Here is a 56140-nt window from a genome sequence, read left to right as displayed (position 1 = left end):
CCGTGACCTCGGGGTGGCGACGGCGTCGAGCCAGTTCTTCCGCAACGTCGGGTCCACGGTGGGCATCGCCGTCTTCGGCACCATCCTCACCAGCGGCCTCGGGGCCGCCATCGCCGCCCACCTGCCTGCCGGCGTCTCGGGCGCCCTGCCGGAGGGGTCGGCCAGCGCGGGCTCGGTGCTCGACCCGTCGGCGCTCGCGCAGCTTCCGCCCGCCGTGGCCGACGCGGTGCGCCAGGGGCTGGCCGAGCAGCTGCACGAGGTCTTCCTCGTCGGGCTGCCGGTCGTCGCGCTCGTCCTGCTCGCCACGCTCGCCATCCCGGCGCTCCCGCTGCGGGAGAGCGCCCACCACGAGACGGTCGAGGAGACCGCCGAGGAGCTCGGCCACGAGCTGCTCGACTCGATGGCGCAGTCCTCGGCGGACCCCGGGAGCGTCGACGGTCAGGAGGCGGCGGTGGCCCCGCGGGCCTGACCCGCGGCCGCAGTCAGCTCACGCGGGGGGCGCGACGTCGGTCTGCGCCGGGAGGTCGGCGACCCCCACCGGGCAGGTCAGCCCGTTCGGGCCGTGGTTGCAGTAGCCGCCGGGGTTCTTGTGGAGGTACTGCTGGTGGTAGTCCTCGGCGTACCAGAACGGCCCGGCCACCTCGGCGGGCGCGATGGTCGTCGTCACGCTGCCGCGTCCGGCCCGGGTGAGCACCTCCTGGAAGGCATGCCGGGTCGCCTCGGCCGCGGCTGCCTGCCCCGGGGTCGTCGTGAAGACCGCCGAGCGGTAGGCCGTGCCGAGGTCGTTGCCCTGCCGGTTGCCCTGGGTCGGGTCGTGGTTCTCCCAGAAGGCCTTGAGCAGCAGCTCCGGTGAGGTCCGGGCCGGGTCGTAGGCCACGAGGACGGTCTCCGCATGCCCGGTGCGGCCGGTGCACGTCTCCTCGTACGTGGGGTTCGGGGTGTAGCCGCCCATGTAGCCGGCGGCGGTGGTCACCACGCCGGGCAGCTGCCAGAAGATGCGCTCGACGCCCCAGAAGCAGCCCATGGCCACGTACATGACCTCGGTGCCGTCGGGCCACGGACCCTCGAGCGGGGTCCCCAGCACCTCGTGGGTCACCGGGACCGGGAAGACCCGGTGGTCGCGGCCCGGCAGGGCCTCCTCACGGGTCGGCAGGGTGGTCGTCGTGCGGGAGCCGAAAAGCATGTGGTGTGCAACGGCGACCGCTGGCACGGTGTTCCGCATGCCCGAGCTCGTCCCCGTCTCCGGACTCGACATCGACCCCACCGCCGCGAACCGATTCGACGCGTGGGCGGGAGTGCTCGCGGACGCCGCCCGCCACGACGAGGGCGAGGACCACGACGCGTGGACGGCACAGGAGCTGCGTGGCCTCGAGGGCGACACGACCGCTCGGCGGCTGCAGGTGCTCGCGACCGTCGACGGCGACCCCGTCGGCGCCGCGGGGCTGGTCCTGCCGCTGCTCGACAACCAGCACGCGGCGATGCTCGTCCTGGCCGTGCACCCCGCCCACCGGCGCCGGGGCGACGGCGGTGCGCTGCTGGCGTGGGCCGAGGAGCAGGCCCGGGCCGCAGGACGCACGACCGCCTACACCGAGACACGGTGGTCGGGCGGGCGCGACGACGACGGGCACGCACCGTTCGCGCTGGCCCACGGCTACCTGGCGGCGCAGACCGTCCTCCGGTCCGACCTGGACGTGGCCACCGCCACCGGGAGCGCGCCGTCGGCCCCGTCCGGGTACCGGGTGGAGACCCACGTCGACGCGATGCCCGACGCCGACCTCGCCGACCGGGCCGTCCTCGCCCGGCGGATGTCTACCGACACCCCGCTCGGGGACCTCGAGCTCGGCGAGGAGGCCTGGGACGAGGAGCGGGTGCGCGGCGAGGACGAGCGCGCCGGGGCCATGGGGCGCCGCGTCGTCGCCTCCTTCGCGCGCGACCTGCGCTCGGGCCGGCTCGTCGGCTACACCGCGCTCCAGGTGCCCCGCGGCGCACCCGCCCTCGCCTACCAGCAGGACACCCTCGTGCTGCGCGAGCACCGGGGGCGCGGGCTGGGGCTCGCCCTCAAGGCCGCCGCGCTCGCGGCCGTGGTCCAGGAGCTGCCCGAGGTGCGGCGCGTCCGCACGTGGAACGCGGTCGAGAACACCCACATGCTCGCCGTCAACGCCGCGCAGGGGTACCGCGCCAGCGGGTACCTGCGGGAGTGGCACAAGCCTCTGGGGTGACCCCCAGGCCGCAGCGCCTACCCTCGAGGGCATGACCCTCGACAACCTCGGCTTCTCCTCCCGCGCCATCCACGCGGGGCAGGAGCCCGATGCCACGACCGGTGCCGTCGTGCCGCCCATCCACCAGGTGAGCACGTACAAGCAGGACGGGGTGGGCGGCCTGCGCGGCGGCTACGAGTACTCGCGCTCGGCCAACCCGACCCGGACCGCGCTCGAGGAGTGCGTCGCGGCGCTCGAGGGAGGCGAGCGGGGGTTCGCGTTCGCCAGCGGCCTGGCCGGTGAGGACACCGTGCTGCGGGCGCTGCTGTCGCCGGGCGACCATGTCGTCGTGCCCTCGGACGCCTACGGCGGCACCTACCGGCTGTTCAAGCGGGTCCTCGAGCCGTGGGGTGTCTCGCACTCCGTCGCGCGGGTCGCCGACGTCGAGTCGGTGCGCGCCGCCCTACGCCCGCAGACCCGGATGGTGTGGGTCGAGACCCCGACCAACCCGCTGCTCGGCATCGCCGACGTCGAGGCGATCGCCGCGCTCACGCACGAGGCGGGCGCGCTGCTCGTCGTCGACAACACCTTCGCCTCGCCCTACCTGCAGAGCCCCATCGCGCTCGGCGCCGACGTCGTCGTCCACTCGACGACGAAGTACTGCGGCGGGCACAGCGACGTCGTCGGTGGGGCCGTCGTCGTCGCTCCGGGAGCCACGACTCGCGACGGGGAGAGCGTCTCGGAGCGCGTTGCCTTCCACCAGAACTCGATGGGTGCCGTGGCCGGTCCGTTCGACGCCTGGCTCGTGCTGCGCGGCCTGAAGACGCTCGCGGTCCGGATGGAGCGGCACTGCGACAACGCCGAGGCCGTCGTCGACTTCCTGCAGTCGCACCCGGGCGTCACGGCAGTGCACTACCCGGGTCTGCCGGAGCACCCGAACCACGACGTCGCCGCCCGCCAGATGAGGCGCTTCGGCGGGATGGTCGCTTTCCGGGTGCGTGGCGGCGAGGACGTCGCGGCCAAGGTGTGCGCGGAGACGCAGGTGTGGACGCTCGGGGAGTCCCTCGGCGGCGTCGAGTCCCTCATCGAGCACCCGGGCCGGATGACGCACGCCTCCGTCGCGGGCACCGAGCTCGAGGTGCCGGGCGACCTCGTGCGCCTGTCGGTCGGCATCGAGGACGTCGAGGACCTGGTCGCCGACCTGCGCCAGGCGCTCGACCGGCTCACCTGAGCGCTCGCGCCGTGGGTGCGGTCCTGTGCGTCGACGTCGGCTCGACCTTCACCAAGGCCCTCCTCGTCGGTGACGGCGGGGAGGTGCTCGGGAGGGCGTCGCACCCCACGACGGTGGGCTCGGACGTCATGGACGGGGTCGACGCCGTGCGCGCCGAGCTCGGCGAGGCCGGTACCCCGGGGCGCGTCGTCGCGTGCTCCAGCGCGGGGGGCGGGCTGCGGCTGGCCGTCGTCGGGTACGAGCGGGAGGTCACCGCGGAGGCCGGCTTCCGGGTCGGTCTCTCGGCCGGCGCCCGGGTCGTCCACGTCGCCTCCGGTCCGCTGGCGGGCCCCGACGTCGGCGCCCTGCGGGCGGCCTGCCCGGACGTCGTGCTGCTCGTGGGCGGAACCGACGGGGGCAACGCCGACGTGCTCGTCCACAACGCCCACCGGCTGGCGCGGGCCCGGCTCGCCGCTCCCGTCGTCGTCGCCGGGAACCGGGACGCCGCGGGCGCGGTCCGCGAGGAGCTGGCGGCCACGGGCCGCCGGCACGTGCTCGCCGCCAACGTGCTGCCGCAGATCGGTCGGGTCGAGCCGGGCGGGGCACGGGCCGCGATCCGGGAGGTGTTCCTCCGGCACGTCATCGGTGGCAAGGGCCTCTCCCGGGGCCGTGGCTTCGCCGAGCTCGTCGCCGCGGCGACCCCCGACGCGGTCCTGCGGGGGGTCGAGCTGCTCGCCGAGGTCCTGGGCCGGGACGTGCTCGGCGTCGACGTCGGCGGCGCGACGACCGACGTCTACTCCGTCCTGCACCCGCAGGGCGAGGACGCCGCGCTGCGCCGCGAGGTCGTCGGCACGATGTGGCACGCCCGCACCGTCGAGGCCGACCTCGGGATGCGCTGGAGCGCGCAGGGGGTGGTGGAGGCGGCCGGGCGCGAGGGTCTCGCGCTCGCGCCCGGTGTCGCCGAGCATGCGGCGCGGATGGCCGGCGACCCCGCGCACGTCTCCCGGGGAGCCACGCAGTGGGCGGCCGAGGAGGCCCTGGCCACCGCGGCGGTCACCGTGGCGGTGCGGCGGCACGGGCGCCCCGGGCCGGGTGAGCGGGCGAGGCCCCTCGCGGACGTCGGCCTGCTCGTGGGGTCCGGCGGGGTCCTGCGCCACGCACCGGACGGGGTCGCGGACCGCGTCCTCGGTGCCGCGCTCGCCGACCACGCCGGCGGCTGGCGGGTGCCGCACGAGGCCGACGTGGTCCTCGACCGTGACTACGTGCTCTTCGCGGCCGGTCTGCTCGCCGAGGCCGACCCTCCGCGGGCCCGCGCCCTGGTGACGACCCTCGCCGCCGGCTGAATGTTCTCTCCGGCTGCCGGAACCTTCAGTGAGCGGTCGGGTAGAAGGGGCCGGTGGCTGAATGTTCTCTCCGGCTGCCGGAACCTTCAGGGGGAGGGGGGAGAGGGGGACGGGCGGAGAGTCAGCCGGTGTAGGGCACCGCGGCGACGATCGTGACCTCGATCTGCTTGCCCGAGGGGGCCTCGTAGGAGACGGTGTCACCGACCGAGTGGCCGTTGACGGCACTGCCGATCGGCGACTTCTCGGAGAAGACCTGCATCGAGGAGTCGTTGATCTCGCGCGAGCCGAGGAGGAACTGCTCCTCGTCGCCGAACATCTCGACGGTGACGATCATCCCCGGCTCGACGACCCCGTCGTCCTCGGGCGTCTCGCCGATGATCGCGTTCTCGAGTAGCTGGGTCAGCTGGCGGATGCGGGCCTCCATCTTGCCCTGCTCCTCCTTGGCGGCGTGGTAGCCGCCGTTCTCGCGCAGGTCACCCTCCTCGCGGGCCGCCTCGATCCGCTTGGCGATCTCGGTGCGACCCGGGCCCGAGAGCTCGTCGAGCTCGTCCTTGAGACGGTCGTAGGCAGCCTGGGTGAGGTAGCTCTGGTGGGTGCTCGTCTCGGTCATGGATGATCAGCTCCTGGGTCGTTCGTCTCGCGCCGGACCCTCGCGGGCTGCGCCGCGGGTGCTACGGCAACGGGCCCGGGCCGACCGCCTCTTCTCGGCGCTCTCGTCGGACCGGACCCGAACGTGAAGCCGACAGTCTAGCAACGGCGGGCCCGCAGGTCACATCCCCGAGCCGCTCAGCCGCCCGTGACGCGGGTGCAGGACTCGACGACGCCGGTGACCGCGCGGGCGCTCGTGCGCACCTCGACGGTGCGGTGGACGACGGCCGGGCCCTGCGCCGGGACGCGGTCCTCGACGACGCCGACCCGCCCCTTGCGGGAGTCCAGACCGGCGACCCGGCAGGTGACCGCCGTGCCCTCCGGCCGGACGAGGTCGTAGCCGACCCGCACGAGGGTGTCGGACTCGACCCGGTAGCCCGTCACGGTGGGTCGCACCTGCCCGGCCGTGGTGCTCCAGCCGTACCAGACCACGGCGAGCACCGCGAGGAGCACGGCGGCCGCGGCGAGCAGGACGCGGCGCCCGGCGGGCGACCTCGGGTCGGGCAGTGGCACGGGGGCTCCTCGGGGCCTGGGGGCAGTGAGACAATGGGTGCCCGTCCATTCTCGGGCACCGCCCGACACCTCCACCCGAAGGGTCCCCCATGTCCGAACGCCTCCGGCTCATGTGCGTGCACGCGCACCCGGACGACGAGTCGAGCAAGGGCGCGGCGACGATGGCGAAGTACGTCGACGCCGGCCACGAGGTGCTCGTCGTCTCGTGCACCGGCGGGGAGCGCGGCAGCATCCTCAACCCGCGCCTCGAGGACGACATCCACATCCTGCGCGACCTGGCGCAGGTGCGGCGCGAGGAGATGGCCCGGGCCCAGCGGATCCTCGGCATCCAGCACACCTGGCTCGGCTTCGTCGACTCCGGCCTGCCCGAGGGCGACCCGCTGCCGCCGCTGCCGGAGGGCTGCTTCGCCCTCGAGCCGCTCGAGGTCACCACCGAGGCGCTCGTGCGCGAGGTGCGCCGGTTCCGTCCGCACGTCATGACCACCTACGACGAGAACGGCGGCTACCCGCACCCCGACCACGTCATGTGCCACGACGTGTCGGTCGCGGCGTTCGCGGCCGCCGGCGACCCCGAGCGCTTCCCGGGGGCCGGGCCCGCGTGGCAGCCGCTGAAGCTCTACTACAATCAGACGTTCAACCGGCGGCGGGTCGAGGCCTTCCACCACGCCCTCCTCGAGCTCGGGCAGGAGAGCCCGTACGCGGAGTGGCTCGAGCGCTGGGACCGCCAGGACCGCGTGGTCACGACGCGCGTCGAGTGCGCGGACTGGTTCGACCGCCGCGACGCCGCGCTCCTGGCGCACGCGACGCAGGTCGACCCCGACGGGACGTGGTTCAAGGTCCCGCGCGAGGTGCAGCAGCGGGTCTGGCCGGTCGAGGAGTACGAGATCGCGGCCTCCTACGTGCCGGTCGCCGAGGGCGAGGACGACCTCTTCGCGGGGCTGCCGGACGACGCGGCCGAGGCGGACGCGCTCGCCACGAGCGGCGGCCTGCGCCTCGCCCACGACACCCGGGTGGAGCGTGCGGCGTGAACGACTCACCCCCCGACGCGACGACCGGATTCCTCGCCTTCCTCGCCTTCGCCTTCCTCGCCCTGGCGCTGTGGTTCCTCATGCGCAACATGAACGACCGGATGCGCCGGATGTCCTACCGCCAGCAGCGCGCGGGCCGCGGCCGCAACGAGGCCCAGGCCGGGCCGGAGGACGTCGCGGAGCCTCCGGCGCAGGAGCCGGCGGCCGGGCCCGACCCCGAGGGCGGGCAGCCGACGGCCGAGCCACCCGCGGAGGATGGGACCGGCCGCGGGCCGGGCGCCGGGGGCTGACCGACCCGGCGGGCCCCGCCGGCGGCAGCGACCCTCAGGCGGTGTGGCCGGTCAGGGCGAGCGACGCGGCGACGAAGTGCGCCGTGAAGGCGAGGATCGTCAGGGCGTGGAAGACCTCGTGGAAGCCGAACCAGCGCGGCGAGATGTCCGGGCGCTTGGTGCCGTAGACGATCGCGCCGAGGCTGTAGAGCACGCCCCCGACGACCACCCAGGTCATGACGCCCGCGCCGACGTGCTCGACGAGCGGCGCGAAGTAGAACACGGCCACCCAGCCGAGCAGCAGGTAGACCGGGACGTAGAGCCAGCGGGGGGCACCGGTCCACAGGACCCGGAACAGGACCCCGACCAGGGCGCCGCCCCACACGACCGCGAGCAGCGTGCGCGCCTGGCCACTGGGCAGGAAGAGCGCGAACGGGGTGTAGCTGCCCGCGATGATGAGGAAGATGTTCGAGTGGTCCAGCCGGCGCAGCACGCCGCCGACGCGCGGCGACCAGGTGCCCCGGTGGTAGACCGCCGAGGTGCCGAAGAGCAGCACGGCGGTGCCGGCGAAGACGGCGGCCGAGACCTTCCCCTGGGTCGTCGTCGCGAGGACGACGAGGACGACGCCGGCGACGAGCGCGACGGGCGTCATCGCCGCGTGCAGCCAGCCGCGCAGCTTCGGCTTGACCTGCTGCAGGGCTGCCTCGACCCGGGTCTCGAGGGCCTCGAGGCGCCCCTGCTCGGGGGTGGGGCGAGCGGGGTTGGCGTCCATGCTCCGAGGCTAACCTACGCGAGCGTAGGTTAGGAACCTGCGGCGGAGATGCACAGGTTCGCCACAGGCTCTCCACGGGGCCCGGCGCCGAGGCGGAGTAGCGTGAGCGCAGGCCCGCGGACGCACCGCCGGCCCTCCGGAACAGCAGGAGGACGTGAGGCATGCGGCGGCTCGGCGACGTGGTCTATGCCGCCTACGCCCGACGGCTGACCCGCCAGCTCGGGTCGGCCCCGATGCCCCGGCACGTCGGCGTGCTCGTCGACGGCAACCGCCGCTGGGCCAAGCTGCGCGGTGCGGGCACCGAGGAGGGGCACCGGGCCGGCGCCGACAACATCGCCAACCTGCTCGCCTGGTGCGAGGAGGTCGGGGTCGAGGTGGTCACCCTGTGGCTGCTCTCGACCGACAACCTCAACCGTCCCGAGCGCGAGCTGCGCCCGCTGCTGCGGATCATCGAGGGGTCGGTGGAGTCCATCGCGGCGACGATGCGCTGGCGGGTCAACCCCGTCGGCGCCCTCGACCTGCTGCCGGCCGCGACCGCGGAGCGGCTCAAGGCGGCCGCCGAGCGCACCCGGGCCGTCGACGGGATGCTCGTCAACGTCGCCGTGGGCTACGGCGGCCGGCGCGAGATCGCCGACGCGGTGCGCAGCCTCCTGCACGAGCAGGCGAGCCGCGGCACCAGCCTCGAGGAGCTCGCCGAGGTCATCGACGTCGAGCACATCGCCGAGCACCTCTACACCAAGGGCCAGCCCGACCCCGACCTCGTGATCCGCACCTCCGGGGAGCAGCGGCTCTCGGGGTTCCTCCTGTGGCAGAGCGCGCACAGCGAGTTCTACTTCTGCGAGGCGTTCTGGCCGGACTTCCGCAAGGTCGACTTCCTGCGCGCGCTGCGGGCCTACGGCGAGCGCCACCGCCGATTCGGCGCCTGAGCGCCCGCCCGCCGGCCCCCGCCCGGGTCCGCTGGGCGGCCGGGCGCCGGTGGACACCCGGGGGCCGGAGGATGACGGGCACGTGACGTTTCGCCACATCAGCACCACACGTCACACCCGTTTCAGGTAGGCCGACACGCCGAGTCGCGCTCGGCACCGGCCGCGACACCGCGTCGTAGCGTGCGAGTCACGCACCTCCCTCGACCACAGGAGCGGCACATGGCCTCGAGCACGCGGACGGCAGCAGGCACCCGACGGGGGAAGGAGCCGAGGCGGACGTTCGTGCTCGACACCTCGGTCCTCCTGTCCGACCCCCGGGCCATCCTCCGGTTCGCCGAGCACGAGGTCGTCCTCCCGGTCGTCGTCGTCACCGAGCTCGAGGCCAAGCGCCACCACCCCGAGCTGGGCTACTTCGCCCGCACGGCGCTGCGGATGCTCGACGACCTGCGCATCCAGGCGGGGCGGCTGGACTCCCCGGTCCCCGTCGGCGACGAGGGGGGCACGCTGCGGGTCGAGCTCAACCACACCGACCCCACCTCGCTGCCGGCCGGCTTCCGCCTCGGCGACAACGACACCCGCATCCTGGCCGTCGCCCGCAACATCGCCAACGAGGGCTCTCTCGTGACGGTCGTCAGCAAGGACCTGCCGATGCGGGTCAAGGCCTCGGCCTGTGGGCTCGACGCCGAGGAGTACCGCGCGGAGCTCGCGGTCGAGTCCGGCTGGACCGGGATGGCCGAGCTGGACGTGACGACCGAGGAGATGGACCACCTCTACGAGTACGGCCGGCTGGAGAGCGTCGCGGCCGGTGAGCTGCCGTGCCACACGGGGCTGAAGCTGATGTCCCCGCGCGGCTCGGGCCTCGGGCGCGTGGGGCCGGACAAGCAGGTCCGGCTCGTGCGCGGCGACCGCGACGCGTTCGGCCTGCACGGCCGCAGCGCCGAGCAGCGGATCGCCCTGGACCTGCTCCTCGACCCCGACATCGGCATCGTCAGCCTCGGCGGGCGCGCAGGCACCGGCAAGTCCGCCCTCGCGCTGTGCGCGGGGCTCGAGGCGGTCATGGAGCGCCGCCAGCAGCGCCGGGTCGTCGTCTTCCGGCCGCTGTACGCCGTCGGCGGTCAGGACCTCGGCTACCTGCCCGGCTCGGAGGCCGAGAAGATGAACCCGTGGGGCCAGGCGGTCTTCGACACCCTCTCGGCGCTCGTCTCCCGCGAGGTCGTCGACGAGGTGCTCGACCGGGGGATGCTCGAGGTGCTGCCGCTGACCCACATCCGTGGGCGCAGCCTGCACGACGCGTTCGTCATCGTCGACGAGGCCCAGAGCCTCGAGCGCAACGTGCTGCTCACCGTCCTCTCCCGGGTGGGGCAGAACTCCAAGGTCGTCCTGACCCACGACGTCGCCCAGCGCGACAACCTGCGCGTCGGTCGGCACGACGGCGTCGTCGCGGTCGTCGAGGCGCTCAAGGGCCACCCGCTGTTCGCCCACGTGACCTTGACCCGCTCCGAGCGCAGCCCGATCGCCGCGCTGGTCACCGACCTGCTCGAGGGTCTCGAGCCGTAGCCCCGCCGCCGCGCTCGGGGCCCGCCGGGACCGCCGGGCGGGGAGCCCGGCTGAGCGGACGCTCAGGGTCGGGTTTCCCCCCGTGGTGGGGTATTCCCTACAGTGAGGTCTCGATTCCGTAACGCCCCGTGTGGTCCCACCACGCCCCGCCCCGCCCCGGAAGGTCCGCCGCTCCCGCATGGCCCGCTACACCCCGCGTCACGCCCCGCGCCACGCCGCCCCCCGGCGTCCGCTCGGGCGGACCGCCGTCTCGGTCGTGGGCCGGCCCCTGGTCTCGACGAGCCTCGTCGCCGCGGTGGCCACGAGCGGGCTCGCCCTGACCGGTGCGTTCGAGGACACCGCGACCGCCGACTCGCTGACCCTCGCCGTCGACGACACGACGACCTCGGCCTCGACGCAGGAGAGCGAGGTCGCGATGGAGGACGCGACCCGGGTCGCCGCGGACCGCTCGGCGACCAACACCCAGCGCTCGGTCGCCGCCGCGAAGGTCGCCGCCGCCGAGCGTGCCGAGGCCGCGGCCCTGGCCCGCAAGCGCCAGGCCGCCCAGGAGCGTGCCGCCCGGGCCGCCGAGCGCAAGCGCGTCCTGGAGAACGCCCAGGAGGACCCCAAGTCGGTCGCCCGGCTGCTCATGCCGGAGTACGGGTTCGACGAGTCGCAGTGGACCTGCCTGGACCAGCTGTGGATCGGCGAGAGCGGCTGGAGCTGGTGGGCCGAGAACTCCTCCTCCGGCGCCTACGGCATCCCGCAGTCCCTGCCCGGCTCGAAGATGGCCTCCGTGGCCAGCGACTGGCGCACCAACCCGGTCACCCAGATCAGCTGGGGGCTCGGCTACATCCGCAGCTCGTACGGCACCCCGTGCAACGCGCTGGCCCAGTGGCAGGCCCGCTACCCGCACTGGTACTGAGCCGGCCGGTGCCGCGGCGCCCGGGCGCGCTCAGATCTTCCGCAGCCTGATCCGGGTCACCGCGTGGTCGGCCTCCTTGGAGAGCACGAGGGTGGCCCGCTCGCGGGTGGGCAGGACGTTCTCGACGAGGTTGGGCTCGTTGGTCCGCGCCCAGATGTCCGCGGCCGTCGCGCGCGCCTCGTCGTCGGTGAGCCCCGCGTACCGGTGGAAGTAGGACTGCGGGTCGGCGAACGCGGTCTCGCGCAGCCGGAGGAAGCGGTCGACGTACCAGCGGCGCACGTCCTCGACGGGGGCGTCGACGTAGACCGAGAAGTCGAAGTAGTCCGAGACCGCGCTCGTGCTCTCCCCGTCCGGTCGCAGGGCCGGCGGCTGGAGGACGTTGAGGCCCTCGACGATGAGGACGTCCGGCTTGCGCACGAGCAGTGGCTCGGGCAGGACGTCGTAGGTGAGATGGGAGTACTGGGGTGCCTCGACCACCGGCATCCCGGACTTGACGTCCGCGACGAAGCGCAGCAGGGCCCGCCGGTCGTAGGACTCCGGGAAGCCCTTGCGCTGCAGCAGCCCCCGCCGCTGGAGCTCGGCGTTGGGGTAGAGGAAGCCGTCGGTCGTCACGAGCTCGACCCGCGGGGTGTGCGGCCACCGCGACATCAGCTCGCGCAGGATGCGGGCGGTCGTGGACTTCCCGACGGCCACCGACCCCGCGACCCCGACGACGAACGGGACCCGGCTCGGGCGCTCGCCGAGGAACTCCGAGGTGGCGAGGCGCAGCCCGTGGACCGCCTCGACGTAGAAGTGCAGGAGCCGGGAGAGGGGGAGGTAGACGTCCTCGACCTCCCGCAGGTCCAGCCGGTCCCCGACGCCGCGCAGCCGGGCCAGGTCGTCCTGCGTGAGGCTCATCGGGTGCTCCTCACGCAGCCGCGACCAGGCCCGCCGGTCGAGGTCGACGTACGGTGTCGGGACGCCGGCCTCCGCGGCGAGCCCGAGACGGGCGAGCGCCTGCTCCGCTGCGGTCACCCGGCCATCATGGCGCATCCCGGGGTGACGGGCCCCAGCGGCTACGCTGGCCGCCATGTGTGGGATCGTCGGCTACGTCGGCCCGGCCACGGACGGCACGGCGCTCGAGGTCGTCATGGAGGGCCTGGCCCGGCTGGAGTACCGCGGCTACGACTCCGCCGGGGTCGCCCTCGTCACCGCCGACGGCATCGCGACCCGCAAGCGCGCCGGCAAGCTCGAGAACCTCCGTGCGGCCCTGGAGGCCGAGCCCCTGGCCCCGGCCCGGACCGCCATCGGGCACACCCGGTGGGCCACCCACGGCGGCCCCACCGACGACAACGCCCACCCGCACACGGGCGGGGAGGGCGACCGGCTCGCGCTCATCCACAACGGCATCATCGAGAACTTCCACGCCCTGAAGAAGGAGCTGCTCGCCGACGGCGTGAGGTTCACCTCCGAGACCGACACCGAGGTCGTCGCCAAGCTCGTCGGCCGGGAGTACGACCGCCTCGGCGACCTCACCGAGGCGATGCGCCGGGTCGTCGGCCGGCTCGAGGGGGCCTTCACCCTCCTCGCGGTCCACGCCGAGAGCCCCGGGGTCGTCGTCGGGGCCCGCCGCAACAGCCCGCTCGTCGTCGGGCTCGGCGACGGGGAGAGCTTCCTCGGCAGCGACGTCGCCGCGTTCATCGGGCACACCCGGCACGCCGTCGAGCTGGGCCAGGACCAGATCGTGACGATCACCCCGCAGGGGCACACCGTCGTCGGCTTCGACGGCACGCCCGCCGAGGGCACCGCCTACGAGGTGACCTGGGACGCCGCCGCCGCCGAGAAGGGCGGTTACCCGACCTTCATGGAGAAGGAGATCCACGAGCAGCCGCACGCCGTCGCCGACACGCTGCTCGGGCGTACCGACGAGTCCGGCGCGCTCATCCTCGACGACCTGCGCATCCCCGAGGAGCGGCTGCGGCGGGTGGAGCGGGTGACCATCGTCGCCTGCGGCACCGCCGCCTATGCGGGCATGGTGGCCAAGTACGCCATCGAGCGCTGGACGCGCATCCCCGTCGAGGTCGCCCTCGCCCACGAGTTCCGCTACTGCGACCCCATCGTCGACGAGAGCACCCTCGTGGTGTCGATCAGCCAGTCCGGCGAGACGATGGACACCCTCATGGCGGTGCGGCACGCCGCCGAGCTCGGCGCGATGACGCTCTCGATCTGCAACACCCACGGCTCGACCATCCCCCGGGCCTCGGACGCGGTGCTCTACACGCACGCCGGCCCCGAGGTCGCCGTCGCCTCGACCAAGGCCTTCCTCGCCCAGATCACCGCCTGCTACCTGCTCGGCCTCTACCTCGCCCAGCTGCGGGGCGAGACCTACGCCGACGACGCCAAGGCCGTCCTGCGCGAGCTGCACGCGATGCCGGAGCGGATCGGCCGGCTGCTCGGGCGGATGGACCGGGTGCGCGAGATGGCCGAGTTCATGGCCGACACCCGCTCGGTGCTCTTCCTCGGGCGGCACATGGGCTTCCCCGTCGCGATGGAGGGGGCGCTGAAGCTCAAGGAGCTCGCCTACATCCACGCCGAGGGGTTCGCCGCCGGCGAGCTCAAGCACGGGCCGATCGCGCTCATCGAGCCGGGCCAGCCGGTCTTCGTCGTCGTCCCCGGGCCCGACACCCCGCACGACCTGCACCGCAAGGTGGTCTCGAACATCCAGGAGATCCGCGCCCGGGGCGCGCGCACGCTCGTCATCGCCCACGACGACGACGAGGACGTCGAGCCGTTCGCCAGCGAGGTCGTGCGCATCCCGCCGTGCCCGCCGATGCTCGCGCCGCTGCTCGCCGTCGTGCCGCTGCAGGTCTTCGCCCTGCACCTGGCGAGCGCCAAGGGGCTGGACGTCGACCAGCCGCGCAACCTCGCCAAGAGCGTCACCGTCGAGTGATGCCGGTGTCGCGGTGATCGTCGGCGTCGGCATCGACGTCGTCGACGTGGCGCGCTTCGGCGCCGCGCTCGAGCGCACCCCGGCGCTCGGGGAGCGCCTGTTCACCCCCGCCGAACGCGACCTGCCGCTGAACTCCCGCGCGGCGCGGTTCGCCGCGAAGGAGGCCCTGGCCAAGGCGCTCGGTGCCCCGGTCGGGCTCTCCTGGCACGACGCCGAGGTGGTGCGCGGCCCCGACCGGCGACCCGCGTTCTCCGTGCGCGGCGGCGTCGCGGACCGGATGGCGGCCCTGCACATCGACAGCGTCCACGTGTCGCTGTCGCACGACGCGGGGGTCGCCTCGGCCGTCGTCGTCGCCGAGACCGAGGAGGTCCGCCCGTGATCGAGGCGTTCTCGACCCGCTCCGTCTACGCCGCCGAGGAGGTGGCCATGGCCACGCTCGCGGACGGCGAGCTCATGGCGAGGGCGGTCGACGGGCTCGCCGCCGTCGCCGAGGCCAGGCTCACCGAGCGTGGCGGCTCGTCGGTGGCCGCGCTCGTCGGACCCGGCAACAACGGTGCCGACGCGCTCTACGCCGTGGCCCGGCTGGCCGAGGCCGGGTGGAACGCCGTCGCGGTGCACGGCGACCGGGTCCACGCCGGGGCCCGCGCCGCGGCGGAGCAGGCCGGCGTCGTGCTCACCGAGGACGAGACGGCGCTCGCCGAGGCCGACGTCGTCCTCGACGGGGTGCTCGGGATCGGTGCCCGGCCCGGGTTGGGCGACCCGGCGCGGCGCTGGGTCGCGGCGGTGCCCGAGGGGGCCTACGTCATCGCGGTCGACCTGCCCTCCGGGCAGGACCCGGCCGGTGCCGTGCTCGACCCGGCCGGGGTGCTCGCCGACGAGACGGTCACCTTCTCGGTCGCCAAGCCCGTGCACCTCCTGCCGGCCACCGAGCAGGCCTGCGGCGCCCTGACCGTCGTCGACATCGGGGTCGTCGTCGAGGACGAGCCCGTCGTGCGACGGCTCGACCACGACGACGTCGCCGGTCGCTGGCCGGTCCCGGTGCCGAGCGACGACAAGTACTCGCGTGGTGTCGTCGGCGTCGTCGCCGGTGGTGAGGGCTACACCGGCGCGGCCGTCCTGTGCGTCACCGCGGCCGCGGAGGCAGGGGCGGGGATGGTGCGCTACGTCGGCACGCCGAGCCCGGACCGGCTCGTGGCCGCCGCGGTGCCCGAGGCGACCCACGGCGTCGGCCGGGTGCAGGCCTGGGTCGTGGGCCCCGGCCTGGACACCGGTGCGCAGGGGGAGGGGGCCGCGGAGCAGATGTCGGCCGCGCGGGCGGCGCTCGCAGGGGAGGAGCCGGTCGTCGTCGACGCGGGGGGGCTGGACCTGCTCGACGCGTCGGTGCTCGAGAGCCGGCGTGGGCGCCCGACCCTGCTCACGCCGCATGCGGGGGAGTGCGCCCGGCTGCTGGGGCGCCTCGAGGGCGAGCAGGTCGCCCGGGACGCGGTCGAGGGGGCCCCGCTCGAGCACGCCCGACGGCTGGCGCGGGCCACCGGGGCGAGCGTGCTGCTCAAGGGGTCGACGACCCTCGTCGTGCCACCGGGGGAGGGGGCCGCGGTCTGGTCGCAGTCCGACGCCCCGTCCTGGCTGGCGACGGCGGGAGCCGGTGACGTCCTCGCCGGGCTGCTCGGCACCCTGCTCGCCGCCGGTCTGGCGCCGCACGAGGCGGGAGCGCTCGGCGCGCTCGTCCACGGCGTGGCCGCCGAGCACGCCAACCCCGGGGGGCCGGTGCGCGCGCTCGCCGTGGCCCGGGCGCTCCCGGGCACGGTCGCCACGCTGCTGCGGCGCTCCTGACCGGCCCCGTGCCACGGCCGCCGGCACCGGGCGGCGCGACCCGCGCCCTGGTCACGGCCCTACACTGGTGCGGCCCATGACCGACCCTCTCGCGCCCTCCGCACCCGCGACCGCGGGCGCCTCCGCGTGGGTGACCGTCGACGCCGCCGCGATCCGCGACAACGTCGCCGAGCTCGTGCGCCGGGCCGCTCCCGCACAGGTCATGGCGGTCGTCAAGGGCGACGCCTACGGCCACGGCATCGTCACCGCCGCCCGGGCGGCCCTGGCCGGCGGCGCCGCCTGGCTCGGGGTGGCCCAGCTGCAGGAGGCGCTCGCGCTGCGGGCCGCCGGGGTCGAGGCGCCGCTGCTGACGTGGATCTTCCCACCCCAGGCCGACCTCGGCGCGGCGCTCGACGCGGGCATCGAGGTCACCGTCGGCAGCGCCTGGAGCCTGCGCTCGGCCGTCGCCGCCGCCCGCGAGCGCGGGCAGGCCGCCCGCGTCCAGGCCAAGGTCGACACCGGCCTCGGACGCGGCGGGGTCCTCACCGACTGGGAGGAGTTCACCCTCGAGCTCGCCCGGGCGGTCGCCGAGGGCAGCGTCGAGCTCACCGGGACGTGGTCCCACCTGGCCTGGGCCGACGCCCCCGAGCACCCGACCGTGCGGGCGCAGCAGGAGCGCTTCGCCGCGGCGGTGGACGCGCTGCGCCGGGTGGGCCTCGACCCGGGCCTGCGCCACCTCGCCAACTCGGCGGCCACCCTGACCACCCCCGCGGCCCACCTCGACCTCGTGCGCCCCGGCCTGGCCGTCTACGGCCTCTCCCCGGTGCCCGACCTCGGCACGCCCGCCGACTTCGGGCTGCGCGAGGCGATGCGGGTCACCGCCCGGCTCACCCAGGTCAAGCGGGCCCGGGCCGGGCAGGGCGTCAGCTACGGCCACGAGTACACGACGCCCCGCGACACCGTGCTCGGCCTCGTGCCCATGGGCTACGCCGACGGCATCCCCCGGCACGCCGGCAACGCCGGGCCGGTCCAGGTGGGCGGGCGGCGGTACATGGTCGCCGGGCGGGTCTGCATGGACCAGGTGGTCCTCGACCTCGGCCCGGACTTCGACGGCGCGCCCGGCGACGAGGTGACCCTCCTCGGGCGGGGAGCCGACGGCGAGCCGACCGCGCAGGACTGGGCCGAGGCCGCCGGCACGATCAACTACGAGATCGTCACCCGGATGGCCCCCCGGGCGCCCCGGGTCGTCGTCGGGGACGAGCGCTGATGGTCCCCAACCCGGCGACGGCCGCGTGGGAGGCGGTCGGCTCCCGGCTGCGCCGCAGCGAGGGTGCCCCGGCCGACCCGGCGGGCGGCTGGACGCACGTCCCGTCCGAGGCGCTGCGCCTGACCGCCGACGACGGCGTCGAGCTGCACGTGGAGATCGACGCCCCGCAGTCGGCCAGCCGCGGCCGCCGGCACCTCGCCGGGCGCGCCCCGACGGTCGTGCTCGTCCACGGGTTCGCCCTCTCGATGCAGTGCTGGGTCCTCCAGCGGCGCGCCCTCATCGACCAGGGGCTGCGGGTGGTCACCTACGACCAGCGCGGCCACGGCCGCTCGGGCACCCCGGACCTCGGCTCGTGCACGGTCGAGCAGCTCGGTCGTGACCTCGCCACGGTCATCGAGGCCACCGCCCCCAGCGGCCCCGTCGTGCTCATCGGGCACTCGATGGGGGGGATGAGCGTGATGTCCTTCGCCGGTCAGCACCGCGAGATCGTCCAGGACCGGGTGCTCGCCGTGGGGCTGGTCTCCACCTCGCCGGGTGGCCACGAGGTCATCGAGCTCGGCCTCGGTCCGCTCGTCGGGCGGGTCGTCGGGGCGGTGGGGCCCGGGCTGCTCACGAGGCTCTCGCGGCACGCGGGGCCGATCGGGGCGCTGCGTCGGATGGGCAAGGGGGTCCAGGACCTCGCCGTGGCGCGGTGGGCCTTCGACTCCCCGGTGAGCCCGGCCCTGGTCGACCTCGTCGCGGAGATGATCTTCGAGACCTCCTTCGAGGTCATGGCCGCCTTCCTCCCGGACATCGACGGGCTCGACCTCATCCCCGCCCTCGAGTCCCTGACCGGCGTCGAGACCCTCGTCATCAACGGGGCCGGTGACCTGGTGACCCCGGCGTCGCACTCGGAGGAGATCGTCCGCCACGTCCCGGGGGCCGAGCACGTCGTCATCGAGGACGCCGGTCACCTGCTGATGCTCGAGCACCCCGACCTGGTCACCGAGCAGCTGCTCGCGCTCATCCAGCGGGCCCGGCGGGCCGTGGCCGACGGCGTCGCGGTGAGCAGCAAGCCGCGGGTGCGCCGCACCGTCCAGGACATCTCCAAGCGCCGACGGGCCGCCCGGGCCCGGCGCGAGGCCGCGTCGTGACCGCCCGCCGGCTGCTCCTGCCGCGCCCCGAGGACACCCGCGCCCTCGGCGCGGCCCTCGGCCGGCTGCTGCGCCCCGGCGACCTCGTCGTGCTCACCGGCACCCTCGGTGCCGGGAAGACGACCCTGACCCAGGGCCTCGGCGAGGCGCTCGGGGTGCGGGGGGCGGTGACCTCCCCGACCTTCGTCATCGCCCGGGTGCACCCCTCCACCGTCGGCGGCCCGCCGCTCGTGCACGTCGACGCCTACCGACTCGGTGGCGCCCTCGAGCTCGACGACCTCGACCTCGACGCCGAGGTCGAGGACAGCGTCACCGTCGTCGAGTGGGGGCACGGGCTCGCCGAGGGGCTCGCCCCGGACCGTCTCGAGGTGGTCCTCGACGTCGACCCGCGCACGGAGGTGCGCACGGCGACGGTCACCGGGGTGGGCCCGCGCTGGAGCGGCGGGGGCGACCTCGCGGACCGGGCGGACCCGCTCGCCGCGCTCGGAGGCGAGCCGTGCTGACCCTGGCCATCGACACCGCGACGTCGGCGGTCGCCGTCGCGGTCCACCGCCCCGGCAGCGAGCCCGTGCGCGCCGTCGAGGTCGACCCGCGGGGCCACACCGAGCTGCTCGCCCCGCTCGTGCAGCGAGCCCTGCGCGCGGCGGGCGCGGTACCCGCGGACCTCACCGACGTCGCCGTGGGCACCGGCCCCGGGCCGTTCACCGGCCTGCGGGTCGGCCTGGTCACGGCCGTGACGACTGGCTACGCGCTCGGGGTCCCGGTGCACGGGGTGTGCTCGCTCGACGTGCTCGCCGAGCAGGGGTTCGCCGCCACCGACGCACAGGAGCTGCTCGTCGCGACCGACGCCCGCCGCCGCGAGGTCTACTGGGCCCGGTACGGCCGCGGCCCCGACGGCGCCCGCCCCCTGAGCGCGCCCGCGGTCGAGGCCGCCGAGCACATCCCCGCGGCCCTGCGCCGCCTCCCCGTCGCCGGGCGGGGTGCCCTGCTCTACCCGGACGCCCTCCCGGGCGGGCTGGATGTCCTCGACGTCGACCCCGCGGTCCTCGCCCGGGTCGCGCAGCGACGGGTCGCGGCCGGGGTCCCGACGCCGGTCGAGCCCCGCTACCTGCGCCGGCCGGACGCCCTGACCACCGCAGAGCGGGCCAGCCGATGACGAGCGCCCCCGCGGTGACGGTGCGTGCGGCCCACTGGAGCGACCTGCGTGCGCTCGCCGCGCTCGAGACGCGGATCTTCCCCGACGACGCGTGGACCGAGGCGTCCTGGTGGGCCGAGCTCGCCGGCCGGCCCCGGCGGGAGTACCTCGTCCTCGAGGCCGGCGGTGCGCTGGCCGGCTACGCCGGCCTCGACCACGGCGGTGAGGTGGCCGACGTCATGACCCTCGCCGTCGTACCGCAGCGGCGTGGCGACGGGCTGGGCCGGCTGCTGCTCGAGTCGCTCGAGGCGGCGGCGGCGGCCCGCGGAGCCGGGCACCTCATGCTCGAGGTCCGCGCCGACAACGCGGCCGCGCTCGCCCTCTACGCACGCGGTGGCTTCGAGGTGCTCACCCGCCGACGCGGCTACTACCACCCGGGGGCGGTCGACGCCGTCGTCATGCGCAAGCACCTCGCGCCGAAGGGAGCCGACGATGCCTGAGGACGAGCCGCTGGTGCTCGGGATCGAGACCTCGTGCGACGAGACCGGGGTGGGGCTGGTGCGCGGGCACACGCTGCTCGTCGACGCGGTGGCGAGCAGCGTCGAGGAGCACGCGCGCTTCGGCGGGGTCGTGCCGGAGGTCGCGAGCCGGGCCCACCTCGAGGCCATGGTCCCGACGCTCGAGCGGGCCTGCCGCGAGGCCGGCGTCCGGCTGGGTGACGTCGACGCCGTCGCGGTCACCTCCGGGCCGGGGCTCGCGGGCGCGCTCATGGTCGGGGTGGCCTCGGCCAAGGCGCTCGCGCTCGCCCTCGGCGTGCCGCTCTACGGCGTCAACCACCTCGCGAGCCACGTGGCCGTCGACGTCGTCGAGCACGGACCGCTGCCGGAGCCGACGCTCGCGCTGCTCGTCTCCGGGGGTCACTCCTCGCTGCTGCTCGTCCCCGACGTCACCGCCGACGTGCGCAGCCTCGGGTCCACGATCGACGACGCCGCGGGGGAGGCCTTCGACAAGGTGGCCCGGGTCCTCGGGCTGCCCTTCCCCGGCGGACCGCACATCGACCGGGCGGCCCGCGAGGGTCAGGTCGTCATCGACTTCCCGCGCGGCCTGACCGGTGGACGCGACCTCGAGCGGCACCGCTTCGACTTCTCCTTCAGCGGGCTGAAGACCGCCGTCTCGCGCTGGGTGGCCGCCCGGGAGGCCAGCGGCGAGCCGGTGCCCGTGGCGGACGTCGCCGCGAGCTTCCAGGAGGCGGTGACCGACGTGCTGACCCGCAAGGCACTCGACGCCTGCCGGCGCCACGGCGTGGGCCACCTCCAGGTCGGTGGTGGCGTCGCCGCGAACTCCCGGCTGCGGGCCATGGCCCAGGAGCGGTGCGACGCCGCCGGTGTCGAGCTGCGGGTGCCGCGGCCCGGGCTGTGCACCGACAACGGCGCGATGGTGGCCGCGCTCGGAGCCCAGATGGTGCTGCGCGGCCGGGAGGCCTCGGCGCTCGACCTGCGGGCCGACTCCTCGATGCCGGTCACCGAGGTCTCCGCCTGACGCGCGCGCCCGGACCGCTCAGGCGCGTCCGCCGGGCGCGAGCCAGGCGTGGACGAGGGGAACGACCGAGGCCCCCTCGCCGGTGGCCGCCGCGACCCGCTTCATCGAGCCGGCGCGCACGTCGCCGGCGGCGAAGACCCCCGGGGCGCTCGTCGCGAGGTTCGCCGGCGGCAACCCGTCGAGCCACCGGTCCTTGGGCACCTCGCGACCGGTGAGGACGAAGCCCCGGTCGTCGCGCGCGACCTGCGCCGGCAGCCACCCGCAGTGGGGCTCGGCGCCGAGCAGGAGGAAGAGCTCGGAGACCGCGCGGGTGTGCCGCTGCCCGGTCTCGGTGCTCTCGAGGGTGAGCCGCTCGAGGCGGTCGTCGCCCTCGGCGGCGACGACGCGGGTGCACGGCTCGACCTCGATCCGGGGGTTGAACGCGATCTCGTCGACGAGGTAGGCCGACATCGTCTCGGCGAGCGAGGGCCGGCGCACGACGACGGTCACCGAGCGGGCGAACCGGGCGAGGTGCACCGCGGCCTGCCCGGCGGAGTTGCCACCGCCGACGACGACGACGTCCTGGTCCTCCGTCTCGCGGCTGCGCGACATCGCCGCGCCGTAGGAGACACCCCGGTCGAGGAAGGCCTCCACCGAGGGGACGCCCAGGCTGCGGTAGCGCACCCCCGACGCGACGACGACCGAGCGGGCCGCGAGCTCGAAGTCGCTCCCGCGCAGGAGGTGGGGCCCGCCGCCCGGGCCGGCGAGGAGCTCCTCGACCTCCCAGCCGGTGCGGAAGCGGGTCCCGAACCGCAGCGCCTGGTTGCGGGCCCGCTGGGCCAGCCGCATCCCGGAGACCCCGCGGGGGAATCCGAGGTAGTTGCGGATCATCGAGCTCGTGCCCGCCTGCCCGCCGATGGCTCCGGCGTCGAGGACGACGGTCGAGAGCCCCTCGGAGGAGGCGTAGACGGCGGTGGCCAGCCCGGCCGGACCCCCGCCGACGACGGCGACGTCGACCACCCCGGTGCCGTCGTCGGTGGCCGCCTCGAGGTCGCGCTCGGCCGGGGTGTCGGTGAAGGAGCGGGCGACGTCGCGGACCGAGGTGACGACGACCGGCTGGCGGCCGAGCGCCCACACCCGCGGGTACCCGTCGGCGTCGTCGAAGTGCTCCGCGACGTGCCGCCCGACCTCGCTGTCCGGGGGGTCGACGCGGCAGGGCATCCCCATCCGGTCGAAGAAGTCGCGCACCTGGCGGGCGAGGGGGTCGCCGTCGTGCGCGACGATCTTCGCGACGACGACGTCGGGGTCGGTCGAGGTCCAGCCCCAGTCGCTGAGCAGCTCGGTCACGGCGTGGTGGAACTCCTCGTCGCGCGCCCCGCGGGGCATGAGCAGGTAGGCGTCGTACTTGCCCTTGGCCATGCCGGCCCGCAGGCGCGGCGCGTCGAGGAGGAAGCGCTCGTACGGGGCGACGACGAGCCGGCGGGCGGTGGGCACGAGCGCGCGCCACTGCCCGAAGGCCGCCAGGACGTTCTCCTCGTCCGGCAGCCGTGAGTCCGAGACGAACATCGCGACCCGGCGGCCGTCGGCGAGGGCGGCGGCGGTGACGTCGCACGCCTGGGCGCACGAGGTGGCGGTGCGCAGCTCGTACTCGCGCGAGTAGCGCCAGAACTCCGTGCGCAGCCGCTCGGCGTGGTCGCCGGAGACGAGGACGATGACCGGGGTTCCCGGTGTGGTCGGGGTGTCCGTCACCCCACCGAGCCTACGTCCCGGGGCGCCGGGCCGCTCAGCCGTCGCCGCTCGTGGAGCAGGGCAGCAGGCCCATCCGGTCCTTGAGGGTGAGGACGCGCTCGACGGCGTCGTCGACCCGGGCGGCGAAGTCCGCGTCGGTGCGCGACCTCGCCTCGAGTGCCGCGAGCAGCTCCGGCACGGCCGAGGGGTCGCCGGTGAGCACGATGTCGCCCCCGGCGGCCACGACCTTCACCGCACGCTGCTGGACCGGGGTGGCCGCCACGGCGGCCGCCGCGACGTCGTCGGTGATGACCACTCCGTCGAAGCCGAGGTCGCCGCGCAGGATGTCGGTGACGACCCGGGAGGAGAACATCGCCGGGACGCCTGGGTCGATCCGCGAGTAGAGCGCCGAGCCCACCATGACGATCCGGGCGCCGGCGCGGATCCCGTCCGCGAACGGCTGCAGGTAGGGGTCGTGCGCCGTCGTCGTGTCGTCGGTGATGCCCGTCGCGCTCACGTCGGTGTTGCTGCGGATGCGGCCCAGGCCGGGGAAGTGCTTCACGGTGGGCTCGACACCGCCGTCGAGCATCCCGGTGACGACGGCCTGCACCGCCGCGGAGACGGTCTCGGGGTCCGAGCCGTACTCGCGGTGGTACTGGCCGATCGGGCCGTTGGCGGTGCCGAGGCTCGCCGGGACGGTGTCGGCGACCGGGGCGAGGTTGACGTTGACGCCGGCGGCCCGCAGCTCGCGGGCCCAGCCGGCAGCCGCCCGGGTCAGGGCGGAGTGGGACATCTGCGCCTGCTCGGTCGCCGACGGCGGGGCGGTGAAGCCCGCGCCCCGCAGCTGGCGGACCTCGCCGCCCTCCTGGTCGGCGGCGACGAGGAGGCCGACCCCACCGGTCGCGTCGTCGGACACCAGGCCCTGGAGGTGCTCGGAGGTGCTGGTGACCCGCTGCGCGCCCTCCCAGCCCCCGAGGTAGATGACGTTCCCGACGTGCTCGCGGGTGACGGCGCTGTCGAGGGAGCCCGGTGCCGCGCCGGTGTCCAGGCCGACCATGACCAGCTGGCCGAGCCGCTGGTCGGCGGACATCGCCTCGCCCGTGCGTTCCACGCAGCTCGCCCCGGTGGTGGGCGAGGACGAGGGGGAGGAGGACTCCGTCGGCGGGGAGGTCGAGGGCGAGGAGCCGGTGGTCGTCGCCGCGGTGCTGCTCGGGGCGGCGTCGCTGCTCGTGGGGCCCTGGGCCGGGCCGGCCTGCGAGCAGGCGGCCAGGGCGCCCGCGAGCGCACCGGCGAGGACGAGCGCGGCCGGACGGCGGCGGGGTCGACGGGGCACCCGTCGACCGTACGCGACGCGGCCGGGTGCCCCGACCGCGCGGGGTCGCCCGGGCTGGCAGCATCGGGGTGTGCCCGCGCCCCTGGAGGACCTCCCACCCGCCCTGCGCCCGGCGGTGCGCCGGCTCGCGTCCGCCTGCCGGGACGAGGAGCGGGTGCTCGCCGCGTGGCTCGGCGGGTCGCTCGCCCGCGGCCACGGGGACGCCTGGAGCGACGTCGACCTCCATCTCGCGGTCACCGACGCCTCGCGGTTCGACCCGCTGGCCTGGGCTGGCGGCGTGCTGCCCCTCGTCCTCGCCGACCCCATCCCGGGCGTCCGCGGCGGCTACGTCCTGCTCACGCAGGACGGTCTCCACGTCGACGTCGTGCTCCACCCGGGCGAGGAGCGACCGGCGCCCGGTGAGCCGGTCCGCACGCTCCTGGACCGCCGCGGCCTCCTGGCCGACACCCCGGGGAGGCTCGAGGCGCCGGGACCGCCGCGGCTGCCGGCGCAGGAGGTCCGGCTCTTCCTCTACCTCATGTACGCCGCGGTCGCGGCCGTGCACCGGGGCGAGGTGGAGGCGCTGGCCCACGGGGCCAGCGTCATGCGCGACGAGCTGCTCGTCTCGCTCATGCTCGCCGAGGGTGGCCGCGACGGCGGGAGCGGCAAGCGGCTCGCCGCCCGGCTCACGGCGGAGCAGCGGGAGGCGCTCGCGGCGCTGCCACCGGTGGGGGTGGACCAGGCCGGGCTGCTGACCGCCCTGGAGGCGCTGGCCGGGGAGTACCTCGCCCGTGGACGGCGGCTCGCCGCCCGCTGCGCGTCCGGGTGGCCCGAGTCGCTGGAGGCGATGGTCCTGGCCCGGTGGGCCGACCAGCTCGGCCTGCGGCCCGCGGTGAGGCCCTCGTGACCGGCCACGACGCCTGCGGGCTGCCGGTGGTCCTCGACGTCGACACCGGGGTCGACGACGCGTGTGCGCTGCTGCTCGCCGCCCTCCACCCCGGGCTCGACCTGCGCGCCGTGACGTGCGTCGCGGGCAACGCGCCGCTCCCGGACGTCCTGCGCAACACGCTGACCGTCCTGCACCTCGCCGGCCGGCCCGAGGTGCCGGTCGCGGCCGGTGCCCCCCGGCCCCTCCTCGAGGCGCCCGGCGACGCGCGGCACGTGCACGGCACGGACGGGATGGCCGACCTCGGCCTGCCGGCGCCGCCCACCCCACCCGACCCGCGGCACGCGGTCGAGGTGCTGCGCGCGGCCGTCGAGGAGGGTGCGGCCGCCGGCCGGCCGGTGACCCTCGTGCCGCTGGCCCCGATGACCAACGTCGCCCTGCTCGCCCGGCTGCACCCGCGCAGCTTCGCCCGCCTCGCCCGGGTCGTCTTCATGGGGGGCGGTGCACAGGTGTCCAACGCGACGGCGGCGGCCGAGTTCAACGTCTTCCACGACCCGGAGGCCGCGGCCATCGTCCTCGACGCGTGTGCAGCCTGCGGGGTGCCGGTGACGATGTACGGCCTCGACGTCTTCGACGGGCCCCGGGTCACCCGCGCCCAGGCCGACCGGCTGCGTGCCACCGGCACCCCGGCGGCCCGGCTCGCCGCCGACCTCGTCGCCTTCCAGCAGCGCCGCTTCACCGCCGACGGGGCGACCCTCGGGGACACGGGGGCGGTCGCGTCGCTGCTCGTCCCCGAGGCCCTGCGCACCGAGCGCCGCCCGGTGCGCGTCGAGCTCACGGGGACGTGGACGCGCGGGCGGACCATCGTCGACACGCGCGACTGGGGCGGCGGCCTGGCGCACGACCCGCACGGGCCGGCGCCGGCGATGGTCGACGTCGCGCTCGAGGTCGACGGCCCGCGCGTCGCCGGGCTGTGGCTGCGGACCGTCGCCGGGGAGCAGCCGTGAGCGGGCGGGTCCTCGTCCTCGGGTCGCTCAACGTCGACCTCGTCACCCGGGTGGAGCGCCATCCCCGCCCCGGCGAGACCGTCCTCGGCGAGGGCCTGCGGCGGCTCGCCGGGGGCAAGGGCGCCAACCAGGCGGTCGCGGCCGCCCGCGCCGGCGCCGACGTCGCGATGGCCGGCTGCGTCGGCGACGACGACGCGGGCCGGGCCTACCGCGAGCGGCTGGCCCGGCTCGGCATCGACGTCGACGCGGTGCGGGTCGTACCCGGTGTGGAGACCGGCCATGCGCTCATCGAGGTGGCCGACGACGGCGAGAACGCCATCGTCGTCGTGCCCGGGGCGAACGCCGAGCTCGGCCCCCGCGAGCTCGACGCCGTCGGCGCGCTCGGGCCCGGGGACGTCCTCCTCCTCCAGCTCGAGGTGCCGCGCGAGGTCGTGTGCGTCGCGGCCCGGCGGGCCGCGGCCCGGGGGGCGCGGGTGGTCCTCAACGTCGCGCCGTGGGTCGCCCTGCCCCCGGACGTCGTCGAGCTCGGCGACCCCGTCGTCGCCAACGAGCACGAGATGCAGGCCCTCGCCGAGGCCGGCTCGCAGCCGGCGTCGCTGCTCGTGACCTTCGGCGCCCACGGCGCCTCGTGGGACGGGGAGACGGCGCCCGCGCACCCCGTGCCCCCGGAGGAGGTCCTCGACACGACGGGGGCGGGGGACGCCTTCTGCGGTGCGCTCGCGGCCGCCCTGGCGGCCGGGGCGCGGCGGCCGGCGGCCCTGGCCGCGGCGCTGGCGGCGGGTGCGGAGGCGGTGCGGTCCGACGGTGCCCAGCCCGAGCCCGTGCTGTGAGCGGTGCCGCCCGCGGTCAGGGCTGCTCGGTGGCGGCCGGGCCGGGCACGACGGGGTCGACGACGATGGCGGTCTGCCGGCCCGCGACCCGGGTGAGGACGACGGTCGCCTGCTCGCCGTCGCCGGCCCCGCGCCCGATGCGCAGCTGGCGGCGCAGCTCGTCGTCGTCGAGGCGCACCCCGCGCTTCTTGATCGTCAGCCCGGTGACGCCGTGCTGCGCGAGCCACGACCGCAGCACCTTGACGGTGAACGGCATCGCCTCGCGCACGGCGTAGCGCCGCGCGAAGGGGATGTCGACCTCGGCCTCGGAGAGCACGTAGCCGAGCCCGCGGTCGACCTCGACCCCGAGGGTGGCGGCGGTGACCGCGCCGAGGAGGCCGGCGCGGGTCACGGCCCGGTCCGGCTCGTAGAGCCAGGCACCGACCGACGCCGGTGCCTCGGCGAGCGGCGGCTCGCCCTCGGACATCGTCTCGTCCACCTCGACCGGGCTGCGGCCGGGAGCCAGGATGCGCGCGCTGCGCCCGGCCTGGTGGGCGAGCGGCCCCCACCACACGGCGCACTCGAGCACCTCGCCGGCGAAGGAGGTCCACTGGGCCTCGGTGCCGAGCGGGATGGCGTCGTGCGGCATCGAGGGGGAGAGCTTGGCGCCCGTGGCCGGCACGGCCGTCGCCACCTGGAGGACGAAGTCCCACGTCGGGCGGATCTCGTCGAGCCGGAAGACCCGCTTGATCCGCCCGTGGCGCCCGGTGCGCCCCGGGATGCGGCGGGCGGGGTCGAGCCAGACCCCGACCCGCGCGCGCAGCGGGTCCCGCGGGGCCTCGAACTCCTCGGCGTACCCCTCGTGGGCGCGCGAGTCCGGCCACGGGCGCAGGTTGGTGTCGGCGACGGCGGCCGTGACCGGGTCGATGTCCACGCCGTGGACGGTGACGCCGAGCGCGGACATCGCCACGGCGTCGCTGCCGATCCCGCAGCCGAGGTCGTGGACCGTGGCCAGGCTCGCGCTCGAGAACCGGCCGGCGTGCCCGGCCGCGACCTCGAGCCGGGAGGCCTGCTCGAGACCGTCGGGTGTGTAGAGCAGGTCGCCGGCGAACTCGCCGAACTTCGCCCGGGCCCGGGCCCGCAGGCGCTGCTGGGTCAGCAGGGCGGCGACGCGCTCGGGGGGGTGGCCCTGGCGGCGCAGCCGCTCCTGGAGGCCGAAGACCGCCCCGGGGTCGTAGGGCGGCAGCTCGCGCAGGACGGCCTTGCCGTCGGGCGACCCGAGGAAGCGCACGGTGCCGACGTCCACGGCGGGCCATCCTGCCATCCGGGCCCGAGGACCCCGACCGGAACCCGTCGGTCCCGGGCCCGGGACGCGCCCGCTGGCACTCGAGTTGACCGAGTGCTAACGCGCGTCCTAGATTTGGCTCATTGGCACTCACCACCGGCGAGTGCCAGCGCACCCCGGTTCGCGGTCGACCCCCGCGACGGCGAGCACGGACCGGACGCGCAGTCCCCGTCCACTTCGACTCATCCCACAGGGGAGGAGCACACCGTGTCGGTTTCCATCAAGCCGCTCGAGGACCGCATCGTCATCCAGAGCCTCGAGGCGGAGCAGACGACGGCCTCCGGTCTCGTCATCCCGGACACTGCGAAGGAGAAGCCCCAGGAGGGCGAGGTCCTCGCGGTCGGCCCGGGTCGCATCGACGACAAGGGCAACCGCGTCCCGCTCGACGTCCAGGTCGGCGACCGCGTCATCTACAGCAAGTACGGCGGCACCGAGATCAAGCACCAGGGCGAGGAGTACCTCATCCTCTCGGCGCGCGACGTGCTCGCCGTCGTCGGCTGAGCAGCCTCTGACGCCGCCCGTCGCGTCCCGGCGGCCACGTGCCGCCGGGACGCGACCGGCATCACCCCGACCAACGCGACGGGCCGGGCGCCACCGCGCCGCCCGTCACCCCAGCAAAGGACAGCCATGGCCAAGGAACTGGAGTTCAACGACTCCGCTCGCAAGGCGCTCGAGCGGGGCGTCGACGCCCTCGCGAACGCCGTCAAGGTGACGCTCGGCCCCAAGGGCCGCAACGTCGTCATCGACAAGAAGTGGGGCGCCCCGACGATCACCAACGACGGCGTGACCATCGCCCGCGAGGTCGAGCTCGAGGACGCCTATGAGAACCTCGGCGCCCAGCTCGCCAAGGAGGTCGCGACCAAGACCAACGACGTCGCCGGTGACGGGACGACGACCGCGACGGTCCTCGCCCAGGCGATGGTCAAGGAGGGCCTGCGCAACGTCGCGGCCGGCGCCGCCCCCTCGGGCCTCAAGCGCGGCATGGACCAGGCCGTCGAGGCCGTCTCCGCCCGCCTGCTCGAGACCGCCCGCGAGATCGAGACCAAGGACGAGATCGCCCAGGTCGCCTCGCTGTCGGCGCAGGACACCGAGATCGGCGCGATCATCGCCGACGCCTTCGACAAGGTCGGCAAGGACGGCGTGATCACCGTCGAGGAGTCCTCGACCGCCTCGACCGAGCTCGAGTTCACCGAGGGCATGCAGTTCGACAAGGGCTACATCTCCCCGTACTTCGTCTCCGACCCCGAGCGGATGGAGGCCGTCGTCGAGGACGCCTACGTCCTGGTCAACCAGGGCAAGATCTCGGCGATCGCCGACGTCCTGCCGATCCTCGAGAAGGTCATCCAGGCGGGCAAGCCGCTGCTCATCATCGCCGAGGACGTCGACGGCGAGGCGCTCTCGACCCTCGTGGTGAACAAGATGCGCGGCACGTTCAACGTCGTCGCCGTCAAGGCGCCCGGCTTCGGTGACCGCCGCAAGGCGATGCTCCAGGACATCGCCGTGCTCACCGGCGGCCAGGTCGTCGCCGAGGAGGTCGGCCTCAAGCTGGACCAGGTCGGGCTCGAGACCCTCGGCCAGGCCCGCCGCATCGTCGTGACCAAGGACACGACGACGGTCATCGACGGCTCCGGCGACGCCGGTGACGTCGAGGGGCGGGTCGCGCAGATCAAGCAGGAGATCGAGCGCACCGACTCCGACTGGGACCGCGAGAAGCTCCAGGAGCGCCTCGCCAAGCTCGCCGGTGGCGTGTGCGTCATCAAGGTCGGCGCGCACACCGAGGTCGAGCTGAAGGAGAAGAAGCACCGGATCGAGGACGCGATCTCCGCGACCCGCGCCGCGATCGAGGAGGGCATCGTCTCCGGCGGTGGCTCCGCGCTCATCCAGGCCGTCTCGGCGCTCGACGGGCTCGGCCTCGAGGGCGACGAGGCCGTCGGTGCCCGGATCGTCCAGAAGGCCGCGGCCGAGCCGCTGCGCTGGATCGCCGAGAACGCCGGCCTGCAGGGCTACGTGGCCGTCGCGAAGGTCTCCGAGCTCGACGCCGGCCAGGGCCTCAACGCCGCCACCGGCGAGTACGAGGACCTCGTCAAGGCCGGGGTCATCGACCCGGTCAAGGTCACCCGCTCGGCGCTGCGCAACGCGGCCTCGATCGCCTCGATGGTCCTGACGACCGACACCCTCGTCGTCGAGAAGAAGGAGGACGAGGAGGAGCCGGTCGGCGGCCACGGCCACGGCCACGGTCACTGACCCCCTCCGCGCCACCGGACGCCGCCCGGTCCCCTGTGCAGGGGGCCGGGCGGCGTCGGTCCTCTAGGGTTCGGCCATGCGGCTGCTCGGGGTCCTCGGTGGGATGAGCTGGGCGTCGACGGCGGCCTACTACCGTGGGCTCAACGTCGGCGTCGCATCGCGGCTCGGCGGGCTGCACTCGGCCCGGCTGCTCGTGCACAGCGTCGACTTCGCCCCGGTCGCCCGGGCCCAGCACGAGGAGGACTGGGCGGCCACCGCCACCCTCCTCGGCCAGGCCGCGGCGGGGCTCGCGGCCGGCGGCGCGCAGGCGCTGCTCCTGGCGACGAATACGATGCACCGCGTCGCCGACGCCGTGCAGGAGGCGGCCGGGGTGCCGCTGCTGCACATCGCCGACCCCACCGCCGAGGCGCTCCTCGCGGCGGGGCACCGACGCGTCGGGCTGCTCGCGACCCGGTTCACCATGGAGCAGGACTTCTACCTCGAGCGGCTGCGCTCGCACGGCCTGGAGGTGCTCGTGCCGGACGAGCCGGACCGCGAGCTCGTCCACCGGGTCATCTACGACGAGCTCGTCCACGACGTCGTGCGCGAGGAGTCCCGCGCCGCCTACGTCGGTGTCCTCGGCCGGCTGGCCGCGGCCGGGGCCGAGGCCGTGGTGCTCGGCTGCACCGAGATCGGCCTGCTGGTCCACGAGCGCGACGCCCCGCTGCCGCTGGTCGACACGACGGCGCTGCACATCGCGGCCGGTGTCGACTGGCTCTGCCCGGGATGACCGCCCGCGCGGCTCGGGTGCCGGCTCAGCCGGCGGTGACGCGCAGGCTCCCGCCGCCGTCGACGGCCACGACGTCGCCGACGCGCAGCTGACGCCCCCGGCGGGTGTCGACCTCGCCGTTGACCTCGACGAGCCCGCGCTCGAGCAGCTCGCGGGCGCTCGCGCCGTCGTCGACGAGCCCGCTCAGCTTGAGCAGCTGGCCGAGCCGGATGGAGCCGTCCCGGATGGGGACCTCGAGGGGGACGTCGGACACGGCACCCAGGCTACGTGGCGCCGCGCCCGGACGGCGAGCACGAGTGCCGTCCGGGCGCGGTCTCCCACGGTGGCCGACGGTGCCGGTCGTGGGCTCTCGCCCCCACGACCGGCACCGTCGCCGCCGGGACCGGAGCGTCCGTGGGCTCTCGCCCCCACGGCGTCGCCGGTGTCCCGCGACCGGTCCCCCGGAAGGACCGGTGGCTCTCCCGGGTGGGGCCGGAAGAGGGGTCGGTGTGCGCCCGTCAGGACGCGATGTGGCGGTCGCGGGAGTACACGCTCTCCCGCTCGTCCTCGGTGAGCCCGCCCCAGACGCCGTACGGCTCACGCACCGCCAGGGCGTGCTCGCGGCACTGGGCCAGGACCGGGCAGCCGAGGCAGATCTCCTTGGCGGCCGAGGCCCGCCGGTGACGCTTGCTGCCCCGCTCGCCCTCGGGGTGGAAGAACACCTCGGGCCCGACCCGGCGACAGGCGCCGTCGAGCTGCCAGTCCCACAGGTCGGCGACGGGACCCGGGAGCCGGGTGATCTCGGCCATGGCGTACCTCCACACGACGTGCCGCCCCCTCGGCGGCACTGGAAAATCACCGTATGTGGCGCTTCGCTAACGGTGGGCAAGCGCCGGGTAAGGCTTTGGTCAAAGGTCGCCGCCCGCCCGGCGGTGTCCTCCGCGCGCGCCCGCGGATGGGTCCGCGGGTCGCTCCGCGAGGTCGTAGACTCGGGCAATGAGCCTCGGACTCGACGAGACCCGCGCCACGACCGACCACCCGGAGCCGGCCGTCCCCGCCGACCGCCCGCTCGTGCCGGCCACCTCGGCGCAGCCGGTGCCCACCGAGCCGTTCGCCGAGCTGGGCCTGACCTACGACGACGTGCTCCTCCAGCCGGGCGAGACCGACGTCATCCCGAGCGAGGTCGACACGACCACCCGGCTGACCCGCGAGATCTCGCTGCGGGTGCCGCTGGTGTCGGCGGCGATGGACACCGTCACCGAGGCCCGGATGGCGATCGCCATGGCCCGCCACGGAGGACTCGGCATCCTCCACCGCAACCTCTCGGTGGAGGACCAGGCCTACCAGGTCGACCTCGTCAAGCGGACCCAGACCGGGATGATCTCCAACCCGGTGACCATCGGCCCGGACGCCACCCTCGAAGAGCTCGACGAGCGCTGCGGGCGCTACCGGGTCTCGGGCCTGCCGGTCGTCGACGCCGGGGAGCACCTGCTCGGCATCGTCACCAACCGCGACCTGCGCTTCACGCCGGTCGCCGAGTGGGGCGAGACCCTCGTGCGCGAGGTGATGACCCCGATGCCGCTGATCACCGGGCACGTCGGCATCTCGCACGACGAGGCGACCCGGTTGCTGCGCCAGCACAAGCGCGAGCGCCTGCCCATCGTCGACGACGAGGGCCGGCTGCGCGGGCTGATCACCGTCAAGGACTTCGTGAAGTCCGAGCAGTTCCCGCAGGCCAGCAAGGACGCCGACGGCCGGCTGCTCGTCGGTGCCGCCGTCGGGTACTTCGGCGAGGCGTGGCAGCGAGCCGCGACCCTCGTCGACGCCGGGGTCGACGTCCTCGTCGTCGACACCGCCCACGGGCACGCCCGGGCGCTGCTCGAGATGGTCCGGCGGCTCAAGCAGGACCCGGCGCTGCGGCACGTCCAGGTCATCGGCGGCAACGTCGCGACCCGCGCCGGTGCTCAGGCTCTCGTCGACGCGGGGGTCGACGCCGTCAAGGTGGGGGTCGGGCCGGGCTCGATCTGCACGACGCGCGTCGTCGCCGGTGTCGGGGTCCCGCAGGTCACCGCCATCCACCACGCCTCCCTCGCGACTGCACCGGCGGGGGTGCCCCTCATCGGGGACGGCGGGCTGCAGTACTCCGGTGACATCGCCAAGGCGCTCGTGGCCGGCGCCGACACCGTCATGGTCGGCTCGCTGCTCGCCGGGTGCGAGGAGTCCCCCGGGGAGCTGGTCTTCATCAACGGCAAGCAGTTCAAGGCCTACCGGGGGATGGGCTCGCTCGGGGCGATGTCCTCGCGGGGCAAGAAGTCCTACAGCAAGGACCGCTACTTCCAGGCCGACGTCACCTCGGACGACAAGATCGTCCCCGAGGGCATCGAGGGGCAGGTCGCCTACCGGGGCCCGGTCGGTGCGGTCGTCCACCAGCTCGTCGGCGGCCTGCACCAGTCGATGTTCTACGTCGGCTCGCGCACGGTCCCGGAGCTCAAGCAGCGCGGCCGGTTCATCCGGATCACCACCGCCGGCCTGCGCGAGTCGCACCCGCACGACGTCACGGGCATCGTCGAGGCGCCCAACTACTCGACCAAGGGCTGACCCGCGCGGCTCGTGTGCAGGGCCCGCGCCACGTAGGGTTTCGGCCGTGCGTCGCCTCCTCCTGCTGTTTCCCCTGCTCCTGGCCGCCCTGGCCGGAGGGTGCGGGAGCACGGGCGTGCCGGTCGCCCCGAGCCCCAGCGAGCCGTCGGGCCCGGCCTCGGGCGCGCCCCGGACGGCCCCCACGCCCTCGCCGCGGGTGGGTGCGGGTGCCGAGGACCTCGTGAGCGCGGTGCCCGTGCCGAGCGAGGAGCCCGCGCCGAGCGTGGCGAAGGAGGCCCCCGCGCCGGTCGACACCGTGGTGCCGGACGCCGGCGACGGGGAGCTGACGAGCCTCGAGGGCGACACCCGCAACCAGATCGTCTGGGCGCCGCTGGCCAACCCCTCGGCCGTCTCGCTCGAGGGCTCGGTCTCGCGCTACCAGGCGTGGTCGACCTCGAAGGTCCTCGTCGTCGCCGCCTACCTCGACACCGTCGTCGACGGCGACCCGGCGCGCATCCCCGACACCGAGCGCGCCTGGATCCAGGCCGCGCTCACCCGCAGCGACGGGGACGCCGTCGTCGCCGTCCGCGGGCGCATCCCGGGCAGCCCCGGCGCCGCCATCACCGCGGTGCTGCGTTCGGTCGGCGACGTGACGACCGTCGCCCCCGACCTGTCCCAGGGGACGATGTGGTGGAGCCCGCGCGAGCAGGTGCGCTTCATGGCGGCCCTGGCCAACGGGCAGGTCGTCAGCCCGGCGGCGAGCGCCTGGCTGCTCGCCCAGATGCAGCCCATCCCGCAGCACCGCTGGGGGCTGGGACGGATCGGGGCGAGCGCCTTCAAGGGCGGCTGGCTCACCTCGACCTCGGAGACCCGGCAGATGGGCATCGTCGGGGGGTACGCCGTGGCCATCATCACCGTGGGCGAGGGCCCGGCGGTGGTCCAGACCGACGGGGACTGGGCGCACGTGCAGCAGATGGACCGGCTCGCCGGTCTGCTCGCCCGCCGGCTGGGTTGACGGCGCGGCGACGTTCAGCCCGCGGTGAGGGCCGCACGCCACGAGGGCGCCACGAGCCCGCCGTCGGCGGAACGGTCCACCGAGGTCGCGGCCGCGAGCGCCCGGCCCACGGCCCGGGTGACGCAGCGGGCCGCGGCGTCGTGGAGGTCGACGAGGTCGAGCCCCTCGGGCACGGGCCCGGCCCCGGTCGCGAGCGAGAAGACGGTGTCGCCGTCGAAGGCGGTGTGCACGGGGGAGAGGGCGCGGGCCATGCCGTCGTGCGAGACGGTCGCGAGCCGCCGGCAGCCCGCCTTGGTCAGCGTGGCGTCGGTCGCGACGACGGCGAGGGTCGTCGCGGTGCCGGCCCGCAGGGCCTCGGCCTCCGCCCGGCGCCCGGCCAGGTAGGCCTCGACCCGCCCCGGCGCCGCGGGCGGCAGCCCGTCGAGCTCCCCGGGCAGGCCCCACGCGGCCGCGAGCAGCGAGCCGTCGGGCGCGACGGGCGAGCCCACGGCGTTGACGACGACGAGCGCACCGAGCGTCGTGCCGGAGTCCAGGACGACCGAGGCACTGCCGACGCCCCCACGCAGCCCTCCGGCACGGGCACCGGTCGCCGCGCCGAGGGCGCCCATCGCCACCGGGCCGGACGAGGCCGCCCGGTAGGCGGCGGCGCCGTCGGCCGGGCCGGGATGGTGCCGCCAGGACCCGCCCCGGCCGAGGTCGAAGACGATGGCCGCCGGGACGATGGGGACCCGCTCCTCGGGCCCCGCCCCGACCGGCCAGCCACGCCCGTCCTCCCACGCCGCCACGGCGACCCCGTCGGCGGCCGCGAGCCCGAAGGCGCTGCCGCCGGCGAGCACGACGGCGTCGACGGCGTCGACCCCGTTGGCCGGGTCGAGCAGGTCGGTCTCCCGGGTGCCGGGGCCGCCGCCGCGGACGTCCACGCCCCCGACCGTGCCGAGCGGCGGGACGACGACGGTCACGCCGGTGAGCCATCCCGGCTCCTCCCGGGTCGCGTGGCCGACGCGGACACCCTCGACGTCGGTGATCGCGTTGTGGGTACCGGCTCGCATCCCCCCAGCATGGCCGATGCCGGCCCCCGCGGCTGCGGGGACCGGCATCGGGCACGGCGGGGGCCTCAGTGGAGCATCGCCGGGGGCGCCACCTCGTCGCCGTCCTCGTCGTCGAGCAGGTGGGACTCCTCGTGCTGGCGCGGCAGGAAGGCCGCGGAGACGAGGGTGAGCGTGACGAGGCCGGCGGCGAACCAGAAGGTGTGCGCGTAGGCCTGCGCCGACAGCTCGGCCACCCGGGCGGCGAGCGCCTCGGTGTTGCCGCCCTGCTCGGTGAGGAACTGGCCGACGAGCGGCAGCTTCGCCAGGAGCGCCTGGGCGGCGTCGGCACCCTCGGTCTGCGCCGTCTCGAAGAACTGCGCGCTCTGCCCGACGAGCGGGCGGTCCTTGAAGGCGTTGGTGAGCAGCACCGAGAAGGTCGCGACGCCGACCGAGCTGGCGATCTGCTGGGTGATGTTGAGCAGGGTCGTGCCCCGGGCGACCTCGTGGTGGGTGAGCGTCTTCAGCGCCGAGGTCATGATCGGCATCATCGTCGCGCCCATCCCGAGGCCCATGACGAACAGCACCGGGATGAGGAAGCCCCAGTGCGAGGAGTCGGCCTCGATCTGGGTCAGGGCGTACATGCCGCCGGTGATGAGCAGCAGCCCGAACGGCACGATCCGGCCCACGGGGAAGCGGTCGACGAGGGCGCCGGCGATCGGCATCGTCACCATGGCGCCGAGGCCCTGGGGCGCGACGAGCCAGCCGGCCGCGAGCGGGGTCTCACCCTGGACCTGCTGGAGGAACTGCGGGATGAGCAGCAGGCCACCGAAGAAGGACGCCGCGAAGATGAACATCGTGATGACGGCGACGGTGAGGTTGCGGTTGCGGAAGAGCCGGAAGTCGAGCAGCGGGTGCTGCGGGCGGAAGCTGTAGGCCACGAACGCGACGATGAGCACGAGCCCGACGAGGCCCGGCAGGAGCACCTTGGTGTGGCCGATGCCGCCCTCACCGGGGATCGAGGAGACGCCGTAGAGGAAGAGCGCCAGGCCCGGGCTCATGAGCAGCACGCCGCGCCAGTCGAGGGTCTCGCTCGGCGTCGGACGGTCGGCCGGCAGCGCGAAGAACGCGTAGCCGAGGGCGAGGATGCCGATCGGCAGGTTGATCAGGAAGATCCAGTGCCAGCTGAAGTGGTCGATGAGCCAGCCGCCGAGGATGGGGCCGAAGATCGGGCCGAGGAGCATGGGGATGCCGAGGACGGCCATGAGCCGGCCCATCCGCTTCGGGCCCGCGGCCCGGGTCATGATCGTCATGCCGAGCGGCATGAGCATGCCGCCGCCGAGACCCTGCAGGACCCGGTAGGCGACGAGGGTCTCGATGCTGCCGGCGGTGGCGCAGAGCACCGAGCCCAGGGTGAACAGCGAGACGGCGAGCATGTAGAGGCGCTTGGTGCCGAAGCGGTCGGCGGCCCACCCGGTGAGCGGGATGACCGTGGCCAGGGCGAGGGTGTAGCCGGTGACCGTCCACGCCACGGTGGAGTAGTCGAGCGGGACGCCGTCGGTCGCGAAGTCCTCCTGGAGGGTGCGCAGCGCGACGTTGACGACGGTGATGTCGAGGATGGACATGATGGCCCCGAGGACGACGACCCCGGCGATCTTGAGCACGGCGGCGTCGATCTTCTCGGGGTACTCCGGGGGCGCCGCGGGGGCGGGTGGTGCTACGGACACGTGGGCTCCATGTCGGTGGTCGTGGATGGGAGCGCGCCGGACGGGAGGGCGCGGCAACCCGGCAGCGGTGGGTGGCGACGGTGCCGGGGACGAGTGTGCCGGAAGGCGGTGACAACCGCGCAACCACTTTCGGTGCCCGACGATTCCCGCAGCGGTAGGCGGGGGCCGAACGGAGGACCCGCCGTCGGTAGGCTGCCGGGGTGAGCGAGATCGAGATCGGTCGTGGCAAGCGCGGGCGGCGCGCCTACTCCTTCGACGACATCGCCGTCGTGCCCTCGCGCCGGACCCGGGACCCGCAGGAGGTGTCCACCGGCTGGCAGATCGACGCCTACCACTTCGAGCTGCCGGTCATCGCCGCCCCCATGGACTCGGTGATGTCGCCCGAGTCGGCCATCGCGTTCGGCCGCCACGGCGGGCTGCCGGTGCTCGACCTCGAGGGCCTGTGGACCCGTTACGAGGACCCCACGCCGCTGTTGGCCGAGATCGCCACGCTCGACCCCGCCCTGGCCACCTCGCGGATGCAGGAGATCTACCGGGCCGAGATCCAGCCCGAGCTCGTCACCGAGCGGCTGCGGGAGATCCGCAGCGCGGGGGTCACCGTCGCCGGCGCGCTGACCCCGCAGCGCACGCAGCAGCTGTGGAAGACCGTGGTCGACGCCGGGGTCGACCTCTTCGTCATCCGTGGCACGACCGTCTCCGCCGAGCACGTCTCCGGCCGGGCCGAGCCGCTGAACCTCAAGCGCTTCATCTACGAGCTCGACGTCCCCGTCGTCGTCGGCGGCGCGGCGTCGTACTCGGCCGCGCTGCACCTGATGCGCACCGGCGCCGCGGGGGTGCTCGTCGGCTTCGGCGGTGGGGCCGCGCACACCACCCGCGTCACCCTGGGCATCCACGCCCCGATGGCCTCGGCGATCGCCGACGTCGCCGCCGCCCGGCGCGACTACCTCGACGAGTCCGGCGGCCGCTACGTCCACGTCATCGCCGACGGCGGGGTCGGCACGAGCGGCGACGTCGTCAAGGCGCTCGCCTGCGGCGCCGACGCGGTGATGCTCGGCGCGGCGCTCGCCCGGGCCACCGACGCGCCCGGGCGCGGCTTCCACTGGGGCCCGGAGGCCCACCACAGCGAGCTGCCCCGGGGGCATCGCGTGCAGGTGGGCGCGGTCGCGCCCCTCGAGGAGGTGCTCTTCGGCCCGAGCCGCGTCGCGGACGGGACGACCAACCTCGTCGGTGCGCTGCGCCGGGCGATGGCGACGACCGGCTACGTCGACCTCAAGGAGTTCCAGCGGGTCGAGGTCGTCGTCGCCCCCTACCAGCGCAGCTGACGCTCGCCGCCGGGCGTGGCGGTGGCTACCCTGCGGAGATGGCCGATGTCATCGCCGACCCGGAGACCGACCCGCACGCGACGTACGTGCTCGACCCGGCCTCGGTCCGGGCGCTGACGAGCCGGGTGCTCGCCTCCGGCGAGCCGATGACCACCCGCACGCCGATGACGGGAGCGCCCCTGGCCACGCTGCCCACCTCGACCCCGGCCGACGTCGCCGTCGCCCTCGACCGGGCGCGGGCGGCCCAGCGGGCGTGGGCGGCCAGGCCGGTCGCCGAGCGGGCCCGTCTCCTGCTCGCCCTGCACGACCTCGTCCTCGACCGGCGCAGCGAGCTGCTCGACATCGTCCAGCTCGAGTCCGGCAAGACCCGCGCGCAGGCCTTCGAGGAGGTCGCCGACGTCGCGGTCGTCTGCCGGCACTACGCGCGCCGCGGGCCCGCGCTGCTCGCCGACCGGCGCCACCTCGGCGCCCTGCCGCTGCTCACCCGCAGCACCGAGCACCACCGTCCCAAGGGCGTCGTCGGCGTCGTCTCGCCGTGGAACTACCCGCTGACCCTGTCGGTGACCGACGCCCTGCCGGCGCTGCTCGCGGGCAACGCCGTCCTCCTGCGCCCCGACCCCCAGGGCACGCTCACCGCGCTGCACGCGCTCGCGCTGCTCGTCGAGGCCGGCTTCCCCGAGGACCTCGTCCAGGTCGTCCTCGGGGGGGCCGAGACCGGGGCCGCGGTCGTCGAGCGCGCCGACTACGTGTGCTTCACCGGCTCCACGGCCACCGGGCGCAGCGTCGCGGCGAGCGCGGGGCGCCGGCTCGTCGGCGCCAGCCTCGAGCTCGGCGGGAAGAACGCCGTCTACGTCGCCGACGACGCCGACCTGCGCCGGGCGGTCCCGGGGGTCCTCCACGCGTGCTTCAGCTCGGCGGGCCAGCTGTGCGTGAGTGCGGAGCGGCTCATCGTCCACGAGCGGGTCGCCGACGAGCTCCTCGCCCGGCTCGTCGACGCCATGGGCCGGATGCGGCTCTCGACCGGCCTGCACTGGGATGCCGACATGGGCAGCCTCGTCGGGCCGGCCCAGCTCGCCCGGGTGCTGGCCCACCTCGAGGACGCCGTGGCCAAGGGTGCGAGCGTCCTCGCCGGTGGCCGGGCCCGCCCGGACATCGGGCCGTACGTCCTCGAGCCCACGCTGCTCACCGGCGTCACCTCGGCGATGGCGTGCCGCGACGAGGAGACCTTCGGGCCGCTCGTCGCGCTCTACCGGGTCCAGGACGACGACGCGGCCGTCGCCCTGGCCAACGACACCGAGTACGGGCTCAACGCCTCGGTGTGGACCCGCGACGTCCGCCGCGGGCGACGGTTCGCCGCCCGGGTGCAGGCCGGCACCGTCAACGTCAACGAGGGCTACGCGGCGGCGTGGGGGAGCGTCGGCTCCCCGATGGGCGGGATGAAGGCCTCCGGCCTCGGGCGCCGGCACGGGCGCGAGGGCCTGCTGAAGTACACCGAGAGCCAGAACGTCACCGTGCAGCGGCTCGTCAACATCGCCGACCTGCCCGGGCTGCGCGGCGCCGGGTACGCCCGGGCCCTCACCGGGGCCCTGCGGGCGATGCGGGCCGTCGGGCTGCCGTAGCGGGGGCCTCGGCCCGCGGGCAGCGCGACCGGCGCGCGCGGCGAGCGGTCGCCGGCGGGCGTCACGTACCGTCGGTGCGATGGAGAGCATCGCCGACCCCGTCGTCGACGTCGTCGAGTCCCTCGGTGAGGCCGGGGTGGGGGCGCTCATCGCGCTCGAGACGGTGCTGCCCCCCATCCCCTCGGAGGTCATCCTCCCGTTCGCCGGCTTCGCCGCGGCCCAGGGCCGGCTCAGCCTCCCGCTCGTGTGGGCGTGCGCGACCGCCGGCTCGCTCCTCGGGGCGGCCGTCCTGTACTGGGTCGGGGCCGCGCTGAGCTACGAGCGGCTGTACGCCCTCGCGGGCCGGCCGTGGTTCGTCCTCTTCGGCCAGCGCGACCTCGAGCGGGGTTTCGGGTTCTTCGACCGGCACGGGTCGGTCGTCGTGCTCCTCGGGCGCTTCGTCCCGTTCGTGCGCTCGGTCGTGTCCGTCCCGGCGGGGATGGACCGGATGCCCGTGCCGCGCTTCCTCGCGCTCACCGCGCTCGGCAGCGGCCTGTGGAACGCCGCCTTCATCGCCCTCGGGTACCGCCTCGGGGAGGACTACGAGGTGGTGCAGGAGTACGTCTCCCCGGTGAGCCGCGGGGTCGTGGTGCTCGGCGTGCTCCTGCTCGGGGTGCTCGCGGTCCGCCGGCTGCGCCAGCGGCGCCGGGGCCGAGCGGACGGCGAGGGTCAGCCCTCGTCGCGCCAGGACCGCCACAGCGCGGCGTAGTCACCGTCCGCGGCGATGAGCTCCTCGTGCGGCCCGAGCTCGCGCACCCGGCCGTCGGCGACGACGGCGACCCGGTCGGCGTCGTGCGCGGTGTGCAGGCGGTGCGCGATCGCGACGACCGTCCGCCCGGTGAGCACCGCCGCGAGCGAGCGCTCGAGGTGACGCGCCGCGCGCGGGTCGAGCAGTGAGGTGGCCTCGTCGAGCACGAGGGTGTGCGGGTCGGCGAGGACGAGCCGGGCGAGCGCCACCTGCTGGGCCTGGGCCTCGGTGAGCCGGTGCCCACCGGAGCCGACCCGGGTCGCGAGCCCCTGCGGCAGGCGCAGGGCCCAGTCGAGGGCGTCCACGGCGTCGAGGGCCTCGCGCAGCTGGTCCTCGCTCGCCTGCGGACGGGGCAGGCGCAGGTTGTCCGCGAGGGTGCCGACGAAGACGTGGTGCTCCTGGGTCACGAGCGCGACCTGCCCGCGCAGCTCGTCGAGCTCGAGGTCGACCAGGGGGACCCCGCCGACGGTGATCCGGCCGGTCCGTGGCCCGTCGACGCCGGCCATGAGCCGCCCGAGCGTCGACTTGCCCGCCCCGGAGGGCCCGACGACTGCGAGCCGCTCGCCGGGTCGCAGGTCGAGGGAGACGCCGTGGAGGACGTCCTGGCCCTCCCGGTAGGCGTACCGGACCGAGTCGACCTCGAGCCGGTCGCCGCTCGGGACGGCGCCGGTGGCGACGCGGTCGGCGGGGACCTCGGCGACGCCGAGGATGCGCGACATCGAGGTCGCGGCGAACTGGATCTCGTCGAGCAGGCCGACGAGCTCGCCGAGCGGGTCGAGCAGCCGCTGGACGTAGAGGACGACGGCGGTGGCGGTGGCGACCGGCACGACCCCCTCCCAGGCGAGCCAGCCACCCCAGAGCAGCGCTCCCGCGACCGGGGCGAAGAAGCCGAGCTCGAGCCACGGGAACCACCGCAGGCGCAGCCCCACCGTGTAGCGCTCGGCGTCGTGGCTCTCGCGCAGCGCCTCGGCGAACCGGTCGCCGCGCTCGCCCTGCAGCCCGAGGGCGTCCACCGTGGCGGCGCCCTCGACGGTCTCGGCGGCCACGCCGTTGAGCCGCGCGTAGGTCGCGTGCTCCCACAGGTAGCCGGGGCCGGCGAGGCGCAGGTAGCGCCGGGTCGGCAGGACCCAGACCAGCGGCGTGAGCAGCAGCGGCAGGGCGGCGAGCGGGGAGGCGACGACGGTCGCGACGCCGGTGACGAGGACGGTCGTCACCGACACGACGACGGTGGGGATGCCGAAGCGGATGACGTAGCTGATCGCGTCGACGTCGTTGGTCGTGCGGGCGAGCAGGTCGCCGGTGCCGGCCCGCTCCACGGTGGACAGCGGCAGCCGGACGGCCGAGCCGACGAAGTCCTCACGCAGGCGGGCGAACACCTCCTCGGAGAGCACGAGCGAGCTGCGCCGGGCCACCCAGGTCGTCGCGGTCTCGGCGGCCAGGGCCGCGGCGAGCAGGCCGACGAGCGCGTCGATGCTCGTCACGGTGGCCGCGCCGGTGGTCACCGCGCCGACGACCTGCCCGATGACCCAGGGGCCGGCGAGCCCCGCGACGGCGGCCAGCAGATGCCACAGGAGGACCCACAGCAGGGCGCGCCGGTGGTCGCGCAGCAGCACCCCGACGTGCCGGCGCACGACGGCGCCGGAGGCGATGGGCAGCGTGCGGCGGGCGTGGTCGGTGGGTTCGCGCAGCGGCGACATCAGCCCTCCTCCCCGCGGACGACGACGGCGCGGTAGGCGCTCACCGTGCGGCTCAGCTCGCGGTGGGACCCGGTCGCGACGACCCGCCCGTCCTGCACGAGGTGGACGACGTCGGCCCGGTCCAGGAGCAGCGGGCTGGCGGTGACGACCACCGTGGTGCGGCCCTTGCGGTGCTCCGCGAGCCGCTCGGCGACCCGCGCCTCGGTGTGCGCGTCGACGGCGCTCGTCGGCTCGACGAGGACGAGCACCGCGGGGTCGCGCAGCAGGGCGCGGGCCAGGGCGAGACGCTGGCGCTGCCCCCCCGAGAGCGACCGCCCGCGCTCCTCGAGCTCGCCGTCGAGCCCCTCGTCGAGGGCGGCGAGCGCGTCGGCGGCGTCGGCCACCTCGAGCGCCGCCCGGCGGTGCCCGTCGTCGGTGCCGCCGAGCTCGCGGCGCAGCGGCCCGCTGAACAGCCGGGGGTCGGCCTCCGAGACGAGGATGTGCGAGCGCACGACCGCGACGGGCAGCTCGTCCAGCGGGGTGGCCCCCCAGGTGACGCCGTGCCGACCGCCGACGGTGCGCCCGAGCCGGGCGGCGACGGCCGCGGTCTCCTCGGGGCGGGCACTGACGAGGGCGGTGAGCACCCCCGGCTCCACCCGCACCCCGGAGGTGGGGTCGGTGAGCACCCCCTCCGGCAACGGCCCGGCGGTGCCGGTGGCGCCGGCGGGACGGTCGGGGTGGTCCGGCTCGGTGGCGAGGATCCGGGCGACCCGCCGGGCCGCGACCCGGGTCGTGATGAGCTTGTCGGCCATCTCGACGGCGGTCTGCAGCGGGATGGTGAGGAAGGCGGTGTACCCGTAGTACGCGACGAGCTGGCCGGGGGAGATCTCGCCCGCGACGGCCAGGTGTGCCCCGACGCCGGTGACGACGAGGACGAACACGCCCGGGAGAAGCACCTGGGCCGAGTCGAGGGTGGCCTGGGTGCCGGCGACCCGGATGCCTGCCCGGCGCACGGTCTGCGACTGGGCCCGGTAGCGCGTGAGGAAGGACTCCTCGCCGCCGATGCCGCGCAGCACCCGCAGCCCGGACACGGTGTCCGCCCCGAGCGCCGTGAGACGGCCGGCCTCCTCGCGCTGGGCGCTCTGGCGGCGCTGGAGGGGCCGCATGACGAACGCGAGCGAGGCGACGAGCAGCGGGCCACCGAGGAGCATGACGAGGCCGAGGAGCACCGAGCCGCGCAGGAGGATGACGGCGACGACGACGAACGACACGACCGCGCCGATGAACCGGGCGAAGACGTCGAAGGTGTGGCCCATCCGGCCGAAGTCGCTCGTGAAGCTCGCGAGCACCTCGCCGGCCGGCATCGAGCGGGTCAGCGCGGGGCCGGCGCGCCGGACCGCCCGGTCGGCGACGACCCCGGAGCGGAAGGCGGACACGAGCCAGTTCTTCACCGCGAACCAGTGCCGGCCGTTGCCGGCGCTCGCCGAGAGGCCGGCGAGCCCGAGGACCGCAAGCGACCACAGCACGAGGGCCCGGGCGTCGTGGGCGACGATGCCGTCGTCGACCGCCCGGCCGACGACGGCCGGGACGAGCGCGACCGAGAGCATCCACGGGATCCCGAAGCACGCGCCCGCGAGGAGGGAACGCCACTGGCGGCGTGCGAGCCACACGAGGAGCCGGTCCGCGTCGGCCGGAGCGAGGTCCTCGGGCTGCACGCCGTACTGCCACGGGGGTCGCTTCGGCATGATGCCCCTACGCTAAGCCGCGGGACCGGCACGCCGCGAACGGGTTTCGCGCCGCGTCCGGTGCCCCTCCCCACTCGCGCGCCGCCTCGCCCTCGGAGCGCGCCCCGACCCCTCCAGGGCCGTCGCGTAGCCTCGTCGACGTGCTGCGGACGGCCCTGACCCCGAGGTACCTCGGGCTGCTCGTCCTCGTCCTCGTCGTCGGCGTGGTCTTCGTCCAGCTCGGCCGCTGGCAGCTCGGCGTCGCCCAGGGCTCGGCCCGGGAGGAGGCCGTGGACTCCGCCCTGCGCGCCCCCACGGTCGCCCTGACCGAGGTGCTGACGCCGCACACCGACTTCCCCGGGGAGCTCTCCTCCCGCTCGGTCTCCGCCACCGGCCACTACACCGAGGGCCAGCTGCTCGTCCCGCAGCGGCGCCTCGAGGGGCGCACCGGCTTCTGGGTCCTCACCCCCTTCGTCGTGGAGCGCACGGGGGCGACGCTGCCGGTGCTGCGGGCGTTCGTCACCGACCCCGCGCAGGCCGGGACCCCGCCGTCCGGGACCCTCACCGTCGAGGGCGGCCTGGCACCCCCCGAGTCGCCGACCGACGACCCCGGTGTCGCGGGGCAGATCGGGTCGGTCGACACCTCGGTGCTCGTCAACACCTGGCCCGGAGCGCTGTACAACGCCTTCCTCTTCCTCCAGGAGGAGTCCCCGGCCACGGGCGCCGGGCTGACGAGGGTCCCGACCCCCCTCGCGCCGACCGGGCTGAACTGGCGCAACGCGGCCTACGCCGTCCAGTGGTGGGTCTTCGCGCTCTTCGCCCTCTGGCTGTGGTGGCGCATGGTCCGCGAGGAGCACCGGCGGGCCGGCGCGGGCACGCCGGCGCCCGCGGGCGACAATGGGGTGCGTGAGCACTCCTGACACCCGCGCCCGGGCGGGCTCCGGCACGGTCATCGCGCCCCAGGACGTCGACGCCGTCCGGCCCCGCCTGACCTTCTTCACCGTCATGGCCTTCGTCGTCGGCGTCGGCCTGCTCGTCCTCGTCGCCGAGATGGTCCTCTCCTACGGCGCCGGCCTCAAGGGCGCGGACAACCCGCTGTCCTGGTGGCCGCAGCCGCACGGGTTCATCTACATGGTCTACCTCGTCGCGACCGCCGTGCTCGGCTTCAAGGTCGGCTGGTCGCTGCCGCGGATGGTCCTGGTGATGCTCGCCGGGTGCGTGCCGTTCCTCTCCTTCTGGGTCGAGCGCCGGGTGGCCCGGGAGGTGCGGGCCGCACTCGCCGCGGTCACCGGCGCCGACCCGCAGGGCGCGCGCCGATAGCCTGGGCCGCGTGAGCGACGCCCCCGAGCTGCCGGCCGACCCCTCGCCCGTCGACCCCTCCCACGCCGTGGCCGAGGGCGGCGACCCGATCCGGCTCGCCGAGCGGCCCGTCCTCGTCGTCGACTTCGGCGCCCAGTACGCCCAGCTCATCGCCCGCCGGGTCCGTGAGGCCAGCTGCTTCAGCGAGGTCGTGCCCCACACGATGCCCACCGAGGAGCTGCTCGCCAAGGACCCCTCGGCGGTCATCCTCTCCGGCGGGCCCTCGTCGGTCTACGAGGAGGGTGCCCCCCGGCTGGACCCCGCGCTCCTCCAGGCCGGGGTCCCCGTCTTCGGCATGTGCTACGGGTTCCAGGCGATGGCCCTCGCGCTCGGCGGCAGCGTCGCCCGGACCGGGCTCTCGGAGTTCGGCGCCACGCCGGCGACGGTGCTCGACACCGACTCCACCCTCTTTCGCGGGCAGCCCACCGAGCAGTCGGTGTGGATGAGCCACGGCGACTCCGTCGAGGAGGCCCCCGCGGGGATGCGGGTGACGGCGACCACCGCCGGCGCCCCGGTCGCGGGCTTCGAGGACGACGAGCGCCGGCTCTACGGCGTCCAGTGGCACCCGGAGGTCATGCACTCGACGTTCGGCCAGCGGGTCCTGGAGAACTTCCTCGCCAGGGGGGCGGGCCTCACGGGAGAGTGGACCGCCGCCAACGTCGTCGACGAGCTCGTCGCGGCGGTGCGCGAGCAGATCGGGGACCGCCGCGCGATCTGCGGGCTCTCCGGCGGGGTCGACTCCTCGGTCGCGGCCGCCCTCGTCCAGCGCGCCGTCGGAGACCAGCTGACCTGCGTGTTCGTCGACCACGGGCTGCTGCGGGCCGGTGAGGCCGAGCAGGTCGAACGCGACTTCGTCGCCGCGACCGGGGTGGACCTGGTGACGGTCGACGCCTCCGAGCGCTTCCTGCGCGCGCTCGCCGGGGTGAGCGACCCCGAGGAGAAGCGCAAGATCATCGGGCGCGAGTTCATCCGGGTCTTCGAGCAGGCGGCCCGTGACATCGTCGGCGAGCACGCGAGCGCCGGCGACCACCCGGTGGAGTTCCTCGTCCAGGGCACGCTCTACCCCGACGTCGTCGAGTCCGGGGGCGGCTCGGGGGCGGCGAACATCAAGAGCCACCACAACGTCGGCGGGCTGCCCGAGGACCTGCAGTTCACCCTCGTCGAGCCGCTGCGGCTGCTGTTCAAGGACGAGGTGCGCCAGGTCGGCCTCGAGCTCGGCGTCCCCGAGGGCATCGTGTGGCGCCAGCCCTTCCCGGGCCCCGGGCTCGGCATCCGGATCGTCGGCGAGGTCACCCGCGAGCGCCTCGAGGTCCTGCGCGCCGCCGACCGGGTCGCCCGGGAGGAGCTGTCCGCGGCCGGCCTGGACCGGGAGATCTGGCAGTGCCCGGTCGTCCTGCTCGCCGACGTGCGCTCGGTGGGGGTCCAGGGCGACGGGCGCACCTACGGCCATCCGGTGGTCCTGCGCCCGGTCTCCTCCGAGGACGCGATGACCGCCGACTGGACGCGCGTCCCCTACGAGGTGCTCGCGCGGATCTCCACCCGGATCACCAACGAGGTGCGCGAGGTCAACCGGGTCGTCCTCGACGTCACGAGCAAGCCACCCGGCACCATCGAGTGGGAGTGAGCGCGCGGCGGCGGTGAGCGCCGCGTCGGCGCGCGCGGCGGGCCGCCGCCGAGCGGCTCAGGCGTCCCACACCACGTGCAGCTCGTCGCGCTGGCCGAACCGCTCGAGGTGGTCGGCGACCACCTCGGCGAACCGGTCGGCGTCGCCGTCGGCGGGCACCGATGCCTCGACGTCGAGCACCCCCTCACCGGGACGCAGGACGACCCGCTGGCCGGTGTCGAACCGGATGACGGTGGCCCCCTCCTCCTGCGCCGTGCTGCCGCGCCGGGCCCAGTGGCCGGCCAGCTGCTTGGCATAGCGCTCCGGGCGCTCGGTGCTCATCGTGCCGTGTCGTGTCGCCATGCGGGCATCCTCCCCGGTCCTGCTGACCGCCGCCTGTGTGTTCTCGGCCACGGCGCCCGATGGCGGGTCCCGGCTCCCGGCCGCCGGCGCCGTGGCAGGCTGTCACCGACTACCCGCCGGTAACCCGAGGATGGACCATGGAGAGCTCGACGACGACGGTGACCGCACAGGACGGGACCCGGATGTTCACCCGCTGCTGGCTGCCCGACGGCGCGCCCACGGGGGTCGTCGTCGTCGTCCACGGCATGGCCGAGCACTCCGGCCGGTACGCACGGCTCGCGGAGGCGCTCGTCGCCGGCGGCTACGCCGTCTACGCCGCCGACCTGCGCGGCCACGGCCGCACGGCCACCGAGGAGACCCTCGGGCACTTCGCGGACGCCGACGGCTGGGCCTCCACCGTGGCCGACCTGCGGGCGGTCACCGCCACCGCGGCCGCGGAGCACCCCGAGGCGCCGCTCTTCCTCCTCGGGCACAGCATGGGCAGCGAGCTCTCCCGCGCCTACGTCATCGAGGACTCCAGTGGGCTCGCCGGGCTCGTGCTCTCGGGGACCGTCGGCAACCCCGGGCCGGCCGGGCGGGTCGGGCGGGGCATCGCGGCCGCCGAGGCCCGGCTGCGCGGTGGACGGCACCGCAGCGCCCTGCTGGACCGGCTCGTCTTCGGGCAGTACAACGCGGCGTTCCGGCCCGCCCGCACCGACTTCGACTGGCTCTCGCGCGAGGAGTCCGAGGTCGACGCCTACGTCGCCGACCCTCTGTGCGGGACGACGTCCACCTCCCGGTTCTTCGTCGACCTGCTCGGCGGGGTGGCGGGCGTCAACGACCCCGAGCGCGTGGCGCGGGTGCGCGCGGACCTGCCCGTCCTCCTCGTCGGCGGTGCCGAGGACCCCGCCGGCCACGGGGGGAGGGGGCCGCGCGAGGTCGGCCAGCAGTACCGCAACGCCGGGCTCACCGACGTCACGTGCACGATCTACCCGCAGGCCCGCCACGAGCTGTTCAACGAGACCAACCGCGACGAGGTCACGGCCGACGTGCTCGCCTGGCTCGACGCGCACCTGCCCTCGTGACCAGCGGGGTGCCCGCCCGGCCCCCACGCCTGGCTAGGGTTGACCCGTGCTGAGAACGGCCGCCGCCGTCGTGGCGGGCAAGACCGCCCGGGCGCTGGCCCGCCGCCGCGGCGGCGGGTCGGCCTTCCCGGGCCTGGTCGCCGAGCGCCTCGACCCGCGCATCCTGGGCCGCGCCCTCGCCGAGGTGCGCGGCGGCATCGTCGTCGTCAGCGGGACCAACGGGAAGACGACGACGACGAAGATGCTCGTCGCCCTCCTGCGCGCCCACGGCCGCAGTGTCGTGACGAACCCGACGGGCTCGAACTTCACCCGCGGGGTGCTCTCCGAGATGCTTCCGCAGCTGCCCCTCAGCGGCCGGCTGCGCAGCGACATGGTCGTCGTCGAGCTCGACGAGGCGCACGCGATGCGCTTCATCGAGCAGGTCGCACCGACGCACGCGCTGCTGCTCAACGTCGCGCGCGACCAGCTCGACCGGTTCGCCGAGATCGACCACACCGCCGACCTCCTGGCCCGGCTCGGCGCCGCGAGCACCCAGGGCGTGGTCGCGAACGCCGACGACCCGTTCATCGCGCGGGCCGCCGACGCGCTGTCGGTCCCGGTGCGCTGGTTCGGGCTGGACGCCTCGATCGCCGACCGGCTGCCCGAGCTCACCGAGCACGACGCCCGCTTCGAGGACGACCTCGCCGCCCGCGAGGCCGGGCCGGGCGACGCGCGGCTGCGCCCCCGCGACGAGCGGGCCTTCGACGTCGTCTTCGACGACGTGACCGTCGGGCCGGTGACCCTCCAGCAGCGCGGGCTGGCCGCGATGATCAACGCGACCGCGGCCACGACGACCGCCCGGCTGCTGCTCGGCGACGCGTTCGACGCGGACCGCTGTGCACGGGCGCTGGCCGCCGTGCGGCCGCCGTTCGGCCGCGGCGAGGTCGTCGTCGTCGACGGGCAGCCGCTCGAGCTGGTCCTCGTGAAGAACCCCGCGGGCTTCGGCGTGGCCCTGAGCACGTACGGCGCGAGCCCGGTGGCGACGATGGTCGCGATCAACGACAACGACGCCGACGGGCGCGACGTCTCGTGGCTCTACGACGTCTCCTTCGCCTCGCTGCGCGAGCGCGGCGTGGCGCTGACGAGCGGGGTGCGGGCCTACGACATGGCGCTGCGGCTGCACTACGACGACGTCGCGACCGAGCGGGTCGTGCCCGACCTCGAGGAGGCCCTCGACGCGTTCGTCGCCGCCCACCCCGAGGAGCCGAAGCGGGTCTTTTGCACCTACACGGCGATGATGGCCCTGCGGCGCACGCTCGCCGCGCGGTACGGGCTGGCGCACTTCGGTGAGGAGGCACCCGCATGAGCAGCCAGGTCCTCACCCCCGACGGCCCGAGCAAGGGCACGCTCACCCTCGTCCACCTCTACCCGCGCGAGATGAGCATCTACGGCGACCGCGGCAACACGCACGCGCTCGCCAGCCGCATCCGCCGGCACGGCTACTCCGTCGAGGTGGTGCTCCACGACCCCGGTGACCCGTTCCGCGCCGACGCCCACCTCGTCCTCGGCGGCGGCGGCCAGGACTCCGGGCAGGCCCGGGTCGAGGCCGACCTCGAGGCGATCGGGCCGAGCCTGAAGGCGATGGCCCGGGACGGCGTCCCCATGCTCGTCATCTGCGGCATGTACCAGCTCTTCGGCGACTCCTTCCACACGGTGACCGGCCAGGTGCTGCCCGGGCTCAGCATCCTCGAGGTCACGACCCGCGGCAACGACAAGCGGATGATCGGGCCGGTCTGCCTCGAGACCGACCTCGGGCGGGTGGTCGGCTACGAGAACCACTCCGGCTCCACGGTGCTCGGGCCGGGCCAGCAGCCGTTCGGGCGGGTGCTCGCCGGGCACGGCAACAACGGTGAGGACGGCACCGAGGGGGCGCGCACCGCGAACGTCATCGGCAGCTACCTGCACGGACCGCTGCTCCCGGCCAACCCCATGGTGTCCGACGCGCTCATCGCCGTCGCGGCCGAGCAGGCCACCGGGCGGCCCTTCGAGCCGGCCCAGCTCGCGGACCCGCTGGCGACGCAGGCACGCGAGCGCCAGGTGCGCCGGCTGCTGCGCGCGCGCTGACGCCCGGCGGCGGCATGCGGGATCCGGCGGGGAGCCCGCGGCGGGGGGCTGAGAGGATGCCGGCGTGAGCGACCCGAGCAGCCCCGACAGCCACCCCGACGGCAGCCTCGACCCCGACGGCGTCGCCGCGGGGCTCGCGCACTACGTCACGCAGTCCCCGACCTCCTTCCACGCAGCCGCGGCCGCCCGTGACCGGCTCGTCGCGGCGGGGTTCACCGCGCTCGAGGACGTCGGCGCCTGGCCGGCCGGCCCGGGCAGCTACGTCGTCGTGCGCGACGGGGCGGTCATCGCCTGGCGGGTACCGCAGGGGGCGGGCCCCGACACGCCCTTCCGGGTCCTCGGGGCGCACACCGACTCACCGGGCTTCCGGCTCAAGCCGAACCCCGTCGTGCGGGCCCACGGCTGGGAGCAGCTCAACGTCGAGGTCTACGGCGGGCCGGTGCTGCCGTCGTGGTTCGACCGCGACCTGGCGCTCGCCGGCCGGGTCGTGCTCGCGGACGGCACCACGCGGCTCGTGCGCACCGGCCCGCTCGCGCGCATCCCGCACCTGGCCATCCACCTCGACCGCGGGGTCAACGAGGGTTTCGCACCGGACCGTCAGCGCCACCTCCTGCCGGTCGTCGGGGTCGCCGGCGGCCCCGACCCCGACGACGCCCGCCACTGGCTGCGGGCCGAGCTCGGTGATGCCGTGGCCGCCGATCTCTTCCTCGCCGACACCCAGGCACCGGCCCGGCTCGGTGCCGACGGCTCGCTCCTGGCCTCGGCCCGGATGGACAACCTCACGAGCGTCCACGCCGGCCTGCACGGGCTGCTCGCCGCCCCGCAGGACACCCCGCACATGCCGGTGCTCGCCGCCTTCGACCACGAGGAGGTCGGCTCGGGCACACCGACCGGTGCCGCCGGGCCCTTCCTCGAGGAGGTCATCGCGCGCACCCAGGAGGGGTTCGGGGCGACGCGCTCGCAGGCCGCCAGCGCGCTGCGGGCGTCGTGGCTGCTCTCCAGCGACGCGGGCCACCTCGTCCACCCCGGGCACCCGGACCGGCACGACCCGACGAACCGGCCGCGCCCGGGCGGCGGGCCGCTGCTCAAGGTCAACGCCAACCAGCGGTACATGACCGACGCCCGGGGCGAGGCGCTGTTCGCCGCCGCGTGCGCCCGCGCGGGGGTGCCCCACCAGCCGTACGTCAACCCCAACACGGTGCCCGGCGGCTCCACCATCGGGCCGCTCGCGGCGACCCGGCTCGGCATCCCGACGGTCGACGTCGGCGTCGGGCTGCTGTCGATGCACTCGGCCCGCGAGCTGGTCCACGTCGAGGACCTCGCGGCCCTGCACGGCGCGGTGGCGGCGTTCCTCGCCGGCTGAGCGGCCCGCGGGGTCAGCGAGGGTGGGGGCCCTGGCCCTCGGGAGCGACGACGCCGGTGCTCCCGGCGGGGAAGAGCGGTTCCTCGCCCTCCACCGGCGGGCCGACCTTCGGGCTGAGCGACCACAGCAGCCAGCCGAGGCCACCGAGGGGCACCTCCATGAGGTGGGTGACGAACGAGAACAGCACGACGGCCGCGGTCGCCGCGGCCGGGTCGGCGCCCCACCCGACGAGCACGACCGTCGTCGCGGTCTCGGTGACGCCGGCACCCCCCGGGGTGATCCCGACGGCCGTGAGCAGCCGCCCGATCGCGTACGCGGCGAAGAGCAGGTTCAGGGGCATCGCGACGCCGGTCTCGCGCATGACGAGGACGAAGAGGACGTAGTACGCGCCGAAGAAGCCGACCATCCCCAGGGTCATCGACCACCAGCGCCACCGGACGACGTCGATGATCCGGGCCCGCAGGTCGCGCACGAGGTCCTCGACGGTCATCGTCGAGCGCGGGCGCCGGCGCCGGACGAGGGGCCCGACGACGCGGTCGAGGGCCGCGCCCACCCACTGCGCGGACCGCTCGCTGACCATCACCGCGACGAACGCTGCGAGGATGCCCAGACCGGTGAGCGACCCCGCGACGGCGAGGTTGGTCAGCGCCCGCGGGAGGGTCACCCCGCCGACGATGAGGACGACGATCGCGACGACCGGCAGGGCGATCCGGGCCAGGACGTTCCAGACGCCCGTGACGATCGCCGAGGTCGACGTCGCCCGCCGCGAGAAGCCCCACGAGCGGCAGATGGCGTAGGTCGCGGCCAGCCCGACCGCGCCGCCGCCCGGCAGCAGGTTGGAGACCGAGGAGCCGCAGAGGTTGACGACGAGCGCCTTGGTGTGGGTCAGCCCCCGCAGCGACCCGGTGAAGGTGAACGTGTAGCAGAAGAGCCCGAGCAGCATGAGCGCCTGGAAGCCGACGGCGTGGTGCCACGGCACCGACCGGATGACCTGCCAGATCGCCCCCCACGAGGTCTGGGCGAAGTGCGGCAGACCCCAGACGAGCAGGACGACCGCGAGCGCCGACCCGAGCCCGAACTGGAGCAGCTGGCGGCGCGTGGTCGGCACCTCCACCTGCCCGGCCCTCACGGCGCGACCTCCGCCGCGGCAGGGGCCAGCGGGCCTGCGGTGGGCAGGACCTCGTCGTCGGGGTGGGCGCGGAGCGCCACGAGCGTGCGGGACATCGCCGCCCATCCTCGCGCATGGCAGGGTGGAGCCTCGTGAAGGTCGCCCTGCTGTCGGACTGCTACCCGCCCCGGCTCGGCGGGATCGAGCGCCAGGTCCACGACCTGGCCCACGAGCTGGCCCGCGCCGGGCACGGCGTCGAGGTCTTCACCGCGACGCCCGGGGCCGAGGGGGAACGGCACGGCCGGCGCAGCGTCGAGGAGGACGGCGTCGTCGTGCACCGGATGGCGCTCCCGCTGCCGTACGGCGTGCCGGTCAACCCGTTCGCGCCCCGTGAGGTGCGCCGGCGGCTGCGGGCGGGAGGCTTCGACGTGGCGCACGTGCACGTCGGGGTCGTCAGCCCGTTCGCCACGGACATGGTCCGCACCGCACGCTCGGCGGGGCTGCCCGTCGCCGCGACCGTCCACTGTCTCCTCGGCCGGTGGCAGCCGGTCGTGCAGGCCGCCGGCCACCTGCGCCGGTGGTCGCGCGACGGGGTCGCCCTGAGCGCGGTGTCGCGGATGGCCGCCGAGCAGGTCCGGTCGGTCGCCGGGGGCGGAGAGGTCGCGGTCCTCAACAACGGGGTGGACGCCGCGTGGTGGGCGCCGGCAGCGGACCGGGGTGAGCGCCCCCCGTCCGAGGGGGTGCGGGTCGCGACGGCGATCCGCCTGGTGTCCCGCAAGCGGCCGCTCGTCCTGCTCGGCATCCTCCACGACGCCCGGGAGCGGCTCGACCCGGCCATCCCGCTGCGGGCGACCGTGGCGGGGGCGGGGCCGCAGCGCCGGGCGATGGAGGCGTACCTGCGCGCCCGTGGCATGGACTGGGTCGAGCTGCCCGGCCGGCTGGACCGCGAGGGGCTGCGCCGGCTGCACCACGCCTCCGACCTCTACCTGTCCGCCGCCCGGCTCGAGGCCTTCGGCATCGCGGCCCTCGAGGCCCGCGCGGCCGGGCTGCCCGTGCTGGCGCCGCGGCGCACGGGCGTCGACGACGTCATCGAGGACGGCGTCGAGGGCGTCCTGGCCGACGACGCCGGTCTGGCGCCGGCCCTGGCCCGGCTCGCCGGCGACGCCGCGACCCGGGAGCGGATGCGCGCGCACGTGCGCAGCACCCCGCCACGCCAGGCCTGGCCGCGGACGGTGGCGGCGACGCTCACCGAGTACCGACGGGCCGGCGCCCGCGCCTGACGCGTCGCCCGCCGCCCGCCGTCGTGGCGCCGGTGGCGCTTCCCCGGACAGCGGTCACTCCGGGCGGCGGCTGCCGCGGATGCCGAGCAGCCCGACGAGGACGATGAGGACGCCGGCGGCGACGATCGTCCACGGCCCGAGGTCGGCCCACGGGACGGTGAGGTCGGTCGTCTCGGCGAGCAGGACCCAGGCGGCGGTCACGAGGCCGAGCAGCCCGAGCACGACGGCGAACGGCGCCGGGCCGGAGCGGTAGAGGGGCGGTGGCTGCTCGGCCGCCGCGGGGGCGGGCGCTGCCGCGGTGGTGACCGGCCCGGTGGCCTCGGGGACGGGCTCATCGGCGGTCGGCGCCTCGGCGGTGACCTCGGTCGGCGCGTCGGTGGCGTCCGGGTCGCTGCCCAGCGGACGGGTGGTGTCGTCGGTGCCCATGTCAGCCCTCCTGCTCGATGATCGTCACGGCGCCGAGGCCGACGTCGGTGCGCACGACGAGCTCCGGCGGGCCGTCACCGACCCGGTGGGTGCGCGTGAGCCGGGTACCGGAGTGGTCGTCGACCGCGACGGTCAGCCCGTCGGTGTCCCGCGTCTCGTACCGCAGGTCCCCCGCGCGCAGGTGGCTCTCCACCCGCACGTCCAGACCCGCGGGGACCTCGACGGTCAGCTGCCCGACCCCGAGGCTGACGTCGACCGCCGGAGGGGCGGCGGGGTCCTCCGGCAGCCGTGTGAGCCCGCGCAGGTCGAGCGTGGCGTCGCCGGCGCCGAGCTCGTAGCGCACGGGCACGGTGGCGACGGTCGGGGACCAGGTCCGGTCCCCGACGTCGCGCCCGCCCGGCACGTGCGAGCCCAGCGCCGTGACGGCTGTGAGGACGCCGAGGACGACGACGAGCAGGCCGCTGAAGCCGGCCGCCCGACCGGCAGCGCCGAGCGTCAGCACGACGAGCGAGGCACCACCGAGGGCCAGCGACATCCCGAGGACGACCGGCTCCCCGGGGAAGCCGAGCGGCTCGGCGAGGGCCACGCCCAGGCCGACGAGGGCGAGCACGAGCCCGAGGCAGACCAGCCCGACGAAGCGGTCCGGGCGGCGACGGCGTGGCGCCGGGGGCGGCGGCGGCCCGAGGGGCCGCTGCGGGGCGCTCGGCGGGGGGCCGCCGTACGGGCCCGACGGGTGCGCGCTCGCGCCGTGGCCGGGC

General features: G+C 75.3%; 54 protein-coding genes and 1 pseudogene (1 of these 55 cut by a window edge). 37 read left to right on the top strand and 18 right to left on the bottom strand.

Annotated features, from left to right (window positions below; translation table 11 throughout):
- On the top strand, nucleotides 1–469 hold the 3' end of the coding sequence (locus G8D98_RS13995) for an MDR family MFS transporter (RefSeq protein ID WP_166104658.1). Its footprint begins 1184 nt before the window's first position; 469 of the gene's 1653 nt are visible here — the last part of the coding sequence; its start codon lies off the left edge, out of view; it ends in the stop codon at nucleotides 467–469.
- An 18-nt stretch (nucleotides 470–487) separates the two neighbouring features.
- On the opposite strand, the gene msrA is transcribed toward G8D98_RS13995, so the two are convergent.
- Nucleotides 488–1183, bottom strand: a complete 696-nt coding sequence (gene msrA, locus G8D98_RS13990) for a peptide-methionine (S)-S-oxide reductase MsrA (RefSeq protein WP_166104655.1) — start codon at nucleotides 1181–1183, stop codon at nucleotides 488–490.
- Between the two features lie 37 nt (nucleotides 1184–1220).
- Between msrA and G8D98_RS13985 the strand changes: the two genes are divergently transcribed.
- From G8D98_RS13985 to G8D98_RS13975, 3 genes are read left to right on the top strand one after another with little or no spacing between them, the layout of a single operon-like run.
- Nucleotides 1221–2219 (top strand): GNAT family N-acetyltransferase, encoded by a 999-nt coding sequence (locus G8D98_RS13985; protein ID WP_166104652.1) that lies wholly within the window; start codon nucleotides 1221–1223, stop codon nucleotides 2217–2219.
- Between the two features lie 31 nt (nucleotides 2220–2250).
- Nucleotides 2251–3429: a cystathionine gamma-synthase gene (locus G8D98_RS13980; RefSeq protein WP_166104649.1), complete on the top strand. Its 1179-nt coding sequence runs from the start codon at nucleotides 2251–2253 to the stop codon at nucleotides 3427–3429.
- Between the two features lie 11 nt (nucleotides 3430–3440).
- Nucleotides 3441–4751 carry a glutamate mutase L gene (locus tag G8D98_RS13975; protein WP_187566737.1) on the top strand — a complete coding sequence of 437 codons (1311 nt, stop codon included), beginning with the start codon at nucleotides 3441–3443 and terminating at the stop codon, nucleotides 4749–4751.
- 121 nt (nucleotides 4752–4872) lie between these two features.
- Here the strand turns inward: G8D98_RS13975 and greA are convergent, their stop codons facing one another.
- Together greA and G8D98_RS13965 are read right to left on the bottom strand one after the other, a co-directional pair.
- Complete coding sequence (gene greA, locus G8D98_RS13970; protein ID WP_166104646.1) at nucleotides 4873–5361, bottom strand: transcription elongation factor GreA; 489 nt, start codon at nucleotides 5359–5361, stop codon at nucleotides 4873–4875.
- A 176-nt stretch (nucleotides 5362–5537) separates the two neighbouring features.
- Nucleotides 5538–5912, bottom strand: coding sequence for a DUF4307 domain-containing protein (locus G8D98_RS13965; protein WP_205859790.1), 375 nt, complete (start codon nucleotides 5910–5912; stop codon nucleotides 5538–5540).
- 89 nt (nucleotides 5913–6001) lie between these two features.
- On the opposite strand from G8D98_RS13965, the gene mca reads away from it, so the two are divergent.
- The gene (mca, locus tag G8D98_RS13960; RefSeq protein WP_166104640.1) at nucleotides 6002–6940 is read left to right on the top strand and encodes a mycothiol conjugate amidase Mca; all 939 of its coding nucleotides are present in this window, start codon (nucleotides 6002–6004) and stop codon (nucleotides 6938–6940) included.
- Complete coding sequence (locus G8D98_RS13955) at nucleotides 6937–7230, top strand: hypothetical protein (RefSeq protein ID WP_166104637.1); 294 nt, start codon at nucleotides 6937–6939, stop codon at nucleotides 7228–7230. Before mca ends, G8D98_RS13955 begins: the two co-directional genes overlap by 4 nt.
- 34 nt (nucleotides 7231–7264) lie before the next feature.
- On the opposite strand, the gene trhA is transcribed toward G8D98_RS13955, so the two are convergent.
- Entirely contained in the window at nucleotides 7265–7981 is a 717-nt protein-coding gene (gene trhA / locus G8D98_RS13950; RefSeq protein ID WP_166104634.1) for a PAQR family membrane homeostasis protein TrhA, read from the bottom strand.
- A gap of 161 nt (nucleotides 7982–8142) precedes the next feature.
- Here trhA and G8D98_RS13945 point away from each other — a divergent pair, with 161 nt between their 5' ends.
- The 3 genes from G8D98_RS13945 to G8D98_RS13935 all read left to right on the top strand — a co-directional run bounded on the left by G8D98_RS13945 (nucleotide 8143) and on the right by G8D98_RS13935 (nucleotide 11368).
- A complete protein-coding gene (locus G8D98_RS13945) occupies nucleotides 8143–8907 on the top strand; it encodes an isoprenyl transferase (protein ID WP_166104631.1) in 765 nt (254 codons plus the stop codon).
- Between the two features lie 219 nt (nucleotides 8908–9126).
- Nucleotides 9127–10464 (top strand): PhoH family protein, encoded by a 1338-nt coding sequence (locus G8D98_RS13940; protein WP_166104628.1) that lies wholly within the window; start codon nucleotides 9127–9129, stop codon nucleotides 10462–10464.
- 178 nt (nucleotides 10465–10642) lie between these two features.
- Nucleotides 10643–11368 carry an aggregation-promoting factor C-terminal-like domain-containing protein gene (locus G8D98_RS13935; protein WP_166104626.1) on the top strand — a complete coding sequence of 242 codons (726 nt, stop codon included), beginning with the start codon at nucleotides 10643–10645 and terminating at the stop codon, nucleotides 11366–11368.
- A gap of 30 nt (nucleotides 11369–11398) precedes the next feature.
- On the opposite strand, the gene coaA is transcribed toward G8D98_RS13935, so the two are convergent.
- Nucleotides 11399–12400: a type I pantothenate kinase gene (gene coaA / locus G8D98_RS13930; RefSeq protein WP_166104719.1), complete on the bottom strand. Its 1002-nt coding sequence runs from the start codon at nucleotides 12398–12400 to the stop codon at nucleotides 11399–11401.
- A 37-nt stretch (nucleotides 12401–12437) separates the two neighbouring features.
- On the opposite strand from coaA, the gene glmS reads away from it, so the two are divergent.
- The 9 genes from glmS (at nucleotide 12438) to tsaD (ending at nucleotide 21183) form a co-directional block, all read left to right on the top strand.
- Nucleotides 12438–14297: a glutamine--fructose-6-phosphate transaminase (isomerizing) gene (gene glmS, locus G8D98_RS13925; RefSeq protein WP_166104623.1), complete on the top strand. Its 1860-nt coding sequence runs from the start codon at nucleotides 12438–12440 to the stop codon at nucleotides 14295–14297.
- 13 nt (nucleotides 14298–14310) lie between these two features.
- Nucleotides 14311–14676, top strand: a complete 366-nt coding sequence (locus G8D98_RS13920; protein WP_166104620.1) for a holo-ACP synthase — start codon at nucleotides 14311–14313, stop codon at nucleotides 14674–14676.
- Nucleotides 14673–16130 carry a bifunctional ADP-dependent NAD(P)H-hydrate dehydratase/NAD(P)H-hydrate epimerase gene (locus G8D98_RS13915; protein WP_166104617.1) on the top strand — a complete coding sequence of 486 codons (1458 nt, stop codon included), beginning with the start codon at nucleotides 14673–14675 and terminating at the stop codon, nucleotides 16128–16130. The genes G8D98_RS13920 and G8D98_RS13915 overlap by 4 nt, the downstream gene beginning before the upstream one ends.
- 76 nt (nucleotides 16131–16206) lie before the next feature.
- Nucleotides 16207–17376, top strand: a complete 1170-nt coding sequence (gene alr, locus G8D98_RS13910; protein ID WP_166104614.1) for an alanine racemase — start codon at nucleotides 16207–16209, stop codon at nucleotides 17374–17376.
- Complete coding sequence (locus tag G8D98_RS13905; protein ID WP_166104612.1) at nucleotides 17376–18509, top strand: alpha/beta fold hydrolase; 1134 nt, start codon at nucleotides 17376–17378, stop codon at nucleotides 18507–18509. The genes alr and G8D98_RS13905 overlap by 1 nt, the downstream gene beginning before the upstream one ends.
- Nucleotides 18506–19012 (top strand): tRNA (adenosine(37)-N6)-threonylcarbamoyltransferase complex ATPase subunit type 1 TsaE, encoded by a 507-nt coding sequence (tsaE, locus tag G8D98_RS13900; RefSeq protein ID WP_166104609.1) that lies wholly within the window; start codon nucleotides 18506–18508, stop codon nucleotides 19010–19012. Before G8D98_RS13905 ends, tsaE begins: the two co-directional genes overlap by 4 nt.
- The gene (gene tsaB, locus G8D98_RS13895; protein WP_166104591.1) at nucleotides 19006–19665 is read left to right on the top strand and encodes a tRNA (adenosine(37)-N6)-threonylcarbamoyltransferase complex dimerization subunit type 1 TsaB; all 660 of its coding nucleotides are present in this window, start codon (nucleotides 19006–19008) and stop codon (nucleotides 19663–19665) included. The genes tsaE and tsaB overlap by 7 nt, the downstream gene beginning before the upstream one ends.
- Nucleotides 19662–20144 (top strand): ribosomal protein S18-alanine N-acetyltransferase, encoded by a 483-nt coding sequence (gene rimI, locus G8D98_RS13890; protein ID WP_166104589.1) that lies wholly within the window; start codon nucleotides 19662–19664, stop codon nucleotides 20142–20144. The genes tsaB and rimI overlap by 4 nt, the downstream gene beginning before the upstream one ends.
- The gene (gene tsaD, locus G8D98_RS13885) at nucleotides 20137–21183 is read left to right on the top strand and encodes a tRNA (adenosine(37)-N6)-threonylcarbamoyltransferase complex transferase subunit TsaD (protein ID WP_166104586.1); all 1047 of its coding nucleotides are present in this window, start codon (nucleotides 20137–20139) and stop codon (nucleotides 21181–21183) included. Before rimI ends, tsaD begins: the two co-directional genes overlap by 8 nt.
- An 18-nt stretch (nucleotides 21184–21201) precedes the next feature.
- On the opposite strand, the gene G8D98_RS13880 is transcribed toward tsaD, so the two are convergent.
- Nucleotides 21202–22911: an NAD(P)/FAD-dependent oxidoreductase gene (locus G8D98_RS13880; RefSeq protein ID WP_166104583.1), complete on the bottom strand. Its 1710-nt coding sequence runs from the start codon at nucleotides 22909–22911 to the stop codon at nucleotides 21202–21204.
- 34 nt (nucleotides 22912–22945) lie between these two features.
- Nucleotides 22946–24223 carry a glycoside hydrolase family 3 N-terminal domain-containing protein gene (locus tag G8D98_RS13875; RefSeq protein WP_262500246.1) on the bottom strand — a complete coding sequence of 426 codons (1278 nt, stop codon included), beginning with the start codon at nucleotides 24221–24223 and terminating at the stop codon, nucleotides 22946–22948.
- 70 nt (nucleotides 24224–24293) lie between these two features.
- Between G8D98_RS13875 and G8D98_RS13870 the strand changes: the two genes are divergently transcribed.
- From G8D98_RS13870 to G8D98_RS13860, 3 genes are read left to right on the top strand one after another with little or no spacing between them, the layout of a single operon-like run.
- Nucleotides 24294–25109, top strand: coding sequence for a nucleotidyltransferase domain-containing protein (locus G8D98_RS13870; protein ID WP_166104580.1), 816 nt, complete (start codon nucleotides 24294–24296; stop codon nucleotides 25107–25109).
- Entirely contained in the window at nucleotides 25106–26095 is a 990-nt protein-coding gene (locus tag G8D98_RS13865; protein ID WP_229661850.1) for a nucleoside hydrolase, read from the top strand. Before G8D98_RS13870 ends, G8D98_RS13865 begins: the two co-directional genes overlap by 4 nt.
- Nucleotides 26092–26925: a PfkB family carbohydrate kinase gene (locus G8D98_RS13860; protein WP_166104577.1), complete on the top strand. Its 834-nt coding sequence runs from the start codon at nucleotides 26092–26094 to the stop codon at nucleotides 26923–26925. The genes G8D98_RS13865 and G8D98_RS13860 overlap by 4 nt, the downstream gene beginning before the upstream one ends.
- A gap of 16 nt (nucleotides 26926–26941) precedes the next feature.
- Here G8D98_RS13860 and G8D98_RS13855 read toward each other — a convergent pair whose 3' ends face one another.
- Nucleotides 26942–28210, bottom strand: coding sequence for a class I SAM-dependent methyltransferase (locus G8D98_RS13855; protein ID WP_166104575.1), 1269 nt, complete (start codon nucleotides 28208–28210; stop codon nucleotides 26942–26944).
- A gap of 246 nt (nucleotides 28211–28456) precedes the next feature.
- Between G8D98_RS13855 and groES the strand changes: the two genes are divergently transcribed.
- The 3 genes from groES to G8D98_RS13840 all read left to right on the top strand — a co-directional run bounded on the left by groES (nucleotide 28457) and on the right by G8D98_RS13840 (nucleotide 31262).
- Entirely contained in the window at nucleotides 28457–28750 is a 294-nt protein-coding gene (gene groES / locus G8D98_RS13850; RefSeq protein WP_166104572.1) for a co-chaperone GroES, read from the top strand.
- A 126-nt stretch (nucleotides 28751–28876) separates the two neighbouring features.
- Entirely contained in the window at nucleotides 28877–30493 is a 1617-nt protein-coding gene (gene groL / locus G8D98_RS13845) for a chaperonin GroEL (RefSeq protein WP_166104569.1), read from the top strand.
- Nucleotides 30494–30569: 76 nt separating this feature from the next.
- Nucleotides 30570–31262, top strand: a complete 693-nt coding sequence (locus tag G8D98_RS13840) for an aspartate/glutamate racemase family protein (protein ID WP_166104567.1) — start codon at nucleotides 30570–30572, stop codon at nucleotides 31260–31262.
- A 25-nt stretch (nucleotides 31263–31287) separates the two neighbouring features.
- Here G8D98_RS13840 and G8D98_RS13835 read toward each other — a convergent pair whose 3' ends face one another.
- Together G8D98_RS13835 and G8D98_RS13830 are read right to left on the bottom strand one after the other, a co-directional pair.
- Nucleotides 31288–31515, bottom strand: a complete 228-nt coding sequence (locus tag G8D98_RS13835; RefSeq protein WP_166104564.1) for an RNA-binding S4 domain-containing protein — start codon at nucleotides 31513–31515, stop codon at nucleotides 31288–31290.
- Between the two features lie 244 nt (nucleotides 31516–31759).
- On the bottom strand, nucleotides 31760–32050 hold the full coding sequence (locus G8D98_RS13830) for a WhiB family transcriptional regulator (protein WP_166104561.1): 291 nt from the start codon (nucleotides 32048–32050) through the stop codon (nucleotides 31760–31762).
- Between the two features lie 187 nt (nucleotides 32051–32237).
- Here G8D98_RS13830 and guaB point away from each other — a divergent pair, with 187 nt between their 5' ends.
- The gene (gene guaB / locus G8D98_RS13825; protein WP_166104557.1) at nucleotides 32238–33839 is read left to right on the top strand and encodes an IMP dehydrogenase; all 1602 of its coding nucleotides are present in this window, start codon (nucleotides 32238–32240) and stop codon (nucleotides 33837–33839) included.
- A 46-nt stretch (nucleotides 33840–33885) separates the two neighbouring features.
- A complete protein-coding gene (locus tag G8D98_RS13820) occupies nucleotides 33886–34833 on the top strand; it encodes a serine hydrolase (RefSeq protein ID WP_166104554.1) in 948 nt (315 codons plus the stop codon).
- A gap of 14 nt (nucleotides 34834–34847) precedes the next feature.
- On the opposite strand, the gene G8D98_RS13815 is transcribed toward G8D98_RS13820, so the two are convergent.
- Together G8D98_RS13815 and G8D98_RS13810 are read right to left on the bottom strand one after the other, a co-directional pair.
- Entirely contained in the window at nucleotides 34848–35882 is a 1035-nt protein-coding gene (locus G8D98_RS13815; RefSeq protein ID WP_166104552.1) for a P1 family peptidase, read from the bottom strand.
- Between the two features lie 65 nt (nucleotides 35883–35947).
- Entirely contained in the window at nucleotides 35948–37585 is a 1638-nt protein-coding gene (locus G8D98_RS13810) for a DHA2 family efflux MFS transporter permease subunit (protein ID WP_166104549.1), read from the bottom strand.
- Nucleotides 37586–37785: 200 nt separating this feature from the next.
- Here G8D98_RS13810 and G8D98_RS13805 point away from each other — a divergent pair, with 200 nt between their 5' ends.
- The 3 genes from G8D98_RS13805 to G8D98_RS13795 all read left to right on the top strand — a co-directional run bounded on the left by G8D98_RS13805 (nucleotide 37786) and on the right by G8D98_RS13795 (nucleotide 41274).
- Entirely contained in the window at nucleotides 37786–38907 is a 1122-nt protein-coding gene (locus G8D98_RS13805; protein ID WP_166104546.1) for a GuaB3 family IMP dehydrogenase-related protein, read from the top strand.
- 38 nt (nucleotides 38908–38945) lie between these two features.
- A complete protein-coding gene (locus G8D98_RS13800) occupies nucleotides 38946–40526 on the top strand; it encodes a succinic semialdehyde dehydrogenase (protein ID WP_166104543.1) in 1581 nt (526 codons plus the stop codon).
- A gap of 79 nt (nucleotides 40527–40605) precedes the next feature.
- Entirely contained in the window at nucleotides 40606–41274 is a 669-nt protein-coding gene (locus tag G8D98_RS13795) for a DedA family protein (protein ID WP_166104541.1), read from the top strand.
- Here G8D98_RS13795 and G8D98_RS13790 read toward each other — a convergent pair.
- Together G8D98_RS13790 and G8D98_RS13785 are read right to left on the bottom strand one after the other, a co-directional pair.
- Complete coding sequence (locus G8D98_RS13790) at nucleotides 41235–43010, bottom strand: ABC transporter ATP-binding protein (protein ID WP_166104538.1); 1776 nt, start codon at nucleotides 43008–43010, stop codon at nucleotides 41235–41237. The genes G8D98_RS13795 and G8D98_RS13790 overlap by 40 nt on opposite strands.
- Nucleotides 43010–44734, bottom strand: coding sequence for an ABC transporter transmembrane domain-containing protein (locus tag G8D98_RS13785; protein WP_166104535.1), 1725 nt, complete (start codon nucleotides 44732–44734; stop codon nucleotides 43010–43012). Before G8D98_RS13785 ends, G8D98_RS13790 begins: the two co-directional genes overlap by 1 nt.
- A 140-nt stretch (nucleotides 44735–44874) precedes the next feature.
- Here G8D98_RS13785 and G8D98_RS13780 point away from each other — a divergent pair, with 140 nt between their 5' ends.
- From G8D98_RS13780 to guaA, 3 genes are all read left to right on the top strand, one after another.
- Nucleotides 44875–45633: an SURF1 family protein gene (locus G8D98_RS13780; protein WP_166104532.1), complete on the top strand. Its 759-nt coding sequence runs from the start codon at nucleotides 44875–44877 to the stop codon at nucleotides 45631–45633.
- Nucleotides 45620–46033, top strand: coding sequence for a DUF3817 domain-containing protein (locus G8D98_RS13775; protein ID WP_373868498.1), 414 nt, complete (start codon nucleotides 45620–45622; stop codon nucleotides 46031–46033). The genes G8D98_RS13780 and G8D98_RS13775 overlap by 14 nt, the downstream gene beginning before the upstream one ends.
- A gap of 67 nt (nucleotides 46034–46100) precedes the next feature.
- On the top strand, nucleotides 46101–47696 hold the full coding sequence (gene guaA, locus G8D98_RS13770; protein WP_275944352.1) for a glutamine-hydrolyzing GMP synthase: 1596 nt from the start codon (nucleotides 46101–46103) through the stop codon (nucleotides 47694–47696).
- A 57-nt stretch (nucleotides 47697–47753) separates the two neighbouring features.
- Here the strand turns inward: guaA and G8D98_RS13765 are convergent, their stop codons facing one another.
- Complete coding sequence (locus G8D98_RS13765; protein ID WP_166104525.1) at nucleotides 47754–48038, bottom strand: DUF2218 domain-containing protein; 285 nt, start codon at nucleotides 48036–48038, stop codon at nucleotides 47754–47756.
- Between the two features lie 137 nt (nucleotides 48039–48175).
- Between G8D98_RS13765 and G8D98_RS13760 the strand changes: the two genes are divergently transcribed.
- The 4 genes from G8D98_RS13760 to G8D98_RS13745 all read left to right on the top strand — a co-directional run bounded on the left by G8D98_RS13760 (nucleotide 48176) and on the right by G8D98_RS13745 (nucleotide 52568).
- Entirely contained in the window at nucleotides 48176–49102 is a 927-nt protein-coding gene (locus tag G8D98_RS13760; protein WP_166104522.1) for an alpha/beta hydrolase, read from the top strand.
- Nucleotides 49103–49148: 46 nt separating this feature from the next.
- Nucleotides 49149–50447 carry a Mur ligase family protein gene (locus G8D98_RS13755; RefSeq protein WP_166104519.1) on the top strand — a complete coding sequence of 433 codons (1299 nt, stop codon included), beginning with the start codon at nucleotides 49149–49151 and terminating at the stop codon, nucleotides 50445–50447.
- Nucleotides 50444–51205 (top strand): type 1 glutamine amidotransferase, encoded by a 762-nt coding sequence (locus G8D98_RS13750; RefSeq protein ID WP_166104516.1) that lies wholly within the window; start codon nucleotides 50444–50446, stop codon nucleotides 51203–51205. The genes G8D98_RS13755 and G8D98_RS13750 overlap by 4 nt, the downstream gene beginning before the upstream one ends.
- Before the next feature lie 64 nt (nucleotides 51206–51269).
- Complete coding sequence (locus G8D98_RS13745; RefSeq protein ID WP_166104514.1) at nucleotides 51270–52568, top strand: M18 family aminopeptidase; 1299 nt, start codon at nucleotides 51270–51272, stop codon at nucleotides 52566–52568.
- Between the two features lie 13 nt (nucleotides 52569–52581).
- On the opposite strand, the gene G8D98_RS13740 is transcribed toward G8D98_RS13745, so the two are convergent.
- Nucleotides 52582–53682, bottom strand: a complete 1101-nt coding sequence (locus tag G8D98_RS13740) for a lysylphosphatidylglycerol synthase transmembrane domain-containing protein (protein WP_229661851.1) — start codon at nucleotides 53680–53682, stop codon at nucleotides 52582–52584.
- Nucleotides 53683–53828: 146 nt separating this feature from the next.
- On the opposite strand from G8D98_RS13740, the gene G8D98_RS13735 reads away from it, so the two are divergent.
- Nucleotides 53829–54956: a glycosyltransferase family 4 protein gene (locus tag G8D98_RS13735; RefSeq protein WP_240920869.1), complete on the top strand. Its 1128-nt coding sequence runs from the start codon at nucleotides 53829–53831 to the stop codon at nucleotides 54954–54956.
- A 54-nt stretch (nucleotides 54957–55010) separates the two neighbouring features.
- Here the strand turns inward: G8D98_RS13735 and G8D98_RS13730 are convergent, their stop codons facing one another.
- Both G8D98_RS13730 and G8D98_RS13725 read right to left on the bottom strand, forming a co-directional pair.
- Nucleotides 55011–55382: a tetraspanin family protein gene (locus G8D98_RS13730; protein ID WP_166104505.1), complete on the bottom strand. Its 372-nt coding sequence runs from the start codon at nucleotides 55380–55382 to the stop codon at nucleotides 55011–55013.
- Between the two features lies 1 nt (nucleotide 55383).
- A pseudogene (locus tag G8D98_RS13725) lies at nucleotides 55384–56140 on the bottom strand (cell wall-active antibiotics response protein); the annotation flags it as partial.

The sequence above is a fragment of the Phycicoccus endophyticus genome (assembly GCF_011326735.1).
Lineage (GTDB): Bacteria > Actinomycetota > Actinomycetes > Actinomycetales > Dermatophilaceae > Phycicoccus > Phycicoccus endophyticus.
The sequence above is the reverse complement of the archived record's forward strand: the minus strand, read 5'-3'. Positions and strand labels throughout refer to the sequence as shown.

Bases quoted from the DNA above. Each gene is read 5' to 3' on its own strand.
- G8D98_RS13815 (WP_166104552.1), bottom strand. From the start codon at position 35,882: ATGCGAGCCGGTACCCACAACGCGATCACCGACGTCGAGGGTGTCCGC.
- G8D98_RS13840 (WP_166104567.1), top strand. From the start codon at position 30,570: ATGCGGCTGCTCGGGGTCCTCGGTGGGATGAGCTGGGCGTCGACGGCG.
- msrA (WP_166104655.1), bottom strand. From the start codon at position 1,183: ATGCTTTTCGGCTCCCGCACGACGACCACCCTGCCGACCCGTGAGGAG.
- G8D98_RS13940 (WP_166104628.1), top strand. From the start codon at position 9,127: ATGGCCTCGAGCACGCGGACGGCAGCAGGCACCCGACGGGGGAAGGAG.
- G8D98_RS13730 (WP_166104505.1), bottom strand. From the start codon at position 55,382: ATGGGCACCGACGACACCACCCGTCCGCTGGGCAGCGACCCGGACGCC.
- G8D98_RS13750 (WP_166104516.1), top strand. From the start codon at position 50,444: ATGAGCAGCCAGGTCCTCACCCCCGACGGCCCGAGCAAGGGCACGCTC.
- G8D98_RS13985 (WP_166104652.1), top strand. From the start codon at position 1,221: ATGCCCGAGCTCGTCCCCGTCTCCGGACTCGACATCGACCCCACCGCC.
- groL (WP_166104569.1), top strand. From the start codon at position 28,877: ATGGCCAAGGAACTGGAGTTCAACGACTCCGCTCGCAAGGCGCTCGAG.
- greA (WP_166104646.1), bottom strand. From the start codon at position 5,361: ATGACCGAGACGAGCACCCACCAGAGCTACCTCACCCAGGCTGCCTAC.
- G8D98_RS13800 (WP_166104543.1), top strand. From the start codon at position 38,946: ATGGCCGATGTCATCGCCGACCCGGAGACCGACCCGCACGCGACGTAC.
- trhA (WP_166104634.1), bottom strand. From the start codon at position 7,981: ATGGACGCCAACCCCGCTCGCCCCACCCCCGAGCAGGGGCGCCTCGAG.
- G8D98_RS13935 (WP_166104626.1), top strand. From the start codon at position 10,643: ATGGCCCGCTACACCCCGCGTCACGCCCCGCGCCACGCCGCCCCCCGG.
- G8D98_RS13785 (WP_166104535.1), bottom strand. From the start codon at position 44,734: ATGCCGAAGCGACCCCCGTGGCAGTACGGCGTGCAGCCCGAGGACCTC.
- rimI (WP_166104589.1), top strand. From the start codon at position 19,662: ATGACGAGCGCCCCCGCGGTGACGGTGCGTGCGGCCCACTGGAGCGAC.
- G8D98_RS13790 (WP_166104538.1), bottom strand. From the start codon at position 43,010: ATGTCGCCGCTGCGCGAACCCACCGACCACGCCCGCCGCACGCTGCCC.
- G8D98_RS13765 (WP_166104525.1), bottom strand. From the start codon at position 48,038: ATGGCGACACGACACGGCACGATGAGCACCGAGCGCCCGGAGCGCTAT.
- glmS (WP_166104623.1), top strand. From the start codon at position 12,438: ATGTGTGGGATCGTCGGCTACGTCGGCCCGGCCACGGACGGCACGGCG.
- G8D98_RS13905 (WP_166104612.1), top strand. From the start codon at position 17,376: ATGGTCCCCAACCCGGCGACGGCCGCGTGGGAGGCGGTCGGCTCCCGG.
- tsaD (WP_166104586.1), top strand. From the start codon at position 20,137: ATGCCTGAGGACGAGCCGCTGGTGCTCGGGATCGAGACCTCGTGCGAC.
- mca (WP_166104640.1), top strand. From the start codon at position 6,002: ATGTCCGAACGCCTCCGGCTCATGTGCGTGCACGCGCACCCGGACGAC.
- coaA (WP_166104719.1), bottom strand. From the start codon at position 12,400: ATGCGCCATGATGGCCGGGTGACCGCAGCGGAGCAGGCGCTCGCCCGT.
- G8D98_RS13760 (WP_166104522.1), top strand. From the start codon at position 48,176: ATGGAGAGCTCGACGACGACGGTGACCGCACAGGACGGGACCCGGATG.
- guaB (WP_166104557.1), top strand. From the start codon at position 32,238: ATGAGCCTCGGACTCGACGAGACCCGCGCCACGACCGACCACCCGGAG.
- G8D98_RS13830 (WP_166104561.1), bottom strand. From the start codon at position 32,050: ATGGCCGAGATCACCCGGCTCCCGGGTCCCGTCGCCGACCTGTGGGAC.
- alr (WP_166104614.1), top strand. From the start codon at position 16,207: ATGACCGACCCTCTCGCGCCCTCCGCACCCGCGACCGCGGGCGCCTCC.
- G8D98_RS13945 (WP_166104631.1), top strand. From the start codon at position 8,143: ATGCGGCGGCTCGGCGACGTGGTCTATGCCGCCTACGCCCGACGGCTG.
- G8D98_RS13980 (WP_166104649.1), top strand. From the start codon at position 2,251: ATGACCCTCGACAACCTCGGCTTCTCCTCCCGCGCCATCCACGCGGGG.
- G8D98_RS13795 (WP_166104541.1), top strand. From the start codon at position 40,606: ATGGAGAGCATCGCCGACCCCGTCGTCGACGTCGTCGAGTCCCTCGGT.